Source organism: Paenibacillus bouchesdurhonensis (genome assembly GCF_900155685.1).
Classification (GTDB): Bacteria; Bacillota; Bacilli; order Paenibacillales; family Paenibacillaceae; genus Fontibacillus; species Fontibacillus bouchesdurhonensis.
The window spans coordinates 4,738,357-4,796,027 of sequence record NZ_LT732548.1; the positions used below are offsets into that span (position 1 = coordinate 4,738,357).

General features: G+C 48.3%; 54 protein-coding genes, 2 pseudogenes and 1 riboswitch (2 of these 57 only partly in view). Of the genes and pseudogenes, 10 read left to right on the top strand and 46 right to left on the bottom strand.

Annotation, left to right across the window (positions count from 1 at the left end):
* The 22 genes from CZ379_RS25460 to CZ379_RS25560 form a co-directional block, all read right to left on the bottom strand.
* Nucleotides 1-495 carry the 5' portion of a carbohydrate ABC transporter permease gene (locus CZ379_RS25460; RefSeq protein WP_199925786.1) on the bottom strand. The gene continues 393 nt to the left of window position 1, outside the view, so 495 of the gene's 888 nt are visible here — the first part of the coding sequence; its start codon is at nt 493-495; its stop codon lies off the left edge, out of view.
* Nucleotides 496-797: 302 nt separating this feature from the next.
* Complete coding sequence (locus CZ379_RS25465) at nt 798-1,415, bottom strand: NUDIX hydrolase (protein WP_110934562.1); 618 nt, start codon at nt 1,413-1,415, stop codon at nt 798-800.
* A 51-nt stretch (nt 1,416-1,466) separates the two neighbouring features.
* Complete coding sequence (ilvA, locus tag CZ379_RS25470; protein ID WP_110934183.1) at nt 1,467-2,741, bottom strand: threonine ammonia-lyase IlvA; 1,275 nt, start codon at nt 2,739-2,741, stop codon at nt 1,467-1,469.
* A gap of 81 nt (nt 2,742-2,822) precedes the next feature.
* Complete coding sequence (locus tag CZ379_RS25475; protein ID WP_110934184.1) at nt 2,823-3,434, bottom strand: alpha/beta hydrolase; 612 nt, start codon at nt 3,432-3,434, stop codon at nt 2,823-2,825.
* Nucleotides 3,431-4,390, bottom strand: a complete 960-nt coding sequence (locus tag CZ379_RS25480) for a ring-cleaving dioxygenase (protein ID WP_110934185.1) — start codon at nt 4,388-4,390, stop codon at nt 3,431-3,433. Before CZ379_RS25480 ends, CZ379_RS25475 begins: the two co-directional genes overlap by 4 nt.
* 170 nt (nt 4,391-4,560) lie before the next feature.
* Nucleotides 4,561-4,809, bottom strand: coding sequence for a hypothetical protein (locus tag CZ379_RS25485; RefSeq protein ID WP_199925787.1), 249 nt, complete (start codon nt 4,807-4,809; stop codon nt 4,561-4,563).
* Between the two features lie 141 nt (nt 4,810-4,950).
* The gene (gene purD / locus CZ379_RS25490; protein ID WP_110934186.1) at nt 4,951-6,216 is read right to left on the bottom strand and encodes a phosphoribosylamine--glycine ligase; all 1,266 of its coding nucleotides are present in this window, start codon (nt 6,214-6,216) and stop codon (nt 4,951-4,953) included.
* A 124-nt stretch (nt 6,217-6,340) separates the two neighbouring features.
* Nucleotides 6,341-7,888 carry a bifunctional phosphoribosylaminoimidazolecarboxamide formyltransferase/IMP cyclohydrolase gene (gene purH, locus CZ379_RS25495; RefSeq protein WP_110934187.1) on the bottom strand — a complete coding sequence of 516 codons (1,548 nt, stop codon included), beginning with the start codon at nt 7,886-7,888 and terminating at the stop codon, nt 6,341-6,343.
* 288 nt (nt 7,889-8,176) lie between these two features.
* Nucleotides 8,177-8,809, bottom strand: coding sequence for a phosphoribosylglycinamide formyltransferase (gene purN / locus CZ379_RS25500; protein ID WP_110934188.1), 633 nt, complete (start codon nt 8,807-8,809; stop codon nt 8,177-8,179).
* Nucleotides 8,809-9,852: a phosphoribosylformylglycinamidine cyclo-ligase gene (purM, locus tag CZ379_RS25505; RefSeq protein WP_110934189.1), complete on the bottom strand. Its 1,044-nt coding sequence runs from the start codon at nt 9,850-9,852 to the stop codon at nt 8,809-8,811. Before purM ends, purN begins: the two co-directional genes overlap by 1 nt.
* Before the next feature lie 75 nt (nt 9,853-9,927).
* Entirely contained in the window at nt 9,928-11,406 is a 1,479-nt protein-coding gene (gene purF / locus CZ379_RS25510; RefSeq protein ID WP_110934190.1) for an amidophosphoribosyltransferase, read from the bottom strand.
* Nucleotides 11,391-13,634 carry a phosphoribosylformylglycinamidine synthase subunit PurL gene (purL, locus tag CZ379_RS25515; protein ID WP_110934191.1) on the bottom strand — a complete coding sequence of 748 codons (2,244 nt, stop codon included), beginning with the start codon at nt 13,632-13,634 and terminating at the stop codon, nt 11,391-11,393. The genes purF and purL overlap by 16 nt, the downstream gene beginning before the upstream one ends.
* Nucleotides 13,612-14,301 carry a phosphoribosylformylglycinamidine synthase subunit PurQ gene (gene purQ, locus CZ379_RS25520; RefSeq protein ID WP_110934192.1) on the bottom strand — a complete coding sequence of 230 codons (690 nt, stop codon included), beginning with the start codon at nt 14,299-14,301 and terminating at the stop codon, nt 13,612-13,614. The genes purL and purQ overlap by 23 nt, the downstream gene beginning before the upstream one ends.
* Nucleotides 14,302-14,304: 3 nt before the next feature.
* Nucleotides 14,305-14,550, bottom strand: a complete 246-nt coding sequence (purS, locus tag CZ379_RS25525; protein WP_055109705.1) for a phosphoribosylformylglycinamidine synthase subunit PurS — start codon at nt 14,548-14,550, stop codon at nt 14,305-14,307.
* Nucleotides 14,551-14,715: 165 nt separating this feature from the next.
* Nucleotides 14,716-15,615: a phosphoribosylaminoimidazolesuccinocarboxamide synthase gene (locus CZ379_RS25530; RefSeq protein WP_110934193.1), complete on the bottom strand. Its 900-nt coding sequence runs from the start codon at nt 15,613-15,615 to the stop codon at nt 14,716-14,718.
* Between the two features lie 27 nt (nt 15,616-15,642).
* On the bottom strand, nt 15,643-16,941 hold the full coding sequence (gene purB / locus CZ379_RS25535) for an adenylosuccinate lyase (protein ID WP_110934194.1): 1,299 nt from the start codon (nt 16,939-16,941) through the stop codon (nt 15,643-15,645).
* On the bottom strand, nt 16,938-18,200 hold the full coding sequence (purK, locus tag CZ379_RS25540) for a 5-(carboxyamino)imidazole ribonucleotide synthase (protein WP_110934195.1): 1,263 nt from the start codon (nt 18,198-18,200) through the stop codon (nt 16,938-16,940). Before purK ends, purB begins: the two co-directional genes overlap by 4 nt.
* Nucleotides 18,200-18,703, bottom strand: coding sequence for a 5-(carboxyamino)imidazole ribonucleotide mutase (gene purE, locus CZ379_RS25545; RefSeq protein WP_110934196.1), 504 nt, complete (start codon nt 18,701-18,703; stop codon nt 18,200-18,202). The genes purK and purE overlap by 1 nt, the downstream gene beginning before the upstream one ends.
* Nucleotides 18,704-19,027: 324 nt before the next feature.
* A riboswitch (purine riboswitch) is annotated at nt 19,028-19,129 on the bottom strand.
* Nucleotides 19,130-19,349: 220 nt separating this feature from the next.
* Nucleotides 19,350-19,784 (bottom strand): universal stress protein, encoded by a 435-nt coding sequence (locus CZ379_RS25550; RefSeq protein ID WP_110934197.1) that lies wholly within the window; start codon nt 19,782-19,784, stop codon nt 19,350-19,352.
* Nucleotides 19,785-19,866: 82 nt separating this feature from the next.
* Nucleotides 19,867-20,130, bottom strand: a complete 264-nt coding sequence (locus CZ379_RS25555; RefSeq protein ID WP_110934198.1) for a DUF1294 domain-containing protein — start codon at nt 20,128-20,130, stop codon at nt 19,867-19,869.
* Between the two features lie 116 nt (nt 20,131-20,246).
* Complete coding sequence (locus tag CZ379_RS27035) at nt 20,247-20,378, bottom strand: hypothetical protein (RefSeq protein WP_267890508.1); 132 nt, start codon at nt 20,376-20,378, stop codon at nt 20,247-20,249.
* A gap of 92 nt (nt 20,379-20,470) precedes the next feature.
* The gene (locus CZ379_RS25560; protein ID WP_110934199.1) at nt 20,471-22,603 is read right to left on the bottom strand and encodes a DNA topoisomerase III; all 2,133 of its coding nucleotides are present in this window, start codon (nt 22,601-22,603) and stop codon (nt 20,471-20,473) included.
* Nucleotides 22,604-22,971: 368 nt separating this feature from the next.
* Here CZ379_RS25560 and CZ379_RS25565 point away from each other — a divergent pair, with 368 nt between their 5' ends.
* The gene (locus tag CZ379_RS25565; RefSeq protein WP_110934200.1) at nt 22,972-23,970 is read left to right on the top strand and encodes a ketoacyl-ACP synthase III; all 999 of its coding nucleotides are present in this window, start codon (nt 22,972-22,974) and stop codon (nt 23,968-23,970) included.
* 35 nt (nt 23,971-24,005) lie between these two features.
* Nucleotides 24,006-24,575 (top strand): thymidine kinase, encoded by a 570-nt coding sequence (locus CZ379_RS25570; RefSeq protein WP_110934201.1) that lies wholly within the window; start codon nt 24,006-24,008, stop codon nt 24,573-24,575.
* Nucleotides 24,576-24,653: 78 nt separating this feature from the next.
* On the opposite strand, the gene CZ379_RS25575 is transcribed toward CZ379_RS25570, so the two are convergent.
* Entirely contained in the window at nt 24,654-25,319 is a 666-nt protein-coding gene (locus CZ379_RS25575) for a hypothetical protein (RefSeq protein WP_234405016.1), read from the bottom strand.
* Nucleotides 25,320-25,497: 178 nt separating this feature from the next.
* Between CZ379_RS25575 and CZ379_RS25580 the strand changes: the two genes are divergently transcribed.
* Together CZ379_RS25580 and CZ379_RS25585 are read left to right on the top strand one after the other, a co-directional pair.
* Nucleotides 25,498-25,710 carry a hypothetical protein gene (locus tag CZ379_RS25580; RefSeq protein WP_110934202.1) on the top strand — a complete coding sequence of 71 codons (213 nt, stop codon included), beginning with the start codon at nt 25,498-25,500 and terminating at the stop codon, nt 25,708-25,710.
* A 23-nt stretch (nt 25,711-25,733) separates the two neighbouring features.
* Nucleotides 25,734-26,591, top strand: a complete 858-nt coding sequence (locus CZ379_RS25585; RefSeq protein ID WP_110934203.1) for a sulfurtransferase — start codon at nt 25,734-25,736, stop codon at nt 26,589-26,591.
* A gap of 401 nt (nt 26,592-26,992) precedes the next feature.
* Here CZ379_RS25585 and CZ379_RS25595 read toward each other — a convergent pair.
* From CZ379_RS25595 to CZ379_RS25665, 15 genes and pseudogenes are all read right to left on the bottom strand, one after another.
* A pseudogene (locus CZ379_RS25595) lies at nt 26,993-27,295 on the bottom strand (MarR family winged helix-turn-helix transcriptional regulator); the annotation flags it as partial.
* A 349-nt stretch (nt 27,296-27,644) separates the two neighbouring features.
* Complete coding sequence (locus CZ379_RS25600; RefSeq protein ID WP_110934206.1) at nt 27,645-29,276, bottom strand: beta-N-acetylhexosaminidase; 1,632 nt, start codon at nt 29,274-29,276, stop codon at nt 27,645-27,647.
* Entirely contained in the window at nt 29,269-30,657 is a 1,389-nt protein-coding gene (locus CZ379_RS25605) for an FAD-dependent oxidoreductase (RefSeq protein ID WP_110934207.1), read from the bottom strand. Before CZ379_RS25605 ends, CZ379_RS25600 begins: the two co-directional genes overlap by 8 nt.
* An 11-nt stretch (nt 30,658-30,668) precedes the next feature.
* The gene (locus CZ379_RS25610) at nt 30,669-31,868 is read right to left on the bottom strand and encodes a GNAT family N-acetyltransferase (RefSeq protein ID WP_199925788.1); all 1,200 of its coding nucleotides are present in this window, start codon (nt 31,866-31,868) and stop codon (nt 30,669-30,671) included.
* 20 nt (nt 31,869-31,888) lie between these two features.
* Nucleotides 31,889-32,884 (bottom strand): zinc-dependent alcohol dehydrogenase, encoded by a 996-nt coding sequence (locus CZ379_RS25615; RefSeq protein ID WP_110934209.1) that lies wholly within the window; start codon nt 32,882-32,884, stop codon nt 31,889-31,891.
* 22 nt (nt 32,885-32,906) lie between these two features.
* Nucleotides 32,907-35,153, bottom strand: a complete 2,247-nt coding sequence (locus CZ379_RS25620) for a helix-turn-helix transcriptional regulator (RefSeq protein ID WP_110934210.1) — start codon at nt 35,151-35,153, stop codon at nt 32,907-32,909.
* A 57-nt stretch (nt 35,154-35,210) separates the two neighbouring features.
* On the bottom strand, nt 35,211-36,074 hold the full coding sequence (locus CZ379_RS25625; protein ID WP_110934211.1) for a carbohydrate ABC transporter permease: 864 nt from the start codon (nt 36,072-36,074) through the stop codon (nt 35,211-35,213).
* Nucleotides 36,068-36,970 carry an ABC transporter permease gene (locus CZ379_RS25630; protein WP_110934564.1) on the bottom strand — a complete coding sequence of 301 codons (903 nt, stop codon included), beginning with the start codon at nt 36,968-36,970 and terminating at the stop codon, nt 36,068-36,070. Before CZ379_RS25630 ends, CZ379_RS25625 begins: the two co-directional genes overlap by 7 nt.
* A 160-nt stretch (nt 36,971-37,130) precedes the next feature.
* Complete coding sequence (locus CZ379_RS25635; RefSeq protein WP_110934212.1) at nt 37,131-38,747, bottom strand: extracellular solute-binding protein; 1,617 nt, start codon at nt 38,745-38,747, stop codon at nt 37,131-37,133.
* Between the two features lie 310 nt (nt 38,748-39,057).
* Nucleotides 39,058-39,966 (bottom strand): Gfo/Idh/MocA family protein, encoded by a 909-nt coding sequence (locus tag CZ379_RS25640; protein ID WP_110934213.1) that lies wholly within the window; start codon nt 39,964-39,966, stop codon nt 39,058-39,060.
* A complete protein-coding gene (gene sdaAA, locus CZ379_RS25645; protein WP_110934214.1) occupies nt 39,966-40,850 on the bottom strand; it encodes an L-serine ammonia-lyase, iron-sulfur-dependent, subunit alpha in 885 nt (294 codons plus the stop codon). Before sdaAA ends, CZ379_RS25640 begins: the two co-directional genes overlap by 1 nt.
* Nucleotides 40,847-41,530 carry an L-serine ammonia-lyase, iron-sulfur-dependent subunit beta gene (gene sdaAB / locus CZ379_RS25650; protein ID WP_110934215.1) on the bottom strand — a complete coding sequence of 228 codons (684 nt, stop codon included), beginning with the start codon at nt 41,528-41,530 and terminating at the stop codon, nt 40,847-40,849. Before sdaAB ends, sdaAA begins: the two co-directional genes overlap by 4 nt.
* A 20-nt stretch (nt 41,531-41,550) precedes the next feature.
* Complete coding sequence (locus tag CZ379_RS25655) at nt 41,551-42,618, bottom strand: dihydrodipicolinate synthase family protein (RefSeq protein WP_110934216.1); 1,068 nt, start codon at nt 42,616-42,618, stop codon at nt 41,551-41,553.
* Nucleotides 42,619-43,635, bottom strand: coding sequence for an NAD-dependent epimerase/dehydratase family protein (locus CZ379_RS25660; protein ID WP_110934217.1), 1,017 nt, complete (start codon nt 43,633-43,635; stop codon nt 42,619-42,621).
* Between the two features lie 97 nt (nt 43,636-43,732).
* Complete coding sequence (locus tag CZ379_RS25665) at nt 43,733-45,052, bottom strand: helix-turn-helix domain-containing protein (RefSeq protein ID WP_110934218.1); 1,320 nt, start codon at nt 45,050-45,052, stop codon at nt 43,733-43,735.
* Between the two features lie 499 nt (nt 45,053-45,551).
* Between CZ379_RS25665 and CZ379_RS25670 the strand changes: the two genes are divergently transcribed.
* Complete coding sequence (locus CZ379_RS25670) at nt 45,552-46,136, top strand: DoxX family membrane protein (protein ID WP_110934219.1); 585 nt, start codon at nt 45,552-45,554, stop codon at nt 46,134-46,136.
* 208 nt (nt 46,137-46,344) lie between these two features.
* Here CZ379_RS25670 and CZ379_RS25675 read toward each other — a convergent pair whose 3' ends face one another.
* Nucleotides 46,345-47,112 carry an exodeoxyribonuclease III gene (locus CZ379_RS25675; RefSeq protein WP_110934220.1) on the bottom strand — a complete coding sequence of 256 codons (768 nt, stop codon included), beginning with the start codon at nt 47,110-47,112 and terminating at the stop codon, nt 46,345-46,347.
* Between the two features lie 164 nt (nt 47,113-47,276).
* Between CZ379_RS25675 and CZ379_RS25680 the strand changes: the two genes are divergently transcribed.
* Nucleotides 47,277-48,014 (top strand): helix-turn-helix domain-containing protein, encoded by a 738-nt coding sequence (locus CZ379_RS25680; RefSeq protein WP_110934221.1) that lies wholly within the window; start codon nt 47,277-47,279, stop codon nt 48,012-48,014.
* Nucleotides 48,015-48,289: 275 nt separating this feature from the next.
* On the opposite strand, the gene CZ379_RS25685 is transcribed toward CZ379_RS25680, so the two are convergent.
* The 6 genes and pseudogenes from CZ379_RS25685 to CZ379_RS25710 all read right to left on the bottom strand — a co-directional run bounded on the left by CZ379_RS25685 (nt 48,290) and on the right by CZ379_RS25710 (nt 53,394).
* A complete protein-coding gene (locus CZ379_RS25685; RefSeq protein ID WP_234405018.1) occupies nt 48,290-49,663 on the bottom strand; it encodes an amino acid permease in 1,374 nt (457 codons plus the stop codon).
* Between the two features lie 86 nt (nt 49,664-49,749).
* Nucleotides 49,750-50,238: a hypothetical protein gene (locus CZ379_RS25690; protein WP_110934223.1), complete on the bottom strand. Its 489-nt coding sequence runs from the start codon at nt 50,236-50,238 to the stop codon at nt 49,750-49,752.
* A 130-nt stretch (nt 50,239-50,368) separates the two neighbouring features.
* Nucleotides 50,369-50,539 (bottom strand): annotated as a pseudogene (locus CZ379_RS25695) (flavodoxin domain-containing protein); the annotation flags it as partial.
* A gap of 2 nt (nt 50,540-50,541) precedes the next feature.
* Nucleotides 50,542-51,786: a purple acid phosphatase family protein gene (locus tag CZ379_RS25700; protein WP_234405019.1), complete on the bottom strand. Its 1,245-nt coding sequence runs from the start codon at nt 51,784-51,786 to the stop codon at nt 50,542-50,544.
* Between the two features lie 147 nt (nt 51,787-51,933).
* A complete protein-coding gene (locus tag CZ379_RS25705; RefSeq protein WP_110934225.1) occupies nt 51,934-52,560 on the bottom strand; it encodes a LysE family translocator in 627 nt (208 codons plus the stop codon).
* Nucleotides 52,561-52,644: 84 nt separating this feature from the next.
* Complete coding sequence (locus CZ379_RS25710) at nt 52,645-53,394, bottom strand: YqcI/YcgG family protein (RefSeq protein ID WP_234405020.1); 750 nt, start codon at nt 53,392-53,394, stop codon at nt 52,645-52,647.
* Between the two features lie 163 nt (nt 53,395-53,557).
* On the opposite strand from CZ379_RS25710, the gene CZ379_RS25715 reads away from it, so the two are divergent.
* Nucleotides 53,558-54,004, top strand: a complete 447-nt coding sequence (locus CZ379_RS25715; RefSeq protein ID WP_110934226.1) for an OsmC family protein — start codon at nt 53,558-53,560, stop codon at nt 54,002-54,004.
* A gap of 87 nt (nt 54,005-54,091) precedes the next feature.
* On the opposite strand, the gene CZ379_RS25720 is transcribed toward CZ379_RS25715, so the two are convergent.
* Nucleotides 54,092-55,192: a hypothetical protein gene (locus CZ379_RS25720; RefSeq protein ID WP_110934227.1), complete on the bottom strand. Its 1,101-nt coding sequence runs from the start codon at nt 55,190-55,192 to the stop codon at nt 54,092-54,094.
* A gap of 260 nt (nt 55,193-55,452) precedes the next feature.
* On the opposite strand from CZ379_RS25720, the gene CZ379_RS25725 reads away from it, so the two are divergent.
* The 3 genes in view from CZ379_RS25725 to CZ379_RS25735 are tightly spaced (at most 5 nt apart) and all read left to right on the top strand, a layout consistent with a single transcriptional unit that may run on beyond the window.
* Nucleotides 55,453-56,166, top strand: a complete 714-nt coding sequence (locus CZ379_RS25725; protein ID WP_110934228.1) for a polyphosphate polymerase domain-containing protein — start codon at nt 55,453-55,455, stop codon at nt 56,164-56,166.
* Between the two features lie 5 nt (nt 56,167-56,171).
* The gene (locus CZ379_RS25730; protein WP_110934229.1) at nt 56,172-56,873 is read left to right on the top strand and encodes a DUF4956 domain-containing protein; all 702 of its coding nucleotides are present in this window, start codon (nt 56,172-56,174) and stop codon (nt 56,871-56,873) included.
* Nucleotides 56,870-57,671, top strand: partial view of a CotH kinase family protein gene (locus CZ379_RS25735; RefSeq protein WP_110934230.1) — the beginning only. Its footprint extends 1,217 nt past the window's final position; only the first 802 of its 2,019 coding nucleotides appear in the window; its start codon is at nt 56,870-56,872; the stop codon falls past the right edge of the window. The genes CZ379_RS25730 and CZ379_RS25735 overlap by 4 nt, the downstream gene beginning before the upstream one ends.

Sequence of the window (57,671 nt, forward strand, 5' to 3'; positions counted from 1 at the left end):
AACGACCGCGATGACTGAGGCCAGTGCCGTCCCCGTCTCCCCGAGCCAGGCATGCGTCCAGCTCTGTAGGCCGAGCTTGATCAGCAGATTGTTCAGCAGGCCGAAGTTCGGATCATAGATTTGCGCCCACAGAATGCCCAGCACCGCAGTCGACAGCATGACTGGCGTAAAGTAGATCGTTTTCATAAAATTGGAGCCTCTCAGCTTATAGCCGAGCAAAATCGCCAGAAACAGTCCGACTGGCAGTTGAATCAGCAATGCTCCCAACGTAAGGTACAGTGAATTTTTCAGCGAAATCCATAGAACCGGATCCTGAAACAGCCGTGTATAATTGTCCATTCCGGTGAATATCATGGCCGAAATCGCATCCCACTGAAACAAGCTGTAATACATGCTCATGCCAATAGGAACAATGATAATCGCGGCGAAAATCAAAAGCGCAGGCCCCATAAAAAAGGCTCCGCTCGTCAGCCGCTTCATGCCCGTCTCTCTCATTGCAGCTCTCCCCTTTCTCTTGATGACTATTGCCTTTTTGAAAATATCCTTAGTGTGTACTGCGGCATCAGCGTACTATTGTAACTGTTCCGCGACCACCTGTATCCGCTTTCAATAATAATTGTACCAACTGTGATTTGACTTGTTATGAAACGATGATTGGCTAAAATAGTACAACGATTGGATACTTAGTGAATTTATGCACAATGAAAAAGTGCAGCAATCCTTCTCAGAACCACAAAAAAAGCAGCCTAATCGGTTAATCAATCACCGATATAGACTGCTTATGAGAATCTTACCCTTTAATCAACAATCGTCGGCTGATCGGGATTCCTCAGGAACCCGAACATCGTTTTGATCTGCTCCTCAGTGTTTCTTTGGAGCGATAGCTGTGGAAGATGGTTCTCCTCGTAGAAGGCTACGCCATTCGTTTCAAGCCCTGCTGCGGCCTCTCCACCGACAATTTCGCATTGAATAAATATTTTATAGACATGATATGGCTCTGGAGGGTGCTGATGAAATTTCTTATCCAGTACTGCGAGTAAACGAACCGGCCTCACTTCATATCCTGCCTCTTCCTTGATTTCCTTCACCGCTACTTCGGATGGAGACAGTCCAATATCTCCCCAGCCCCCGGGCAATGCCCAGCCCCCGTCATGCTTCTCCCTGACGAGCAGTACCTTGTTATCCTTAAAAACAACGCCGCGAATATCGACCTTTGGCGTCGCGTATCCACGTTCATTGGCAAACGACAGTTCAATAATCTCTCGATCCACCGTTGTATAGCTATCCAATATGTCAACGCTGATTTCACGGAGCAGCTCATAGCGTTCAGCATCATAGACATCCTTGGTGTAGGCAAGCCCGGTCTGAGCAAGTGCCTGAATTTGCTTCGCCCATTCCAGCCATTTTGGTGTCATGTTCATTCTCAATCAGCCTCCGTTCGCTAAATCAAACCCGTTCGTGCTTGATCAGATCAATAAATTAAACAGATTCAAATCACGGTTCAACTCCGTATAGGTAATGCCTTTAGCGTCCATGCGGCCGATCAACGCCCCGTAATCCGCAGGGTCACTGAGCTCGATACCGACCAATGCCGGTCCATTCTCCTTATTGTGCTTCTTCGTGTACTCAAATCGGGTAATATCATCGTTCGGCCCCAGCACGTCCTGCAGGAACTCACGGAGCGCTCCGGCACGCTGCGGAAAGTTCACCATGAAATAATGCTTCAACCCTTCATAAATGAGCGAACGCTCCTTCATTTCCTGCATGCGATCGATGTCGTTGTTGCCGCCGCTGATAACGCAGACAACCGTCTTGCCGCGAATTTCATCCCGATACATATCAAGAGCGGAGACGGCAAGCGCTCCGGCAGGCTCTACTACAATCGCGCTGTCATTATATAAATCAAGAATCGTCGTACACGCCTTCCCTTCAGGCACCTTCACGATATCATCCAGCAAATCGGCGCATATGCGATAATTCAAATCGCCCACGCGCTTCACGGCCGCACCGTCTACGAACTTATCAATCGTCTCCAGCGTAATGACCTGCTGCTGCTCGAACGATTCGCTCATCGAAGCGGCTCCCAGCGGTTCAACCCCGATCAATTTCGTCTCCGGATTCATTGCCTTAATATACGTGCCGACGCCCGAGGCCAATCCGCCGCCGCCGATCGTCACAAACACATAATCTGCGGCCGCATCGAGATTCTCCAGAATTTCCATGCCGATCGTTCCGTTGCCGGCAACAATTTTCGCGTCATCAAAAGGATGAATGAACGTCATGCCGCGATCCCGGCACGCCTTCATCGCTTCCTCATAAGCGTCGTCATAAGTATCTCCGGTCAAAATAACCTCCACATGCGAGCCGCCGAAGCGTTTGACCTGCTTTACCTTCTGATTAGGCGTCGTGCTCGGCATATAGATCGCGCCCGGAATACCTAGCGCATTGCAGGAGAAGGCCACGCCTTGGGCATGGTTGCCCGCACTGGAGCACACGATTCCCTTCTCCAGTTCCTCTGGACTTAAGCTGCGAATTTTATTATATGCACCCCGTATTTTGAAAGAACGGACAACCTGCAAATCCTCTCGTTTCAAAAATACGCGGCATCCATATTTCGCTGACAATGTTGCATCCAATTGCAGCGGGGTACGCACCACCACTTCCTTAAGCACATGGTGCGCCCGAACGATTTCTTCCATACCTACCGTGCGTTGCCCTGTTTCTTGTTCCGTTTGATTCATCTCTTCTCCTCATTTCACTTCAACAAATTAATGATTCATCTATTAAAATTAATTTCCGTTAAAATTAAACTCCGTCCTCGGTTAGAGCGGAAATGTCTGCCTAAACCAGGCTGCCGCAGCTTCGATTTCCGTTCGAGTCAGGCTGTGACCCGCATTTTCCCAATGCAGCTTCAGCTTGGCTCCCGCTCCTTCCAGCAGGCTGCTGAGCTCCTCCGTCTCAGCTGGCGGACACATTCGATCATTGCGTCCCGCCCCGATGAACACGGGAACGTCCTTCAAATCCGGCAGCACCACGCTGCGCAGCGGCACCATCGGGTGATGCAAGACGGCGCCGCGAAGAGCGTCATGATAATGAAATAAGAGGCTTCCTGCGATATTGGCTCCATTCGAATATCCTACAGCAACATAATTGCGCCGATCAAGATGATATTTCACAGCCGACTCATCAAGAAAGTCATACAGCTCTCTAGTTCTGTACGCCAAATCCTCCTCATCGAACAGCCCTTCCGCCAACCGCCGAAAAAAGCGGGACATCCCGTTTTCAAGCACATTTCCGCGAATACCGAGGACGGAAGAATTAGGCGACAGCGTCTGGGCAAGCGGCAGCAAATCGCTCTCCGTCCCTCCCGTTCCATGCAAGAGCACTAGCACCGGCGCTGATTCATCCTTGCCTTCGTGAAATAAATGCCTCATTCCTCTGCCTCCTCTTCATCAAATTCCAAAGACCGAACCTGAAAATTGCTCAAATGGGGAAGTATCGCACTGCGATGCGGCTCATACCTCGCGGGCAGCATCAGTTCCTCACCAAGCTGCTCCAACGGCTCATCGATCGTAAAGCCCGGCGGATCGGTAGCAATTTCGAACAAAATCCCGCCTGGTTCCCGGAAATACATTGCTTTGAAATATTCACGATCCACGATTCGCGTAGGACGAAGGCCGCATTGCTCAATCATTCTCCGCCACTCTTCCTGCTCCTTATCATCCCTTGCCCGCCAAGCGATATGATGAACCGTTCCCGCTCCACCGCCGCTTCGCGGAATATCCTCTGCGTTCAAATCGATCCAGTTGCCTATATCCCCTGTCGCCTGATACCGAATAAGCCCTTCTTCTTCAGCAACCCGCCTCATATCAAGAATCAATTCCAGCACACCTGCGGTACTCTCGCTATCGCTGCTGAACAGCAATGCGCCGCCGAACCCCTTGATCGCGTATTGCAAGGGCACCCCGCCAAAAGACCATGTACTCGCAGACCCCTCCGCTCGTTCCACGAGGTCGATCAACAGACCCGAATTATCCGTAAAGCGTATATATTCCTCGCCAAAGCGTGAGATATCCATATAAGGTATACTGAATTTCTTCAGACGCTTGCGCCAGAACAGCAGACTCCCCGGCGGAACGGCGTAAACCGTTACCCCGACCTGCCCTCCCCCGATCATCCCGCTCTCCACTGCATCCTGTGGAAAAAAGGTCATGATCGTTCCTGGACTGCCCGACTCATTTCCAAAATATAAATGATACACTTCCGGTGCATCGAAATTCACCGTCTTCTTGACCAATCTCAGACCGAGGACGCCTGCGTAGAAATCCACGTTTCCCTGAACGTCCCCGACAAACGCCGTAATATGATGTATTCCTGCCGTGGTTGGCATGGCTCGTCCTCCCGAAAAAAACTTCTTCTCGTTATTATACGTAACCTACGGCAACAATTCATCTTCTATTACAAAATATGGGCTGGAAAATAACAAACAGCGTCAGACATAATCTGACGCTAAATGCTTGCTTTGATATTCCCATTATGGCTGGCGCTAATTCTGCACAATCATTCCACTTGACCGCTGCGGCGCTTCCCCGCATGTCCCGTGTTTTCGAAGTCATCCGAAATATCCCGTTCTGCAGCATCCTTGGCCAACTCCGTGAGCTTCCATTCCGTCGATCCCATAATAAGATCTGCAGGAAACTCCTGCCCGCGGTACAAATATTCCGAACGGCCCCACTCATCCGTGTACAGCCCTTCCACTTCCACCCTCTCGCGCGAAATTGGAAGCATATCCTTCTTTTCCTGACTCATGATCGATTCGACGCCTCCATTCAACAATATTCGGAATACTCATATCGTTAAGATGCGCCGGAATGGACCGGGTTATCCGTCCTTAAAACAACCTCTACGGAATAAGCAAGGAATATAATATACTCTCGAATTTACGAATGCTTATACTAAGGCTTTTGCCGCAATATCGGAACGCTGATGCTTGCCCTCGAAGATGATGCGCTCCGCGGCGGCATAAGCCTTCTCGCGAGCTTCGGCAATATCCTGTCCCAACCCAACGACACCCAATACGCGTCCACCGTTCGTTATCCACTCCCCAGCTCCATTCTTCGCTGTTCCTGCATGGAATACAAGTGCATCCCCGGCTTCATCCAGCCCGGAAATCGGCAGTCCCTTCGGATAGGACGCAGGATAGCCTCCTGAAGCAAGCACTACGCATACCGCCGCCTCATTGCTCCATTCGATTTCCACCTGATCCAAAGTTCCATTAACGGATGCAAGGAAGATCTCCAGCAGATCGCTCTTTAGTCTCGGAAGCACGACCTGGGTTTCCGGATCGCCGAACCTTGCATTAAATTCAATTGTCTTCGGCTTGCCGTCCGGAGAAATCATCAGCCCGGCAAACAGCACGCCGCGGAATGGGCGACCTTCCGCCACCATCGCCTTGGCCGTTGGCTTAATGATCGTCTCGACCGCTTCCTCGATGATGGAATCCGCGATATGCGGCAGCGGAGAGTATGTCCCCATGCCACCTGTATTCGGCCCTTTGTCATTATCATAGACCTGCTTATGATCCTGCGCTGCCGACATCGGTCGCACGACTTCTCCATCCACAAAAGCAAGGATCGACATTTCCTGTCCTTCGAGGAACTCCTCAATGACCACTTGGCTGCCCGCGTCGCCAAATACCTTGCCGACCATAATGTCCTTCAAAGCCGCTTCCGCTTCCTCGCGTGTAAAAGCTACAGTTACCCCTTTGCCCGCAGCAAGACCGTCCGCCTTAATGACGATCGGTAGCTTCTGCTGATCGAGGTATGTCTTAGCCTTATCATAGTTATCGAACTTCTCATAGGCAGCTGTAGGAATGTTGTATTTTTTCAGCAAATCCTTCATGAATGTCTTGCTGCCCTCGATATGAGCCGCATTTTTACGCGGCCCGAACACCGGAATACTCTTCGCCTCGAACGCATCCACGATCCCGTCCGCCAGCGGATCATCCGGCCCGACAACAACCAAACCAACTTGCTTCTCCTGAGCAAAGGCCGTCAATTTATCGAATTCATTGACCGCAATCGGAACAATCTCTGCCACTTGGCCAATTCCCGCATTACCCGGCGCGCAATAAATCGTCCCCGCCTTCGGGCTTTTGGCCAGCGCCCAACAGATCGCATGCTCCCGGCCGCCGCCGCCAATCACTAAAATATCCATACTGCTCCCCCCTATAGCCAAACAGCAAACGGCAGGCCGCCTCTGCTGTCCACCGTCCCTGTCCATCTGAAAAGTTTATATAAAGGTTACATCGTGATCAAAAGCTGACTTTAAAACTACCTCTCTAGTGCTTGAAGTGGCGAATGCCGGTGAAGACCATGGCAACCCCATACTTGTTCGCCATTTGGATGGATTCCTCGTCCTTGACCGAGCCGCCCGGCTGAATAATAGCCGTTACGCCAGCTTTAGCAGCCGTCTCTACCGTATCGCCCATGGGGAAAAACGCATCGGAAGACAGCACGCTGCCCTTCACTTTATCTCCGGCCTGCTCGATGGCGATCTTCGCCGAGCCGACACGGTTCATTTGTCCGGCGCCCACGCCGATCGTCATATCATCCTTCGCCAGCACGATGGCGTTAGACTTCACATGCTTAACTACTTTCCAAGCAAACAAAAGCTGCTTCAATTCTTCTTCGGATGGAGCACGATCCGTGACCACCTTCAGATCCGATTCCTGCAAAGAGTGAACATCGCTGTCCTGAACGATCATGCCGCCGTCAATCGAAGTAACGACAAGCTGGCTCTTGCGATTTACACCCAGCTCCAGTCCGTTCACCTTCAACAATCGGATGTTTTTCTTCTGCGTCAGAACGGCAATGGCTTCATCCGTAAATCCAGGAGCAAGGATAATTTCTAAGAAAATCTCCTTAAGCAGCAGTGCCGTCGCTTCGTCAATAATACGGTTAGCTGCTACAATGCCGCCGAAGATCGATACCGGGTCAGCCTCATGCGCTTTGCGGAATGCCTCGTAAATGCTGGCTCCGATTCCCACGCCACAAGGATTCATATGCTTAACGACCACGACCGCCGGCTCTTCGAATTCCTTGACGATTTGCAGAGCCGCATTAGCGTCATTAATGTTATTATAGGAAAGCTCTTTGCCGTGCAGCTGTTCCGCCGAGGTGAGCGTATCCGCCGCAGCCAGTGGTTTGCGATAGAACGCCGCCTTCTGGTGTGGATTTTCGCCATAACGAAGATTTTGGATCTTCTCATACGTGACTGTAAAACGTTCCGGAAGCGGGTCGCCGTTCACGTTCGACAAATAATCGGAAATCAAAGCATCGTAAGCCGCCGTATGACGGAAAACTTTGGCCGCAAGCTGTTTGCGCGTATCCAGGGTCGTATCCCCTTCGGCTGCAATTTCATCCAAGACCTTGCTATAATCACCCGAGTCAACGACAACAGAGACGAAGGCGTGATTTTTGGCAGCGGAACGCAGCATAGTTGGCCCGCCGATATCGATATTTTCAATCGCATCTTCATAAGTGACATTCGGCTTCGCAATCGTCTCCTGGAACGGATACAAATTGACGACGACCAGATCGATATAATCCAGGCCAAGCTCCTGCATTTGCGCTTGGTGCTCGGCGCTGTCCCGTACCGCCAGCAGTCCGCTATGAACTGCAGGATGCAGCGTCTTCACGCGGCCATCGAGTACTTCCGGAAAGCCCGTTACATCAGATATGCCGATGACAGGAATACCTTCCTTCGACAAAAGACTTTTCGTGCCCCCGGTTGAAATAATTTCTACTCCTAATTGCGACAGCCCGCGGCAAAAATCCACGATACCCGTTTTATCCGAAACGCTAACCAGCGCTCTTTTGATACTCACGATTGGCTTCCTCCTCTATATTATGGCAAGAATAACGCCTCGGCTTCATGCCGGACTAGCTAAAAGCTGATGTTTCCTATATTTCATTTGCTAGATAAATGACCCGATATTTCTCGGGAAATATCGAAAATGCCACATTAACCGCTGCAAGTAAAACGTCAATCGACATACACTATAAGAACAAAGACGTGAATACGCAGTTTTCGCAAAACGATAGCACTGTTTTGTGACTCCACCATCATTTGAATCTATCCTAAGCTTGTTCGCACCGTTATACGATATGCAACACTACGAAATCGTAATGTTCCGCCCATCGATCCGAATCTTTCCTCCCGCAAACCAACCAACCACCTGCGGATACAAATCGCGCTCAGCGGCGTGAATCTTCTCTTCGAGAGATTCTCTCGTATCCCCCTGCTGGATTTCGACGACCTTCTGGGCAATGACCGGCCCGGTATCCATTCCGCCGTCAACCAGATGCACGGTCACACCGGTGACTTTAACGCCATAAGACCAAGCCTGCCCGATCGCATCCTTTCCAGGAAAAGATGGCAGCAAGGACGGATGGATATTAATCATGCGCCCTTGATACGCATCTACCAGAACCGGAGTGAGAAGCAGCATATATCCCGCAAGCACAATCAAATCTACGCCTCTGCGTTCCAACTCTTCAGCGATCTCCACTTCATAGTCTTCACGGCGGGAATAGGCTTTCCGCTCAAACACAAAGCAATCCACGCCAGCACGATGCGCCCGTTCGACGACGGGAGCCTCCGGTTTATTGCAGACTAGCAGTACGATTTCCGCCCCTAATGTACCCTCGCGCGAAGCGTCTATGAGGGTTTGAAAATTGCTCCCCTGACCGGAGGCAAACACCGCGATCCGATAGGGTCTCCTGCTTCCAACAGATTGATCCGTCATTATACTTCTGCTCCAGTGAACTTCACTTCCCTGCTGCCTTCCGTAACGCGACCGATAACATAAGGCGTTTCACCAGCAGCACGCAAAGTTTCAAGCGTCTTGTCCGCTTCTTCTGCAGCAACTACGATCACGAGTCCGATCCCCATGTTAAAGGTCGTAAACATATCACGGTTGCTCACATCGCCCTTCTTCTGGAGCAAGTCAAAGATCGGCAAAATCGGCCATGCGCCGTAATTGATTTCTGCACCAACATGTTCAGGAAGCACGCGAGGAATATTTTCAATAAATCCGCCGCCTGTAATATGCGCCATCCCTTTAACCTGCACTTGCTCCAGCAAAGCGAGGACCGGCTTCACATACAGCTTCGTCGGCGTCAGAAGCACATCGCCAAGCAGAGCGCCGTCAAGCTCAGGAAGCGAATCATGGAGGCTATAACCGCATTGCTCAAGCAATAGCTTACGAACAAGGGAGAAGCCGTTGCTGTGCACACCGCTGGAGGCCAGGCCAATAATTGTATCGCCCGCTGCAATCTTGCTTCCGTTAATAATCTTGCTCTTATCTACTACCCCTACCGTGAACCCGGCAATATCATACTCGCCCTCGGCGTACATGCCTGGCATTTCTGCGGTTTCGCCACCGATCAAGGCGCAGCCAGATTGACTGCAGCCATCTGCAATCCCGGACACAATCGCCTCGATCTTGGCCGGAATTACTTTATCGCAGGCGAGGTAGTCCAAGAAAAAGAGCGGCTCCGCCCCTTGAACGACAACGTCATTGACGCACATCGCCACCGCGTCAATCCCGATCGTATCATGCTTGTCCATCGCAAAAGCGATTTTCAGCTTCGTTCCGACGCCATCCGTCCCCGAAACGAGGACTGGCTCCTCATATTTATCTTTGTTCAAGCCGAACAAAGCGCCAAAGCCGCCCAAATCCGTTAATACTTCAGGACGGAACGTCCGTTTGACGTGGCTTTTCATCCGCTCTACCGCTTCATTGCCCGCTGCGATGTCTACACCGGCATTTTTATAAGCTTCAGACACGATGGACACTCTCCTCAAAATATTTTTAGGGGTTGTTCAAAAAGTCAATCATTGATCACAATTAATCACATTAACTTAACAGCCGCAGCCGAACTTCTCCTCACCCTCAAAATCCGTCCGCGTCGGATATTCGTTATCGAAGCAGGCCATGCACAGCCCGCCTTTATAATCCTTCGCGTTATCTCCTTCGACGGCGCCGATCAAGCCTTCGGCGCTTAAGAATTCCAGGGAATCCGCATTGATTTCCTGGCGGATTTCTTCAACGGTCTTTGAGGAAGCAATCAGCTCCGCCCGGCTCGGCGTATCGATGCCGTAGAAGCAAGGATTTCTAAACGGCGGTGAAGTGATCCGCACATGCACCTCCGTCGCTCCCGCTTCGCGCAGCAGATTTACAATGCGGCGCGAGGTCGTCCCGCGGACGATCGAATCGTCGATCATCACGACGCGCTTGCCTTCGACGACTCGGCGCACGGCGCTCAGTTTCATCTTCACGCCCTGTTCGCGCAGCTCCTGGCTCGGCTGAATGAAGGTACGGCCCGTATATTTATTTTTGATCAAGCCAAGCTCATACGGAATCCCCGTCTGCTCGGCGTAGCCGATTGCTGCGGAAATACTGGAATCCGGAACGCCGGTAACGACGTCGGCATCAACGAACGATTCCTGTGCCATGACTTGACCCATCCGTTTGCGAGCCGCATGCATATTGGAACCGTTCATATCGCTGTCAGGACGGGAGAAATAAATATACTCCATGGCGCATAGCGCCTTGCGCTTAGGCTCTGCATAACGATCCTCATGCACGCCCTCCGCGTCCAGCACCAGCATTTCGCCCGGCAATATATCGCGGATCGTTTCCGCTCCGACGACCTCAAACGCACAGGTCTCGGATGAGAATACATAAGCGTCGCCCAGACGGCCCATCGTTAGCGGACGAAGCCCATGCGGATCGCTGGCGACGATCATACGGTCATTCGTCAGCAGCAGGAACGCGAACCCGCCGATCAATTGGCCGAGCGCGTCTCTTGCTGCTTCGACGAAATCCTTGGATGACCGGGCGATCAAATGCGCAATTACTTCCGTATCGCTGGTTGTTTGAAAGATGGAGCCGCTCTGCTCCAATTGATGACGGATTTGCGGGGCATTGACGATGTTGCCGTTCGTAGCTACCGCGAGATCTCCATCCCGATATTTAAAAATCAGCGGCTGCGCATTCATCAGACTGGTGTCCCCGTTCGTGGAATAACGGACATGCCCAATGGAACGGTCGCCATGCAGCGAGCTCAGTCTGTCCCGATCGAACACTTCCTTCACGAGCCCCATGCCCCGGTAATAATTGAACTCCTCACCGTTCGTTACGCATAGTCCTGCGCTCTCTTCCCCCCGGTGCTGCAGCGCGTGCAGGCCGTAGTAGGACAAAGAGGCGGCTTCGGGGTGACCGAACACCCCGAATACACCGCATTCCTCTTTTAGCGTATCAAATATATCACTCTTGCCTGTTCCTTGATTATAATAGTCTCCTGTCCAAAGCCCTTGCGGAATTATTGCATCAGACATGGAATTACATCCTCCCAGACCTGCTTCAGCTCGCTTACCGGTCTGTTCAGCACGGAGCGGGCATTCACCGAAATCTCCAGATTGTCGCCTGTAACTTGACCGATGTTTTGAACCGGAACGCCGTAGGATGCGATCAACTGCTCCAGCTCTGCCGCCTTATCCGGAGATGCCGATAGCAGGATGCGGGATTGAGACTCACTGAATAGGGCAAAGTCAGGACGAAGCTCTGTCGCAAAATTGACTTTGGCGCCAAGGCTGCCGCTGATGCAGGACTCGGCCAGAGCTACGGCCAGCCCCCCTTCGGACAAATCATGCGCAGATTGCACAAGCCCCTTTTGAATCGCTGCCAGCACGCTGTCCAGCAATTTTTTCTCGACGTTCAGGTCAAGCGCCGGTGGCCGTCCCTCCGTCACGTCATGAACGACCGCCTGGAATTCACTTCCGCCAAGCTCAGCAAAAGTCTCGCCAAGCAGGAATACAGCGTCTCCCTCCGCCTTAAAGCCTTGCGTCGTAATATGATCCGTATCATGTACGAGGCCAACCATGCCAACAACCGGTGTTGGGTAAATTGCGCCTTTGGAATTCTCATTATACAAACTGACGTTACCGCCAATAACTGGAGCATCCAGCACACGACAGGCTTCCGCCATGCCGTCAACCGCTTTTTCCATTTGCCAGAAAATATCGGGCTTCTCCGGGCTTCCGAAGTTCAGGTTGTCCGTAATCGCCAGCGGCTCGGCTCCAGAGCAGACCACGTTGCGCGCCGCTTCGCTGACCGCGATGCGTCCGCCAACCTCTGGATCCAGATATACAAACCGTCCGTTGCAGTCTGTAGTCATAGCGAGTCCCTTGCGCGTGCCGCGAATCGTCACGACCGCCGCGTCCGAGCCCGGTTGAACCGCCGTGCTGGTACGAACCATGTAATCATATTGGTTATATACCCACGCTTTGCTCGCTACGGAAGGAGAGGATAATACTTTATCCAATGCTCCGTTCAAATCCGTAACCTCGTCGTAGCGCAGTGTATCTACATTCGCATTTTCTTCATAGTAAGCCGGTACAGCCGATGGCTTGTTATAAATCGGGCACTCGTCGACAAGCGCCGTTACCGGCATATCGCCAACAACTTCACCTTGGTGGATCAGTCTTAGACGTCCGTCGTCCGTCACTTTACCCACCTTGGCGCAAATTACGCCCCAACGCTCGAAAATCTCCAGCGCCTGCGCCTCATCCTTCGGCTCGACGACGAACAGCATGCGCTCTTGAGACTCGGAGAGCATCATTTCATATGGCGTCATGCCTTCTTCGCGCTGCGGCACCTCATCCAAATACAGCTCCAGACCGTTGCCGGCCTTACTTGCCATCTCCGCGCTGGAGCAGGTTAGACCCGCTGCGCCCATATCCTGAATACCAAGCACGATACCGGAGTTAATCAGCTCCAGACATGCCTCCATCACCAGCTTCTCCATAAATGGATCGCCGACCTGTACAGCCGTCCGCTTTGATTCGGACTCTTCCGTCAACTCTTCCGAAGCAAATGTTGCCCCGTGAATACCGTCGCGGCCTGTCGGAGGCCCCACATAAAACACTGGGTTGCCTACGCCCTTCGCGACGCCGCGCTGGATTTTATCATGCTCGATCAAACCTACGCACATTGCGTTAACTAGTGGATTGCCGTCATAGGCATCATCAAACACCACTTCGCCGCCAACCGTCGGAATGCCGATACAGTTGCCATAGCCGGCAATCCCGGATACGACATGCTCGAACAAGTACTTTACGCGGTCGCTTTCCAGCTTGCCGAAGCGCAGGGAGTTGAGCAGGGCAACCGGTCTTGCGCCCATAGAGAAAATATCGCGGATAATGCCGCCCACGCCTGTCGCCGCCCCTTGGTACGGTTCAACCGCAGAGGGGTGGTTATGGCTTTCGATTTTAAATACAACCGCTTGGTTGTCGCCGATATCTACGATTCCGGCGCCTTCGCCCGGCCCCATGAGGACGCGCGGCCCTTCAGTCGGGAAGCGGCGAAGCAGCGGTTTGGAATTTTTATAGGCACAGTGCTCAGACCACATGACGCTGAATACGCCGATTTCCGTATAGTTCGGTTTACGTCCCAGAAATCCGCAAATCAGTTCGTACTCACTGTCCGATACGCCCATTTGTTTATAAATTTGCTGTTCTGCGATTTGCTCTGCATTCGGTTCTTTAGCGGACACTTGCTGACTCATGCCGATCCCTCCAAGCCTTTAATATCGATGTAAACATACGTTTGCCGTCCTCTGATCCAAGCAGGCTGTCCACTGCACGCTCAGGATGCGGCATCATGCCCACGACGTTCCCGCGTTCATTGGAAACTCCCGCAATGTCGTCTACGGAACCATTTGGATTATCCACATAACGGAAAATAATTTGATTGTTCGCCTTCAATTGAGCGTGCGTTGCTTCATCGCAATAATAGTTCCCCTCGCCATGGGCGATCGGGATATGAATCTCCTCGCCCTTCTGGTATTGGGTAGTGAACGGATTATCGTTGTTCTCTACGCGAAGCACGGTATCATGGCAGCGGAATTTCAGCGACGTGTTGCGGCGCAGTGTGCCAGGGAGCAATCCGGCTTCGGTCAAAATTTGAAATCCGTTGCAAATGCCAAGAATATATTTGCCTTGCTCGGCGGCTTTGGCTACCTCGGCCATTACCGGAGCGAATCTTGCGATCGCCCCGCAGCGAAGATAGTCGCCATAAGAGAACCCGCCAGGAACAAGAATACAGTCATAAGCGGAAAGATCAGTGGCCGTGTGCCACACGTAATCGACTGGCTCGCCTAATGTGTCTTCCACGGCTTTATAGCAGTCGATATCACAGTTGGAACCGGGAAATACGAGTACTGCGAATTTCATGGATTAGCCCTCCAATTCAAAGCGGTAATCTTCGACGACCGTGTTGGCCAACAGCTTCTCACACATCTCTTTTACACGGGCTTCCGCCTCATTGCGATCATTGGTATCCAGCTGCAGCTCCAAATACTTACCGATACGGACACTCTCAACCTCTGCAAATCCCATAGAATGCAGGGCACCTTGTACGGCAACTCCTTGCGGATCAAGTACGCTTTGCTTGATGGTGACATAAACGGACGCTTTAATCATATTCCTCGTGTTCCTCCTAATGAATGATATAAATGAATCAAGTGCTGATTGTTGCAATATATTTATAAGCCTTCGCGACAAATGCGGCTGATGAAGCATCGCTTGTGAATCGCTTGTGTGTTCTTCCGCCGCTAGTCACTACAGCCTTGATACTGTAATTAAACTTCAGACTAACCGCTGACCGGTCAGGCGATAAAATATTTCCCGATATCGACAGGCCGTCTCTTCAACGACGGATGAGGGCAGTGGGGCGGGCTTGCTGTTCTTGTCCCAACCGGAGCCGGCAAGATAAGTACGTACCGGCTCTTTATCCATGCTGTCGATATCCATATCGAGCACGTAATTTTCCTTCGCCCAGAAACGTGCCGCATCCGGGGTGAAAATTTCGTCGATCAGGATAAGCTCGCCATCCACCGAGCCGAATTCCAGCTTGCAGTCCGCGAGGATAATTCCCCGCTGGTCGCAGTACTGACGAGCGAACTCATACAGCTCCAAGCTCCGGGTGCGCAGTTGCTCGGCAAGCTCTGTCCCGACCAGTTCCGACATCCGCTCGAAGGAGATGTCCTCGTCATGGCCGACATCATTTTTCGAGGAAGGCGTAAATATCGGCTCTGGCAGCTTGGCGTTCTTTCTCAGACCTGCAGGCAGCTCTGTGCCATTGATCTCCCCGGTCTCCTCATACTGCCTCCAGCCGCCTCCCGTGACATAACCGCGTACGACACATTCAATAGGAATGCGCTCGGCTCTGCGGGCGACCATGATCCGATCCCTCAACAGATGCTTGTACTCCGGCTTCACCGTATCCCCAATACGATCCGGATCGGCATGAATAACATGATTGTCGATAAGATCGCTAGTCAGTGAGAACCAATGTGCGCTAAGACGATTGAGGACGCTGCCCTTGTCAGGCACAGCCGGCTCCAGCACGTAATCGAAAGCGGAAATGCGATCCGTCACCACGATTAGATAATGCTCTCCCAAATCGTACAGCTCCCGGACTTTGCCTTTATATAGCAGCGGCGCGTTTACCAGCTCCTCCGCCGTGGAAATCGCCTGTGATTCCATTGTCCCTGCCCCCTGCATTTCGTAGTATTAATCAGACAATCCGAGCTTGCGGAAAATCGTATCTACATGCTTCAAATGCCAGGACGGGTTAAACGCATCCTCAATTTCCTCCGAGCCTAGAACAGCCGTAATTTCCGGCGCCTCTTCGATCAGTTCGCGGAACTGGCGCTGCGTCTCCCAAGCCTGCATCGCCCGGGGCTGAACCGTATCATAGGCCTGCTCGCGGCTGAAACCCTTGTCGATCAGCTTCGTCATGACGCGTCCGGAGAAAGGAACCCCGAACGTACGGCTCATGTTGCGCTTCATGTTCTCCGGGAATACCGTCAGGTTCTTTACGATATTGCCGAAGCGATTCAGCATATAATTGAGCAGCATCGTCGCATCCGGCAGGATCACGCGCTCTACGGAAGAGTGCGAGATATCGCGTTCATGCCACAGCGTCACGTTCTCGTAAGCGGACACCATATGCCCGCGGATGACGCGGGACAAACCGGAAATATTCTCGCTGCCGATTGGGTTGCGCTTGTGCGGCATGGCGGAGGAGCCTTTTTGGCCTTTAGCGAAGGCCTCCTCGACCTCTCGGAACTCGCTCTTCTGCAGGGCACGGATTTCGGTAGCGAATTTATCGAGCGATGTGGCGATTAGCGCTAGGGTCGCCATATATTCGGCATGGCGGTCACGCTGCAGCGTCTGCGTAGAGATCGGAGCCGGCTGCGTGCCTAGCTTCTTGCAAACATACTCCTCCACGAACGGGTCAATGTTTGCGTAAGTACCGACGGCTCCGGATATTTTACCGAACTGCACACCATCTGCCGCCCGGCGGAAACGCTCCAGATTCCGTTTCATCTCCTCATGCCATAAGGCCATCTTCAGGCCGAAAGTCGTCGGCTCCGCATGTACGCCATGGGTACGACCCATCATCGGCGTGTCCTTGTAGGCAAGTGCCTTTTCCCGCACAATTTCGATAAAACTCAAAATATCTCGTTCCAGTATCTCATTCGCTTGCTTCAGCAGATAACCTAGAGCCGTGTCGACGACGTCCGTGGAAGTAAGCCCGTAATGCACCCACTTGCGCTCCGCTCCGAGGCTTTCCGATACCGCGCGGGTAAACGCGATCACATCGTGGCGGGTCTCCTGCTCGATTTCGTAAATGCGATCGATATCAAAGGATGCCTTCTCGCGCAGCAGCCTGGCATCTTCCTTCGGAATGACTCCAAGTTCAGCCCAAGCCTCGCATGCGCAAATCTCTACCTCCAGCCACGCTTTGAACTTGTTCTTCTCGGTCCAGATCGCTCTCATCTCGGGTCTGCTGTAACGTTCGATCATATGAGCTGGTTCCTCCAAATTTTAGTTTGGTCTATAAAATCAATGCCTTCCTGCACATCGCTGCACAGTATGTTGACATGTCCCATTTTGCGTTTGGCGGCCGACCCAGTCTTGCCGTATAAATGCACCTTTGGCACCAAGTTTGCTGACGCCGCAGCGTCTGGCCCTAGTGAGCCCCAGTTCCCTGCGGATACGGCTTCCGCCACGGCCTCCACATGCTCACCGAGCACGTTCACCATGACGACCGGCGTCAGCAGCTTCGACTCACCGAGCGGTAGATTGCAAATTGCCCGGATATGCTGCTCGAATTGCGATGTCGTGCAGGCCTCCATCGTATAATGTCCCGAATTATGCGGGCGCGGCGCCAGCTCATTCACATAAATCCGTCCGTCTCCGGTCAGGAACATTTCCACGGCGAGGAGCCCAACGGCTCCCATCGACTCCGCGATCCGTGCAGCAAGCCGTTCAGCCTCTCGCTGCACTTCCTGCTCGATTCTTGCAGGAACGATCGATGCGTGCAAAATATTATCCACATGGATATTCTCCGCAACCGGGAACGTTCGGATTTCACCGCGCGGGCTGCGCGCTGCGATGACGGACAATTCCTTCACGAAGGGAATAAATTGCTCCAATACGAGCTCTGTGCCCGCCTGGCTTAATTCGGCATAGGCCGGGCTGATTTCCGCTTCGGAGCGGATTACCCATTGCCCTTTGCCGTCATACCCACCCGTCGCAGTCTTCAGCACGCTGGGAATGCCCAGCCGTGCTACGGCCTCGCGCAGCTGCTGCTCGCTGCTGATCTCCGCATAGGGAGCTACAGTAGCTCCAGCCGCTTCCACGGCCCGCTTCTCGCGCAGGCGATGCTGCGTCGTATATAGAAGCTGGCTGCCTTGCGGAACATAAGATAATTCTTCGAGCAGCGCCGCCACTTCTGCGTCCACGTTCTCGAATTCATACGTGATCACGTCGGATCGCTCGGCCAATCCCCTCGCTGCCTCCTGATCATCGTATCCGGCGACGATTTGCTCCGCTACTTGACCGCATGGAGACGATGGCGTCGGATCGAGCGTCACAAATCGATAGCCGAGGTTGGTGCCAGCCAGCGTCATCATTCGCCCAAGCTGTCCTCCCCCAAGGACACCGATCGTCGAGCCCGGCGGAATGACGTTTCCTACGCGTTCGCTATGCCGCTGTTCAGCGCTGCCGTTCGCGGCAGCCCGGCCCTTAGATCCGTTCACTGCACCAGAATTTTCGTTCATCACTTGTTCTCCCCCAGCTCAGCAGAGCTGTCTAGCACTTGGTCACGAATACGGTCGCGGCGCTCCTGCACACGAGATGACACTTCAGAATCGAAGGCCCCGATCATTTGCGCTGCAAGCAAACCGGCGTTAATCGCGCCCGCCTTGCCGATCGCCACAGTAGCAACCGGAATTCCCCCCGGCATTTGCACGATAGAGAGCAGGGAGTCCAGACCGTTCAAGGCCGCCGACTTCACCGGGACGCCGATAACGGGAAGAATCGTCTTTGATGCGACCATACCCGGCAAATGAGCTGCTCCGCCCGCGCCTGCGATGATGACCTTTAAACCGCGCTCTGCCGCTTGCTCCGCAAATTCAAACATCAAATCCGGCGTGCGGTGTGCAGATACCACCTGCTTCTCATAAGGTATTTGAAGCTCCTCCAAAACAGCGCAAGCATGGGACATCGTTTCCCAGTCCGATGTACTGCCCATGATTACTGCAACCTGTGCCTGTGCTGACATGCCTCAACCCGCTCCTTCAATTAAAGTATTTGGTCTTTCTGTTCGTTTATCCCCCAGCTCCAGCCAAGACATTAAAAAAGTCCGGAGTATTCTGGAAAATAACGAGTATTTTCAGATTCCCGGACCAGAGAGAATACACCGGATTCACAACAAGCAGCATGCAGTGTGATTCCGCGTTTGTCTTATGACTACAGAAGTAAGTATGATGTCGCCACGAGCGCGCTTCCGTCATGCGCGTAATATCGGCGCAGAGCTGGAAACACCCCAACCGTCTTCATCGTCTGTAATCATAACGAAGAAAGCCTCTTCTTGCATAACAACCTTCTTCCTGACGTATTCCCTCGTAGTCCGAAAATTTACGGTTTTCAGGTAGAAACTTCCGAGCCATATCCCCGGATTTATACGAGATCATTCAAACTAGCGGTCACCCGCTGTCCTTTATCAGTTTAACAATCCCGCCTAGCTCATGTCAACTAAAACACGAACATTATTAATTCCCGTAATCAGAATGTTCGTTTTTTCACGCTATCTTAAGTTAAAAACAAGAAAAACACGCTTAAGGAAGCGAAGGCTCCAGAGAGAAGCGGCATGCTTGTCTTATATATAAAAAAGAGAATGCCCCTAAGGACACTCTCCCTTAAATTGCTTATTTAACGACCAGCACAGGCACCTTGGCATGCTGAACAACGTTATGGCTGACGCTGCCAAGGACGAATTCGCGAATGCCTCCAAGGCCGCGGCTGCCGATGACGATAATGTCGTTATTGTTCTTCTTCACATAATCCAAAATGACTTCCGCCGGCGCGCCCTGAAACAGCTCGACCTTCCCGTTCACACCTGCAGCCTGCAATCGGCTCTTCGCTTCCTCTACCGTCTTCTCAGCCAGCTCGTAGAAATCCTGATTTACGGATGCGGGCACGGGCGCATATCCCTCTGCGACATAGAAACGTGGAAAATCAAAAACATGTACCACTTCCAGAGTAGCTTCCGGTGTTAATTTTACTAGTTCGATCGCCTTATCCAGCGCTTTGGTACCTGCCTTGGAACCATCATAAGCTGCAACAATTTTGGTAAACAACATAAGTCAGCACCTCTCCTTGTCTAGTTTAGAAATACAAGTGGAGCGAGATCGTGCAATTCCTCTACTTCATTAAATAAACCATTTAGAACAAAAAATAACCCAGCAGCACCGCATTCAGCAATAGAAGCAGCGGAATGCCTATCCGGAAGCTGGCATGCTTCGTTTTGTGCCGCTTTACGTTCATGGCCGTCAGCACACCAAGCGAACCGCCGATGGCTGCCAAGAGAAACAATGTCCGCTCAGGAATTCGATCGCGCCTCTGCCGGGCCCGGCGCTTATCATCGGCCATAACTAGATATGAAATAACATTAATAATTAGAAACCAGAGCAGCAACCCGGATTTCATGCTCACCGCCCCCATCTTCATCCGTCTATGCAGAGCTTCGTTTCCCTTGATTCTATTATAACGCTAACGCTATAAATACAAAAGGCTCCCGCATGGGAGCCTTTGTCGACGCAGCACTACATCTTCGGTATTTCATTTAAGCTCGGCGGCCTCTTGGCCTGCTTCTTCAGCTTAGGCTCTACCGCTTCTTCCATAATACTGGATTTGTTCTGCTGATCCTTGATCTTCGTTGATTTGTGATGGGGCATGCTCATCACCTCCTATTCATAGGTTCTCGAGCATGCCGCTGTTTTATGCGAAGAGGAAGACAGGGTAATATCCAAACATCGGCAGAAGTCTTCTACTTGTTCTTATTCTCCATAGCCGCCTTCAGCAATTCTCCCAGGTTGGAGCCAATGGATTCCTGCTTTTTCGTATACTGGCTAACGAGCCTCTTCTCCTCCCGCTTGTTCATGCGTTTAGGGTCGTTATTGCTCAGCGTTTCCGTAATGCCACAAGGCAGACATTGAACGTAGCGGCCAGCCTTGCCTTCCTTCAGCTCCATCTTCTTATGGCACTGCGGACAACGCCGGTTGGACAGGCGCTTCTCGCCGGAACGGCGGTAGCCGCAATCTTCGCTTGGACAGATGAGCATCAGCCCCCGCCCCGTCTTCTTCTCCAGCAGCCTCGTACCGCAATCCGGACAATGGCTGTTGGACACATTATGCGGCTTATAGGTCGCATCGCTTTTCTTCACGCCAGCCACGAGCCCCTGAGCCATATCGCGTATCCCCTCTAGGAACGGGCCAGGCTTGCCCTGCCCCCGAGCGATCCGCTCCAGCTCTGCCTCCCATTTCGCCGTCAGATCCGGCGACCGCAGATCGCTCGGAGCGAGCTCAATCAACTGCTTGCCCTTTCCTGTCGGATGCAGCAGGTTTCCCTGCCGCTCAATCGTATCCGAGCTGACCAGCTTCTCGATAATATCGGCTCGGGTCGCCGGCGTGCCTAATCCGTGCTTCTCCATTTGCGTCAGCAATGCCGCCTCGCTGTACCGCTTCGGCGGCATAGTACGGCCGCTTTGAATGCGACAGCGCTTCACAGTCACACTGTCTCCTTCCTTCAGTTCTGGAAGCAGCGCGCCGCTGCCTTCAAGCGATTCCTCATCCTCCTCGTCTTCATCCACAGGCTGACCGTCATAGACGGCCCGCCAGCCGCTGTCCTTCATCGTCGTGCCTTTGGCATGGAGGGCCTCCCCGGCGACATCCAAAGTAACAGCGACATTGTCATAACGGGCCGCCGGATAGAATAGACTGATGAACCGCCTTACGATCAAATCATATAACCTGCGCTCTTCTGTGCTGAGCTCATTGAGCAGTACCGTCTGCTCGGTCGGAATGATTGCGTGATGATCGGTAACTTTACTGTCATCGATAATCCGTTTACCCAAAGAGAGCGGCTTGCGCAGCAGCGGTCTTGCTAAAGGGGCGTAAGGGCCGATCGCCACGCTCGTCAGTCTCTCCTTCAGCGTGTCCTTCATATCGGACGTCAAATAACGCGAGTCCGTACGCGGATAAGTTACGAGCTTATGCTGTTCATACAGCCGCTGCAATACATTAGAGGTCTGCTTGGCGGAAAACCCGAGCAAGCGGTTCGCATCCCGCTGCAGCTCTGTCAAATCGTATGCCAAAGGATGCGGCACATTCTTCTCGCTCTTCTTGAGTTTCACGATTTTGCCGGAGCGGCCGTCGAGCTTCCCTTGAAGCTGCTTCACCTTCTCCGGGTCAAAAATCCGCGAATCATTATTCGCGCCCCGCCATACGGCTTCGAACGTTCCCAGATCAACGCGCAGTGTGCTGTATTCCTCCGATCGGAACGAGACAATCTCGTTCTCCCGCTGCATAATCATGCCCAGCGTTGGCGTCTGCACCCGCCCCGCGGATAGCGGCGAACCGAATTTGGTGGTCAGTGCCCGAGTAACGTTCAGTCCGATCATCCAGTCCGCTTCCGCCCGGCATCTTGCCGACTGGTACAGCCGATCGTATTGATTCCCCGGCTTAAGCGAAGCAAAGCCCTCCTTGATCGCCTTATCGGTCTGCGAGGAGATCCACAGCCGCTGGAACGGCTTGTTCCATTTCGCCATATCCATGATCCATCTAGCCAGCAGTTCTCCTTCGCGCGCAGCATCCGTTGCAATGATGAGAGAATTGATATCCTGCCTTCTCATCAGCTGCTGCACGGCCTTGAACTGATGGCTGCTCTCCCGCAGCACCTTCAGCTTCATTTTCCCAGGTAAAATCGGCAGATCCTCCAAGGCCCAGGAACGGAACTTAGCATCATAGTCCTCCGGCTCCGCAAGCCCGACCAGATGGCCCAGCGCCCAGGTCACGACATACTTCGGCCCTTCCAAATAACTCTTATGCTTATCGCGGCAGCCCATCACTCGCGCGATTTCTCGCGCTACGGACGGCTTCTCCGCTAGTACTAATGTTTTCATGGGTCACAGATGCACTCCTTTCAAAGTTTATTATAGCATCCGTGGGAGTGCGCAACGAAATCTTCAAGATTTTAAATTGAGCGCACGAGGTAGCAAGCTTAGGCTTAGGTTATTTTAAGTAGGCTTTTGAAGAAGGCTTTCTCGAACGTTGGATCTTTATAAACATTGAATAAATTTATTGTTTTTCTGGGATTTTAATGCAATGGTTAATGTACTAATGATAAAGCTATACAACAAAGGAAAATTAATATATATTATTACCAGGTACTAAAACCTGATAATAATATTAGGCCATAATTTAGATTTTCATACAAGATATCGAAGCATGTTTTTTACAAACCCATTTCCACAATGAAGGAGCGATTGATTTGACGCCTGTATCCAAATCGCGGATTACCGCCATCGGTACTTACGTTCCCGAGAAAATATTGACGAATGAGGATCTGGAGAAGCTGGTTGAAACGAATGACGAATGGATCGTTCAACGAACAGGAATTCAAGAGCGGCACATTACGGCAGACGACGAATTCACCTCCGATTTATGCATCCGCGCCGTCGAGAAGCTCCGCAGCACCTACAACGTCTTGCTGGATGATGTCGATCTTATTCTCGTAGCGACGACTACTCCCGATTACTCATTCCCTAGCGTATCATGCAAAATTCAAAAGCATTTCGAAATGGGAAACACCGGGGCAGTGGATCTGAATGCGACATGCGCGGGCTTCTCCTATGCCCTTCATCTGGCTAATGGACTGATCACTTCAGGGCTACATAGGAAAGTGCTTGTGGTCGCGGGCGAAACGATGAGCAAGATAACGGATTACAGCGATCGGAGCACGTGCATTCTATTTGGCGATGGAGCCGGGGCTGTGCTTGTCGAGCGGGAAGATACAGAATCAGGCTGTTTTGAGGCCGTCGTCATGGGCACGCAAGGAGCCGGGGGAATCAACGTATATCGCTCCGGTCTCTCCCGGGCCATGGACGGTCAACCTTTGGAAGGCAACGGTAAAATCGTGCAAAATGGACGCGAAGTATTCAAATGGGCGGTACGCACCGTGACTGCCGGGATTGAGCAGCTGCTGGAGCAGGCTAATGTAAGTCGGGAGCAGATCGACTGGTTCATTCCGCACAGCGCCAATTTGCGCATGATTGAATCTATCTGTGAGAAAGCGAATATCCCTTTGGGCAAAACACTGCAAAGCGTTCAGCTTATGGGCAATACCTCCTCGGCATCGATTCCCCTTGCCCTGCAAGCGGGAATCGATGCCGGCCAGTTGAAGCCCGGCGACAGATTGCTCATTTATGGCTTCGGCAGCGGCCTTACTCATGCAGGACTCATTGTGCGATGGGGCGTACCCGCTATATAATTAGCAGGATGAACAACTAGAGAAGGGGCGCAGTGATGGCACAGCTATTTTTTAAGTACGGGGCAATGAACAGCGGCAAATCGATTGAGATTCTAAAAGTGGCCCATAATTACGAGGAACAGAACAAACCGGTGATGCTCTTCACGTCGGCTCTCGACGACCGGGATGAGGTGGGCTACATTTCCTCGCGCATCGGCCTGCGCAGGCCAGCGATCCCGATCAAGGACGATACCGACATCTTTGGCCTGGTTAGCCGTCAGGAGCCACGGCCCTACTGCGTGCTTGTAGACGAGTGTCAATTTTTGAACAAGGACAGCATCGAGCAGCTTGTCCGCATCGTCGACGAACTCGACGTTCCCGTCATGGGCTTCGGCCTCAAGAACGATTTCCAGAATCAACTCTTCGAGGGCAGCAAGCTAATGCTGATTTATGCGGATAAAATAGAGGAAATGAAGACGATTTGCTGGTTCTGCGAGCGCAAAGCTACGATGAACCTACGCGTCGAGAACGGGAAGCCCGTCTACACGGGAGAGCAAATCCAAATCGGCGGCAATGAGTCCTACTACCCTGTATGCCGGAAATGTCATCGTAATCCTCCATTATAGTTATCCTATATAGTAAGAAGGCACATGCACCCTGCATGCGCCTTCTTAAAGTTCAACGAACATAGAATCCCCTATTTGTCACTCTTCCGTCAATGCCAGTCTTCTCCTCCGTCTTAGCCTTTTTCTGCGTCCAAAAAAAGTTTCCCGAAACAACAGATTACGGTATTTAAATTTGCTAAACGGATATTTGAAAGTCAGTGCAATGCCTTGATCCTCGATTTTAACCGACTTCAGTGCTTGAGTGTGTACGGTACCTCGTACTAGCTGTCTCACTAATTGCGAGTTTTTGCGGCGAATCGCAATAGCCAGCTTGCAGGCGAATGATCTGTCATGGGCAAGCCTGTGATATAGCGGCAGTACTGCCCGGGCTATCGCCTGGTGAACTCGGGGCTCGAACATGAATTGCACGGTTCCCGGAGGAATCGTCGTTCCGTTCGTATACACGAGTTTGGGAAAAATAAAGTCGATAAAATAGCCGATCCCGTTTGTGCCCAGGCCTTGCCTCGCTGCAGACGGAGCTACCGAAGCGAGCAGCCTTCTCATCAAATTTAAATTCGCTGTAACCACTGCCTTGCTCCATATAGCGGCGAACCTTTCACTCGTTGCGACAGCTCTATAGAACGGCAGCATACTGACCGCTACTTTTTGCAGAATATTCGCATTGACCTTAATTTTGTCCGCATGTACCCTTATTTCGTCGCGTCCGCAGCTTCCTGCGCTTCTACGGCGTAATACCCTTCCCATCTCTATTCCTCCTTAGAACGATCGAGTTGTCCGTTCATCGTTGCGTTAAATATCGTTTCTATAATATATGGAGTAGTCGCTTGTCACGGTTGGGCTTTTGTCTCTACAATAGAGAAGTCAGATGAAGTAGTTTACGGGCAGCATACCTTCTGCCCGCCTCAAAGGAGATGGTAACCAAATGCCCACGATTCGACGTCTTATCACAGAACAGGATTTACAAACAGCGATGGATCTAGGCCTTCGTATCCGCGTTTTTCGCGACAACCACCTCATCGAATCCGGATCGATCATTATCCGCCTCACCGAGGATACCGTTATCACGCAATCCAGCGTGAGCGATCTTACCTACCATAACCGGAACAACTGTCAGTTCTTTGAGTTGAAGAAGTAATTAGATGAAGGGAGAAAATGATCATGGCAAACCCAAGCCCGCTCGTTTCAAAAAAGTGGCTCTTAGCCCGCATGTATGAGCCGAATATCGTTATCGTCGATTGCCGATTTCAGCTCGGAGCACCGGAAGCCGGCAGAGAGGCGTATAACGAAGCCCATATGCCCGGCGCAGTCTATCTCGACTTGGAGAGCGATCTTTCCGCTCCCGTTGGCGAGCATGGCGGCAGGCATCCGCTGCCCGATCCAGAAGCTCTGGCGTTGCGTCTCGGCCAGGCCGGTATCAACAATGACAGCATAGTCGTGGCCTATGATGACCAAGGGGGGATGAATGCCTCCAGACTATGGTGGCTGCTGCGCTGGCTGGGGCACGATCAGGTGTATGTCATGGCTGAGGGATTCGCAGCGTGGAAGAAGGACGGCTATCCCGTAACCGCGGATCAACCAGTCATCGTTCCTTCCTCATTCCAGCCTGCTGTACGGCCGAATTTGATTGCAGATGTGAACGATGTTCGCAGCGCTATTGGCAATCCCGAGATGTTATTGGTGGACTCTCGTGAGGCGCCTCGTTATTTGGGAGACACCGAACCTATTGATGCCAAAGCAGGACATATCCCTAGCGCCGTCAACGCTTTCTGGAAGAACAATCTGGATGCCGAGGGGAAATGGACGTCCGAGGAACAACGCCGGGCAGGATTGTCTGAAGTGATAAATGCTCTAAATGCTGGCCGGGAGGTTATCGTCTACTGCGGCTCAGGCGTGAGCGCTTGTCCAAATATTGTGGCGCTCCATTCACTCGGATATGATAATGTGCGGCTGTATGCCGGGAGCTGGAGCGATTGGATCTCGTATGAGGAAAACCCGATTGCAACGGGAGAAGAGTAAGAACCGAGAGGCCGTGTCAGACGCGGCTTTGGGGCTGGGACAGGTTGCCGGGAGGCGGGCTGTTACAGCCCTTTTTGGGCTTTTCATTCGGCAGCTTGCAAACAATAAGTCGAAGAAGCAGTTGCAAGAACATCGGAACCAGCCACAGTCCGGCAGTTAGGTTAGGTGATTGTTGAACGCCTAGAAACTTTTAAAGGTATAATTATGACAAGTGTCTGAGGAGATATCATCATTATTAATGATAGCGGAACATTTCACTTGTGAATTTCGCAAAGATAGCCGAAACGCTCGGTGTAGATATAGGCGAGTTGAGTTGTTCGGGTACATCTCCGAAGTTACAGAAACCAAGATACTCTCGCTGGTTCGATCATGCGGCATCCGGAATACCGCTCCGGTATCTGTTACTTCATCAATTGCTGAAGCTTTTGAAGCGCTGATAATATATTTGTCATTTCAACTGGCGTCAGTTTCTCATTGTATATTCTGACAAGCTGCTCATTAAATTTCTCTATTTCTTTTTTATACAGCAGCCCTTTTTCTCCTAATTCTATAGAAAATGCGCGCTTATCCTCCGCACTCTGCTTTTTCATAATATAGCCTTCTGTCTCAAGCTTGGCCAATTGCTGACTTACAGCGCTTTTTGTAATCTCCATTTTGTCAGCGAGCTCAGAAGGTGATATTGACGGATACCGCATAATGAAGGAATTGGTTCAAGCGTCGTCAGGAGGAAGCGGATGGAAACTAAACTTTTCGTAGAGCAAATTAATCAAACGCTTGAAGACATATGGTTAAATACGTATTGTTAGCGGTAACTACCTAGCTTCATTTGTACTCTTGTTGGCGTTCCGTTCGGCTTGGTTCAGCCACAGGTGGGTGACTTGCAATAGATAAGCAGTTGGAGCGATTGGATCAGTTATGAGAAGAATTCCATTGCCGCTGGAAAAGAGTAAACACAAAGAACCCGCGTCCGACGCGGGTTCTTTGCAGTTTGGGGCTATGGTGATGTATTCTACGCTTAATCTTTGGCGTGATCCCAACACGCTTTGCTTCTGTTTATTGCTTAAGCCATCGTTGCTTTAGATTATCCGTATAATTAAGGATATGCTGTGCATATCGGTAAGGCTCTAAATCCGGATTAAGCCCGGATTGCTGCAGGATGCTCTGTATGCTGCTTCCTATATCCTCCAGAGTTGCAAGAATCATCTCTTGTTGCTCCTCGCTAACATTGGCCTTTTCAGGATCTACAACTCTTGCAGGAAATAAGAGAGCATTCCATGATGTTATGCGTGGTAGCTTGGCTTCAATCACTTCGAATAAAGCTTGAACCGCCGCTCTTTCACTCTCAGGATAACAGGAGTAATAGTCGGTAAGAATCTCCTCCATTTGATCACTCCACAACGCTTTGCAAAATACATAACTATTAAATCCATGTACCCATTTCCACGGATAAGGATCAGACCCTCGATACGGAACGACTAAGTTCACCATACCGAGCAGGTTCTGCTGCTCGTAATATGCTACGTCCTTCAGAATGCGCTGTGGTAGAAAAGGGAACAAGTTCGTCAGCATGAAATGATCGCTATAGTATTCAAAGATAGTTAGCTTACGCTCCGTGCTTCTAAGTCTACGTGCCCAGTCCTCTAACGCCTCTTTCGCCCTGCGATCACTTTCATGCGGACTGTTATCGTATCCGTACCGGTAATCCCGACCCCAAAAAGCATATAGTGTATCAACTTCAGTAGATGGCTTTGCTTCATTTCGCTCTAGCATATTCCAAGCTAGGCCTGCGTTATAGGCAATATGTTCTACTTCTACATCTAGTCCAGATTGACATAAGCTAGCCTTCAATTTTTCTGTAAATTGTACATAATATTCGAGGAAGCCTTCTGTTTGCCGATCCGCGATGTCTTCCGGCCACAGCGATATTCGAGTTAAATTGGGCACGGTATGACAATATGCTGTAATATCCTGTAGAAGCTGGGTTTGCCATGTACTATCTTTGAAGTTCAGCTGTGACTTGGCTGTATACGGATGATCTGCTTCGGCGTTCAAATCCTCGTATTCTTTTCTATTCAAAATAAACTTCATACTATGACCGCCGAGCGTGACCTGGATTCCGCGTTTAATCAATTCGGGAGCAATTTCTTCACCCACTTGGTCCCATAGTGAAAAAGTAAAGAACATTTCATTGATTTTATTATGACCGAACCAATCGATCATTTCTTTTAAGTAGTGTGGCTCATTGATCGTTTCGAATACAAATCCTCTGCGTTCCATTCTTGGAGCATACCATCGAATTGTCTCTCGAGCAGGTTTTGAATCTACCGGATACTGCTGCTTCATGTTAGATGTGCTAGATGTCGAACCAGGATATACACAGTGAATACCCCAAGCCTCCTGCGCGTATTGATATACAGCGTATAATGCTGCTCGCTCTGATTTGCCTGAAAGAACAATCTTGTTCTCCGTCTCATAGATGACGAATTCATCACTAAAGCCAGAGTCTCTCCATTCATCCACGCCTAGCAGTTCTGGTTGCCCATTCTTCAGCTCTTCCCATGTCCCGACCCACACCTCATCCGTAGGCATAGTTGCAGCCCTACCGGAGAGCTGCAACAATCTGTTCCATTCCTCGCAAGCAAAAGCAAGTACAGGATGATTACTTTGCATGATTAGTTTACTCATCACGGACAACCCTCTCCACCAATCCTAGTTCAGCATTCCCTTCTATTAACCTTTCCTGCAATTCAAGAATAGGAACCTCCGCCGCAGCGCAGTTATACAGCGCAGCTATCGCAGCTGCGGCGCCAGCGGCCTGACCAACCGCCATACAGCTAGGGGTCAAACGAGTCGTAGCCTGGGCCTCATGTGTCGTGGAAATACATCTGCCAGCTAATAATAAATTTGAGTTGTTTAGCGGAACAATGCTGCGATATGGAATATCGTATGCGCCGCCTTCCCGAATAAAATTAGCCGTAACACCTTTACCCTCCGGATTATGAATGTCAATTGGATAACCACTTCGAGCAATAACGTCATCAAATCTTTTTCCATCTAATACATCGGTGCCATTCAACATATATTTTCCGATAATCCGCCTTGATTCTCTAACCCCGATCTGAGTTCCAACCGCTGTAACACTAGCATTTTGAAATCCCGGAATGGATTTTTGGAAGAACGCCTCTAACAGCAGTACTTGTTTGCGACCTTCGATCTCCGCCTCGGTCAAATCCTCAACATTTGTTGGATCCAAGCCTGATACCCGAGATACGTTTACAAGCACTTCATCCTCACCAGGTCCGCTAAAAAACAAGATTCCCTCACGCTGGATATGAAGAGCTGCATCCCTCCACTTTGTATAGAACCCCATAACTCCTGTAAGAGGCAAGGTATTCAACTCCGAAATCAATGATTTTTCGTAGAATTCTGTAGGATTCTCCTGCATATATTGCTTGACCTGATTCAGATCAACGCCCTTCATACGAAACTTCATTGTCATCGGCTGTACTTTATGTTCGAGATTTCCCTGCTCCCAAGGAGCACCTGCCATATAAGCAATATCTCCCTCTCCAGTTGCATCAACAAACACCTTTGCTCGGAGCGTCGATATTCCACTTTTATTGTAAAGGGAAATACCACGTATACGATCTCCCTCGGTTTGAACATCAATAGCCGCTGTATGAAGCAGAATGTCTACTCCCGCTTCCTGAAGCATGTCGCAAGACAAAACCTTGAACACCTCAGGATTATAGGGCGTCAGTGTATGAACAAATCCAACAGTATCCCTTAAGTGACCAGGGGATGCGCCAAGAGCTATCAGTCGATCAACAATTTCTTGAGCGATCCCTTTAATAACTTGCTCACCTGTTGCCGTATGAAAGGTCATCCAAGGGTATACCATCGCAGAGGTAGACATACCGCCTAGGAAGCCATAACGCTCCACGAGAATCGTTTTCGCTCCATTTCTCGCCGCGCTAATAGCAGCCGTAATTCCCGCCGGACCTCCTCCAAGAACTGCTACATCATATTCTTTCTGCAATATAGACAATAAACTCCACTCCCTCATGATTAAGAACTTTAAAACCTATCTAAGTTGTAAAAGACAGAGTTTTGCTTCGGAAAGAGAGCCCCAAGCACAGGGTCATGAAGTGCTTCCGGGTTAGAATTATCACAGCCTTGAAATAGTAAGATCGTAAATTCCTCTTGAGTTAAGGCTATTCTTGAATATTCAATCCCTTGCCGTGGATCAGCTTCGATCGATATCTGTCCGTCCGAATAATGAATATATGCTTCTTGCCCTGCGCAATGCAATTCAATCTGCAGAGATTTCCCGGCATATGCTTTGTTGTTCTGTAGCCTCTTTTGGAAAAGGGCAGCCAGCTTGGTCAGTAAAGGCTGGAGCCTGATTATTTTCCACATCATATAGCGATTCGTCTTCTTCTTTGCTCCCCATGAGATTAATTTTTCGGTCAAATGATGGTCTTCGGGAAGGTATGCTAGTATTCGATTAACTTCAGGACGCTGTTCAACCAAAGCCTGAAACAAGGGAACAACGGCACTTTCCTCGCCCTGGAGATAACCTAATTCCTCCAGATAGGCAGCCCCATCCTCTGTCTGCTCAGAAATATGCCCATATGCTACAGTCACACCATTCCGTATAACCAAAAGACAGGTAGACGCTTTCCATTTAGGCCATTGAAGCCGATCATTCCAGTGGGCCGCCGGCCTAATCACCGTGCAGGTTCTGGTCTCGTTAAATTGCTTGTATATGGTGGAAATATCGTTAATATAAGTCGGATCAAACGGACGGATATCATAATTTGAATTACCGTTCACCGTGATGTTTGCCGTATTTAATTCATACAAAGTTTGAGGAAAGGTACTCCAACCCGATTTTTCGTAAAAAGGGGTAATGATAGCAAAAAGCAATGAAAGGTCATATTCCTGCTGCTCCATCCATTCAGTTAAGCGATGCAGCATTTGCTTACAGTATCCCTTCCCTTGATACTCGGGAACTGTAGCTACACTCCCTATTCCTCCGACTTTCACTTCTGCTTCCTCAACACGGATGTTGCAAGGGAACACTTGTATAGTAGAAGCGATAGCCTCTTGCTGCAGCGCAATCCATGTAGTAGAGCTATCATAAGCTGAATCATGATCTAGACGCATTTGAAAAAAATCTCTCCCAACGGGGAATGCGTTTCCGAGAATGTCATAGACGGATTCCAACTCAGCACGATTTGCAATGCTGCGAACCTCAAGTTGATCGTTTATCACTGAAAATACAAGCCTCCATCCTAGTATTTGATGACTGTAGCAATCGTTTCCGTTGGCGTCCTATAATTCATATAGGCTTCTTCAGCGTCATCTATGGAATAGAGATTAGTTATGAGGTTCTTAATCGAGATTCGCCCGTCAGCTAACAAACGAATGTATTCCTCAACATTTCTACCTTCCGTCCAACGAACATGACCGATCGGATAATCTTTATTCTCTCTTTCATACTGAGGGTCATACCGACCTGGACCACCAGCGCGCGAGATGAGCACTTGAGCTTCTTTTCCGAACATTAGCTCTCTAGAGAATTCAGCTGTCAGATCACCGACAATAACGATTTTCCCACGATCGCGAATCCATTTGAGCGAGCTATTAATCAATTGTTCTCCCGGTCCGCTTGCACAATGCAAGACAGCATCTACCCCGTAACGTCCCGCCGCATCGGCTAATCGTTCTTCCATCTCCGCTTGACTATGATACATATGAGAGAATCCGCGCTCTTGAAGCATGGCTACCCGATCCTCTCTCAGATCCAAGCCTATAGTTCTATAAGCCGCAGCTTGAGCAATCTGCGTGATCATGTTACCTAGAATACCAAGCCCGACGATGACAACGGACTCTCCGAATTGCAGTTGAGCCACACGGAGTGCATGAATTGCAATCGCCCCAAGACCAGCAAAGGCCGCCTCTTGTGGATCAACATGGTCAGGAACAACTGTTACCAAATTTGCGGGAACAGCCAGCCATTCCGCATGATGCACATAGGGGGCGCCATAGCAGGCTACGCGTTGCCCTACTTGAATATGCTGAATACCATCGCCGACTTGTTCGACAATTCCCACTGCATTGTAGCCTAACGTGACGAGTCGATCAGATGCCTGTCTAACCAATATCATTTCCGTGCCAGGACTAATAGCTGAATATTCAGTCCGTATAAGCACATGACCGTGCAACAATTTCGGTTTCTCCCGCACTGTAATGATAATTTTTCCGTTTTGAGTCGTAATCGTCTTCATCTCGTATTTCACTCCAGACCTATCATTTCATATTTTGTTTTCGATATTCACTCGGAGAAATGCCAAAATACTTCTTGAATGTCGTCGTGAAGGTCGAAGAATTTAAATACCCCGTCTTCTCTCCAATTTCACCGATAGATAATAAACTGTCCTTCAGCAACTCCCTGGCATGTGATAATCTCACTTTATTAAGATATTCGACATAGTTGATACCAAACGTCTTCTTAAAGTAACTCGAGAAATATTTTGGCGAGGTTTCCACAACCTCCGCAATATGATCTAAATATAAGTTCTCCATATAGTGCAGCTCGATGTACCGAGAAATAAAGCTAGGATTCAGTTTATTAGCTTCTTCAGACTTACTATGTTCAGAAATATGCTTCGCTACATCTATAAGCGCTTTCTCAACATCCAGATAATCATGTGCGTAATCGATCTTCCGTAAAAACTGTTGTTCAAGCTTATACAATCTATTGTCCGCATTAGCAGTATCCTCTGCATGTCTCAGCATATACATGAACATCGTCTTGGCAATATGAGCCATTTGATGATGATGCACATTGCGAGCTGCATTCTCCCTGAACGTCTCAGAAATAATCTCCTTCCCTTCCTGCAGCTTTCCATTTGAAATATAATTGGATAGCTTCTCGATTTTATCGAAAGGGAAATACAGACTCCATTTGTATTGAATCTTCTCAACATCCAGTACATTAGACTTTTCATTAACTATTCTATATAGCATGCCATTTACCACGTTACGATACGCTAACTTATAATTCTCAAATTCTGTAGCGTACATCTTGCTTACACTAACATAGATTGAATAACCTGCCAGCTCTCCTTGTTCCAGGTTAGTAAACAATAGTTTCAAACGCTTTAACAACACTGCACGCTCATCTGGTTTAATACCAACAAGCGAGACGAATTGCAGGTTGTTATCGTAGAACAACTGAACATCACTTTGTTCTTTCAACAAGGCTGAATTGAGAACGTCTATAATCTTCTCTATTGATAATGCCGCTTGCTGCTCCATACCCTTCTTATTCAAATGAATCATGAGTAACACAAAGTACTCGCTGCGCAAAATATCTCTGCAATATTTTTGCATCTCTAGACCATGCTCCGAAGTAGAGTAAGCATATTCATCCACTGCTTGAAAAAACACACTTCTTTGCACTGTGAATTCCATATTTTCCATCTGTTTCTTGGTAGAGTCGATTTCCATTTGCATTTTTACAATACCGCTTAATATTTTACGGAAATCATTCCCTCTATTGTTGCCGCCGCCTAACTGACGAATAATTTTCTTGACAGGCTTATATAAGTAGACACTTAGAAATAAAGATATCAAGACCGCACAGATGATAGCTGATAACATAATCATTTTGTTTGCTTTTGTTACTGAATCGATATTATGGAATTGATATGGCGCTTTATCAACATACATAAATCCGTTAAAGTCGGATTTATATATGTTATATTGATAATCTTTTTTTGTTAAAGTGGCTTCATGAAATGAATTGAAATAAACATCATCAAGCAAGCCAGATAAATCAGAATTAGCATCTGTACTAAGAATGACTCTTCGCTCTTGATCAAGTACGATCAGTGAAGCACCTGGAATCATCAATTCCTGGTTCACATACTCCAATAAAGCGGCCTCATCTATTAAAATAATTATATTTTTATTCGAAATACGAACCTTATTACCACCTACTGCGACCATAAGCTTTTTTCTATGCTGAGATGTATCCGTTGCGACTTTGAAATATTGTCCTGGTAATATTTTAAATGAATTCTTCCCCTTTGCATAAGTCCGCCAATAGCTCTCATTGTACAAATCATGCTTGTACTTGTTCTGGAACAAATGACTAAGGCTGCTTGTGCCGGTTGAGGTAATGGCTAGATCCATATCATCATAGAAAACAATCACTTCTTCAATGAAATCAACTGAAGAGACTAGCGTAGCAATACTCTCTTGCATCGTATAGACCTTAAGCATGTCAATACGTCCGTCTTCTTCCGACTCCAGACTGCTATAAGGAAGTCCATGAATAGAGTGAATAATGTTGTTAATCGAACGAAAGCTATTGTCGAACGATTGAATCATTGTCTTTATTGCTAGTGTGTTGTTTTGGGCGACTTTTTCATAAATATCAGATATTGAATTTTTGTATACGAAATAATTGGATACGAACATTATGCCGACGACTAGGAGCAACGAACAAAAGATTTGAATGATGCCCAAATTTGTGATGTAACGCTTCAAGTAGTAGCCATCCCTTCCGCATGTTTCTTTGTCCAATTAAGTATACAACAATTAATGTCAACCCTTTTCGGAACCTAGCATCACACCTTGGGCAAAATATTTTTGAACAAATGGATAGATCATTAAGACCGGAATCATCGACAGCACAATTGTGGCATTCTTCTTCGCCTGAGGCGCTAAGGCTGCCGCATCGACAAGTCCTGGACCACTACCATCATTAAAAATAAGCATGTCTCTTAATACGACCTGAAGCGGGTACAAGCTTTGTTCATTCAAATAAATCAATGGGAGGAAGAAGCTGTTCCAGTGTCCCATGAAATAAAAGAGCCCAATTGATGCAAGCGCTGGTTTGGAGAGCGGAATCAAGATATTAAACAATATCCGATACTCGGAAGCACCATCAATAAGTGCCGCTTCACGGACTTGCGCAGACATATTCTCATAGAAGCTTTTCAGAATAATCAATTCCATCGTCCAAATCGCATTAGGGATAACCAATGCCCATACTGAATCAGTCAATCCAAGCGTATTAACGATGATGTAGTTTGGAATTATACCTGGATTCAAGAACATCGTTAGAACGATACCAAACATCCAATATTTACGCCAAATGAAGTCGGGCCGGGACAGTGGATAGGCAGCTATAGAAGTAACTAACAAGTTAATGAAGGTTCCAAGCCCCGTATAAAATATTGTATTTAAATAGGCTCTCGGTATCCGTGTGTCTTTTAGAACCTCCTTATAAGCTTCTAAGTTAATACCCTTGGGAAATAGGGTGACTTGGCCCTGAACAACGGAAGCTGTGTCGCTTAGAGAAATTGCTAGAATATAGACAATGGGGTAGACCGTAGCAATTCCAATGCAGCATAGGATCAGTCCATTGATTAATCCAAATAGGGAAAACTTTGATTCTCCTACCATAGCCCTTTACCTCCAGCCTTTCTGCTTATAAAGTTTGCCGACAGTAGCATGATCATTGCGACCAATGCTTCAAACATGCCAACAGCTGCAGCATAGCTGTAATTCGCCTCGACTAAGCCTTTTCTGTATACATAAGTGGAGAATACATCAGCCACTTCATACGTAGTCGGAGTGTAGAGAAGCAATACCTTCTCATATCCAATTCGAATCATATTGCCCGTTTTCATAATGAAAAGAATAAGAATCGTTGGCATTAGGCTTGGTATCGTAATATGCCACATGCTTCTCAGCCTGCTGCTTCCGTCGACCTTTGCCGCTTCATATAGCGTCGGACTAATACCGGCGATCGCAGCTAGGTAAATAATGGCTTCGTAACCCATAAGGGCCCAAATATCGGATGCAACATAAATGGTTCGGAACCATTCCGGCATAATCAAAAAGTAAATCTTTTCAAATCCAAGCGCTGCAATCAGCTTGTTAATCAAGCCGCTGCTGGGTGATAGGAAGTCTATAACCATACTACTGACAATTACAACAGACAAGAATGAGGGTAGATAAGTAAATGTCTGAATTGATTTTTTTAACCATTTCACTCGGAGTTCATTTAGCGAAATTGCTAATAGAATCGGAACTGGGAAACCAAATATCAAAGCGAAAAATCCGAGTGCTAGTGTGTTTTTGAATAACAGCAAAAAATCATTACTCGAGAAAAACCTGACGAAGTGCTTAAGACCGACCCATTTACTGCCGATAATTCCTTCGAATACACTGTAATCTTTAAATGCAATAATCAAGCCGTACAATGGTCCATATCGGAAAATAATATAAAATATAAGACAAGGCAGAAATAGGAGCAATAACTGTCTATCCCGTTTCATATGCTTTAGCGTCCGCATGAACGATGCAGTAATCCGTGATAATAAGGATGGCTTACTCAGTGTAAGTCCCTTATCCGTGCTAGGGTTTGGCACGTCTCTTCTCCTCCCGGGTGACGATAAATGGCACTCGGAACATAATTTCCCTCCGTGCCATTCATCGTCCTAATCTTTCTATATATTATTTATTTGCTTCAAAACGTTTTTGAGCTTGGTTGAATACTTCTACGTATTTACTTGCCCCGTTCTTCTCAGCTGTTACTAGCCAATCAGCCCATTCTTTATCTCCATAGTTCTTATTAAGGATATATTTTGAATTGAATTCATTCATCGATTTCTCAATCGATGTTTGCAATTCTGCAATAAGGGCAATCTCATCTTCTGTAAGATTCAATACAGGATCTTCAGGTTCAAATTTATTAGCTGATACCATTTTGTCTTGAGCCTCTTGCTCTTTCTCTGTGTAGTTGTAGTATACAGAGCGTCTATCTGGGTTAAGATACATGCCTTCAATCCACATGCCATAATGCTCTTCCAGTACTTTAATTTCTATGCTAGGCAGGTCGGCTAGCTCCGGATATACTGGCTTCCCGTTCTCATCAAAGTTAAAGTTCACACCTTCTACACCAAGCGTGATAAGCTCGGAACCCGATGGGCTCGTCAGATAATCTAACAATTTCAATGCAGCTTCTTTATTCTCGTTATTAGCAACGGTGATTCCAAAGTCTGCATTGATTAAAGGCAATGTACGGATATTTCCCGTAGGCCCAATTGGGTTAGCATAACGCAGGTCATACTCAGGATATTGCGAGCTTACTTGGTTGTAGAATAGATCCAGACGTCCAATCCAGTCCCACGTTACGAACGCTTTATCTGTAGTCATTTTAGCTGTCCAGGAATCCGTGGTATCTGTCAAGAATTCTTGATCAAGCAAGCCTTCGTTATACAGCTTTTTCAAGAAATCAAGCATCTCTTTATGCTCTGGTTGAACTCCTGCTAATTTCCAAGTTTTATCGGATTCGGAATAGATAGCAGGGTAGCTTGCTCCTCCGATCCCCCAGCCATAGGAAAGATCTTTAAAGATCGTCTCCTTTGTTTTGGATGCCATTGGATATGAATCCGGATAAATTTCTTTTAATTTTTTCAGTGCTTGATAGAACTCTTCCGTGTTTGTCCACTCAGGAATGTCGTGCTTATCGAAAATATCTTTTCTGTACATCATGCCATGGTTAACATCACGATTCATGTTGTAAACCGGCCATGTATAAATGTTGTTATTCTCGTCTCCATAGGAATTAACAACCCAAGGATTTTCATCAACATATAGTCTTTTGAAATTTGGCAGCATATCAACATAGTCGTTGATTGCAACTACTGCTTTTTGTTGACCGATTCTCTTCAGCTCATCCCGTTTAAGCCCGTGAAAAATATCTGGAAGCTTACCCGATGCAACAATTAAACGAAGCTTATCCTGGAAAGTAGCAGGGGAATAATGTTGAAAATCTACTGTAATTCCTGTACGTTTCTCGATTTCCTTAGCAACTAGCTTGTCGTTAAGCGGAGTTTCACTTACAACCATCCAAGTCAACTTTGTTGGTTTATCTACCAGTGGAAGCTTCAACCCGCCGGTATCACCATATTCATTAGTGATATCTTCAACCACCGTATTGGATGGGGCATTTGTTGCTCCGCCACTTGAGTTTGTTTCTTTTCCCCCTGCATTTTTTGAACCGCATCCAGCCAATAGTGTACCGACCAGTACTAGAATGAGCGTCATACTAAGAAGCCTTTTTGACATTGTTATACCTCCCCTTTGTAATAGAAAAAGTAAAGCATTTGTTGTGACCGAAGTGCTCCTTCGGACAATTCACATTGTAGATCGGTTCATACGCCTCGTAAATAAAGCGTTTTCATCCGCTGTGTTTTTTCGACATCCACCGAGGTGAAAAGTTAGAAGAACCCTTATTTATCAACGTTTTTTTGATGTGGAATTTGCTAAATAGGTGGAAAATGCTATATAAACACTTTGATTTTTTTCCATTCACGGCATATCGCCATTTTTAGGAATCCAAACAACTGGGTTTAAATCAATTGTAAATGGAGGGTTCTTACAGCGATACTGACTGCCCTATCCTTTTACTTTCCTCGGCTGCCTCTATAAAGCGAATAATCTCTAAGGTCTCATTCCAATCTAATGGAGATTTATGACTATCGAATAGAATCATTATCTGCTCAAGTAAGCTAGCGTAAAAAGGCTTTGCGCTTGAATCAACCTCGATCAACGAGGTTTGTCCTGCTCGGCTAATCGTTGCGAAGAATGGACTTTCTGGCAAACGGCTGAGCTTAACTGTTCCCGTACGCCCACCTTCCCAATGGGCAGCTATTAAATCATGCTCTTCTGTAGTCGTAACGCTAACCTCCAGGCAGCCTGTGCCCATAATTGCATATAGAAGCTCTATCGAATGAATCCCATACCAATAATAGTAGGATTGGGTCGGCTCCACGGCCAAAGGGCCGCCAACAACAGCTCGAATCACGGTCGCCGGGTTCTCGCGTTCCAAATCATCTGTTATTTGCTGCGCATACCTTAAAGCCGAGCAGCTCATAATCGGGAGCTGATATTGCTGCGCGATTCGAAATATCTCTTTAGCACTTATCGTGTCCAGAGCTAGAGGTTTGTCAATAAAGACTGGCTTGCCGTATGGAGCTATTCGCCTAAATTGGTCAAGATGTACCCGGCCATCCGCAGATGTTAGCAAAATTGCATCACAGCTCGCAGCAACCTCTTCTGGAGAATTTAATCTACGAACCCCGAATTCAAGCTCCAGCTTTGCCATAAAACCTTCCACTCGATCCGCACTAAGCGGAAAGTCATTAGAGCCCCCTAAAAAAGCTGCCACAACCTTCCCTCCCGATACATGATTTGCATCGGATGAGTCGTTGAGCAGCTTAGTAAATGCAACAGAATGGGAGGAGTCCGTACCAATAAGACCTATTTTCAAATCATCCACTAGCATCAACTCTCCTCTTTTTCATAAAGCTCTTTCATAATTTTTCTCCCCGTGGGTGTTTGTGCAAGTCCGCCCATCGCCGTCTCCCGATGCTTCTCAGGCATTGCACTGCCAACCTCGAGCATAACGTCAATCACTTCGTCCGATGGAATGACACTCTTGACCCCGGCAAGTGCCATATCTGCGGCCGCCATTGCCGTAACGGCACCAAAACCATTACGAACGATGCAAGGAACTTCCACCAATCCCCCGACCGGATCGCATATAAGGCCAAGTGAGTTTTTCAACGCCAATCCTACCGCATGAACCGCCTGCTCCGGTGTACCACCGCGAAGCTCCACCAATGCTCCAGCTGCCATGCCAATCGCAGAGCCTACCTCAGCTTGACACCCGCCTTCGGCGCCCGACACGAATGAGTTATTCGCGATAACATAGCCTATTGCTCCCGCACTAAAGAGGCCATGAACCATATGCTCATCGCTCCAGCCAAATCTTTCTTGCGAGCTAACGAACACGCCTGGTATAATGCCGCAGGAGCCTGCCGTCGGAGTAGCGATAATTCGCCCCATTGATGCATTGATCTCAGAGACCGCTAAAGCATACGCCATCGCGCTGCAAGCCTCCGTCCCTAAAGAAACGACCCCGTTGTGCATATAAGCTCGAACTCGCTTGGCGTCTCCGCCCGTCAATCCACTACGGGGCTTCAAATCGCTGTCTATTCCTTTGTAAACCGCTTCTTTCATAATGTCATAATATGCGGCCATTTTCTCTAGCACTAGCTCAGTGCTCTTCCCCGTCTCTGCCGCCTGCTCCGTAATCATCAGCTGCCCTATCGTAACGGACTCTTTAACGCATAATTGTATCAATTGCTCTAAATTAGAGAACCTCATAGTATATCCCCTTTGGAAGTGAGATTAATAACGCGAACCATGTAAACATCAGGTATTTCAACGATCTGGTCGATAAACTCGGTACGCAATACCTCATCACTCTCAATCACGGTTAGAGCATCCCCGCTTCTGGACTTTCGATCAACCTCCATATAGCCAATATTGGCATCAGCATGCTTGAATATATCCGTCATTTCAGCTAGGATCCCCCGGCGATCCGCATGAAAAATTAATAAGGTTGGATAGTTGGCCGTAAATTTAACATCGAAATCATCAATGCCTACGATTTCAATATTGCCGCCACCGATGGAACACCCTAGTACAATGACTTGCTGCTCTCCTCTGCGAAGAATAAACGTTGCCGTATTGGGGTGCATGCCTGCCTTCTGAGCTGTACGAAGTTGTACTTCCATCCCAGCTTCCTTTGCCCTGTCAAAAGCATCTTTGATCCGCATATCATCGGTTTCATAATTTAGCAGACCTGCGATAACAGCAAGATCCGTGCCGTGGCCGCGATAGGTTGTAGCGAAGGATCCATAGAAAATGATTTCAGCATATTCTGGCAGCCCTCCGAGCACATGTCTGGCCGTTCTTCCCAGCCGAACTGCTCCGGCGGTATGGGAGCTGGAGGGCCCCACCATGCTCGGACCGATAATAGAAAACACATCCTTAAACCGCATGTTTGAGTCCTCCTGTTTGATTAATCTTCAAGCCACTCCGTAAGATGTGCAGACACAAACTCATCATCGTGCAGTTGTGGATAATCCCGATATACACGATCAATCTCCTCCATTTGTCCCGGAGACAGCGTTTCATTTGGATTCAAGCACCACGTGCCTTGCAGCAAGCCCTGGCGACGCAGTACCTCATGTATACCTGGTATACAGCCTTTAAAATGATGTGCAGGATCAAAAAATGCAGCATTTGTATCTGTTACTTGTACATTTCTCGTTAACCATTCCTTTGACAGTTCTCCATGTTTTCGGACAGTCTTAATTTCCTCCAACAATTCTACGGCCTTTTTGGTCCAAACCGCCCAATGACCTAGTAATCCTCCGACAACGGTCTTCTCGATCGTTTCACCATCGACTTCAAAGCGATAAGTGGTCAATAAATCATTGATGATATTATCATCATTACCCGTATATAATGCGATTTCATCTCGTCTACTTGAGTAGCAAACAGCCCGAGCGACATCAATGGTCTGATAGCGATTAAAAGGTGCCATCTTGATAGCGACTACGTTTGGAATTTCCGCAAATTTGCACCAAAAATCAAAACTGAAAATCTGCCCACCCACCGATGGCTGTAAGTAAAAACCGATGACAGGCATAATAGCTGCTACCTGCTTTGTTCTATCCAAAATTTCTTCCTCACTACAGTCAGTAAGACCTCCCATACTCAACAATGCTGCATCATAACCTAGGGATTGTGCGAATCGTGTTTCACTAATTGCTTGTTCTATAGGCCCACAAATCCCTGCGACCTTAATAAAGGGACGTTGTATATTCGCCCTCGCGATTTCTTCTGCGGCCATTTGCAGAACAGTCTCAAATAAATTGTGGGGTTCATCGCGAATTTCAAATTGGGTCGAATGGACACCGACGGCGATTCCGCCTGCTCCGGAAGCAACATAGTAACGAGTTAACGCACGTTGATGTCGTTCGTCCAGCTGTCGATTCTTATCCAGTGCTAGGGGATGTGCAGGTATAACAAGCCCTTCATGTAGCGCTTTCAACAATTCGGAAGAAAGAGTAGTAGTAGTCATTTAGTATTTCCCCTTTCTTTCTTGGAAATGAGTCGGTTTATTCCATGTGGCTCCACCCGCCTGAACCCATTCAGCCAGCCAATCAATCATTTGAAGTAACGATACCGATGGGTACCCAAATCGTTGATGCGACTTCGATGCGTTATTCAGCAGCGCAATCTCCGATTCTGTGCCTTCAAACAGGGCTTCTTTACCCATACGCTTCGCAAATTCTTCAGCAGCCCAACGAATAGACATCGTTTCTGGCCCAGTAATGTTCATAACAGCTGGTGGATTCGAACACTCTGTTAAGCAACGCAACGCCATTTCATTGGCATCTCCCTGCCAAATTACATTAGCATGCCCCATAGTCAAGTTAATCACTCGTTGTTCATTCACAGCCTTTGCGATTTCCAATAGCACTCCATAACGCATATCAATCGCATAATTCAAACGATAGAACAGCATGGGCGTTCCGTTTTTATGGGAATGATATTCAAAAACACGCTCGCGACCTAAAGTTGATTGCGCGTATTCTCCTAACGGTTCAGGCGATACCGACTCATTTGCCCCTCCACTACCAATAGGCATGAAAGGATAAATATTACCTGATGAAAATACGACAATTCGGGAATCCTTAAATTTCTCCGCCACTCTGCCTGGCAAATAAGTATTCATCCCCCATGTGAAATGCTCTCTGCCCGTTGTTCCAAATTTATTACCAGCCATATAAATGATATTGTCTGCATGAGGCAATTGACTAAGCTCATCATCATTCAATAAGTTACAGGAAATCGTCTCGACCCCCGCTTCCTCTAGCTCACGTCTCGCTTCTTCGTCTGAAAACCGTGATACACCGATAACACGCTTATTTAATCCACCTTTACGGATTGCATTTTTAGCTAGCCTAGCTAAGCTTGGCCCCATTTTTCCGCCTACTCCAAGAATCATGATATCTCCATCAACCGAAGATAACTCCTTTACTAAGGCCTCAGAGGGCTCAGCTAATTTCGCTTCCAATTCCTCAAGTGTTTTCAATGCGATTTTCCCCTTTCTAGTATGAATCTATCTCCATCATACCGACAGGGGTTATATAAAGACAAATCTTTTAATTGTCTTTAAATCAGTAAATAGGCTAGAACATCGTTTTATCCTTCAAAAAAGAAAAGCGGTAAATTTGCCGTGGCCTTCCTCTCGGAACCTTCTCCACACCAGAAATATCAACGAGTCCATTATCGATCCAGAGTAACAGCAACCGATGAGCACTACGTACCGTGATATCAAGCAAAGCAGCAAGCTCATGAACCATATATTCATATTTGCCGTACTTTGCTGTGTGAGATAGCAGTTTGCTTAAATAAGCGCTTGTCATGCCAGCGTCTTCTGCTTTCTTGATAAGTTCCGCATGCGTTGGCGATAATACGTTCTGGATGGGATCTGCCATTTCGAGAGGACCGATCAGCGTCTGATCCTCACGAATAATAAAGCAGATATTTCCCCCGGCTTCCCTTGATTTGCGAAGGGCGGCTCTGGCATTTGTACCCGCTTCATTTGCCGAGGTTCCAAACCCTACTCCCAGGCTTAAGGAAATGCCTAATGAATGGTTGGCCTCTTTGGCTAGTGGAATCGTTTTGTAACCACCCGTCTCCCTCTCAAAGATCCCCCTAGTTGTGAAGAATAAATATTCATCTCCACCTAACGGTGTCAAGTAGCCGTCAAGTGATTCAACATAATCCAGAACCATACGATGAATATCCAGCTTTAGCTTTTGAACCTCATGCTCATTATTCCGCATCATCACCAGCTTGCCGAAATCATCGACCTTAATCATCCCAACGACAATTTGCGATTCTTTATTACGGCGAGATTCCGTTGATAGAAGCGCACGCTCCAACGTCACGCTCATATCCTGATCCGAAGGAATTAGCCATTCGTTCGCAGCCTGAAGATCAGACAGCTTCCGTGCTACGGATTCCACCCCCGTAATGGCGAATGAGCATGCACCCGTGTTCAACAGGTTATGATGGAATGCAAATAGCTTGTCCGGTGAGGCATGAGCAGGACCGCTATAAACTACCACCTTCGTCTGCTCGATCCCAAGGTCTTTGAGCGCACTCATAACCATGGATTTCGTAAGCGAATCTACAGATATTCCACCGCTGAGGTGACCTGTCTGTAAAGCACGAAATAACGTTTTGTACAGCCCAGCCCCCGTTAGTGGAACATAATGCACAGGTACCGTTACATTGATATTTTCTCTAACTTTACGATGCGATTGCGCACCGAATAATAGAAGCGCCTCTACCTCCAGCATTAAAGTTTCAACGACTGACGGGACTTGCTCCTCATCATTAACGATCCGTACAATCGGAGTAAATGTAGGAAATGCCTTTATAACCTTTAGTAGCTTATCTACAACATACTGCATGCCAACGATTCCAATCTTAATTTGCATATGCACGGGTCATTCCTTTCAATATTTCGCAAGCCTCTTTGTGACGACTTTTGCTTTAAACGAGATCTTGTCCTCGATAGTTAGTTCATGCTTGAAAAACTCCAATTAAACTGGCCGCATTACCGTTTTTTCCCATACCAGTACATACTTCATCTCGTGTAACTCGCAGAACTATCTTATCATTTTTTGCAAGTAAATTCGTAACTTTAACGCTCACTCCCGAAATAATCTATCCTGAGATAAGTATTATCCTTATAACATTATCATTCGTATATTCCGCGATAATCACTTGATTGAATTCGGAAGCACTCTGATTCGTTTCACCGATGAGACGATTATTACATAATCCAATGTAAGTGACTTAACCTACCATTCCAGACGAGCTTGTCAGTGCTTTGAGATTAATAACAAACGAAATATCCAACTTTATCCTTTGCTATTTATATAAAATGGTATACGATTAAAAAATAATTTGTTAAAATTTAAAGGAGATGATGCTATGACGATTAAAGATGAGTTGCGAGGGAAAAACATCATTATTCCTGACAATCCGGTATCGAATTTTTTGTTTAATAACACGAGATCGGCCCTTTTGTGGTTAGTTATTCGACTGTATTTGGGTTATGCCTGGTTAACCGCAGGATGGCACAAGGTAACTAGCGATCAGTGGGTTGGGAGCAATGCAGGTGCGGGACTGACAGGATTCGTTAAAGGAGCGGTCGGCAAAGCTGCAGAAGGGAAAGACGTAACGGGATGGTATGCATCGTTTTTGGAAAGCATGGTGCTCCCCAATGCCCCGCTCTTCTCTTATCTTGTTGCCTTTGGAGAACTCCTCGTGGGGCTAGGCCTGATCCTTGGCTTGTTAACGGGAATTGCCGCTTTCTTCGGCGCCTTCATGAATGCGAGCTTCCTGTTTGCCGGTACCTTGAGCACGAATCCGCTGCTGTTCATCCTAGCAACTTGGATTGTACTGGCCTGGAAGGTCGCCGGATGGTATGGGCTCGATAGATGGGCGCTTCCTCTGCTTGGAACGCCATGGAGCAAAAGCCGACGCAATAAGGACGATCAAACGGCAGCAACATAAATTAGTTAGCAAACACGAAGGACATACTGAGCTTTATCGAGAATTCAATTACATTTGTACGGGCTGCAACAAATTGCCGAGAGGCGGACTGTTGCAGCCTTTTATTATGCAAACACAATCTATTTAAGGCGTAATATTTCCCATTAAAGCTTTGCTGAAGCTTTCATCTCCGAACCAACTATATTCAAATACTACCTTCTTTACAAAATTACGCTCCCTGAATATCCGCCATTTCCAGCACAACAGGACAATGATCGCTGCCCATAACATGACAATCGATCTGTGCATCCACCAAGCTCTCACTCAGCCGGTTCGAGACCAGAAAATAATCGATCCTCCAACCGATATTCCGCTCTCTTACCTTCGGCATATATGACCACCAGCTGTAGACATTATCCCGATCGGGATAGAAATAACGGAACGTGTCTATAAATCCCGCCTCTAACAGCTTCGTCATTTTCTCCCGCTCCTCCAGCGTAAAGCCGGAATTACCGACGTTCGATTTGGCATTCTTGATGTCGATCTCCCGATGCGCGACATTCATATCCCCAGTTACGATAACCGGTTTATGCCGATCCAGCCCTACCAAGTAACTGCGAAACCGCTCCTCCCACTCCAATCGATCGGGCAGCCTGGATAAGTCCCGCTTCGCATTCGGCGTGTATACATTCACCAAATAGAATGCCTCGTACTCCAGCGTAATGATTCGCCCTTCCGGCTCCGAATCCTCTTCTATCCCGTATCGCACAGATAGCGGCTTGATTCTCGTAAACACGGCGGTTCCTGAATAGCCCTTCTTCTCTGCATAGTTCCAATACTGCTCATATTCTTCGCCGAGCTCCAGGTCGATTTGCCCGGCCTGAAGCTTCGTTTCCTGAACGCAAAATATATCCGCATCCGCTGTCCGGAAATAATCATAAAATCCTTTGTTTACACATGCTCTAAGCCCGTTGACATTCCATGACACCAGCTTCATTCCTTCTATCTCCTCTGCCTTGATATCACCATAATTTCTCTTATATTTTGAAGCCTTAACTCAAAATTTACAATCTTTATTCAAAATTTACGTTTACCGACCCGATAAATAGGAAGAGAGCTACATTTTTTTTGAATTGAAAGGCCGTAAGGGGGTTACACATCATGTCAGAAAAAATAGCTGCATCACATCAATCGTCCTCAAGCTCAGCCGCCGTCTTTACATCCCAATCGCATTTTGTGCAAATTGTGCGCAGCAACAAATCACTGATTACTATATTTCAAGAGTGCATCGACAACATTAAGGAGCATTTATCAGGCACCTACCTGTTTCTCCTCACCGATGAGGAAGGAGTCCTGTTGGCTATGGACTATTGCCAAAACCTGCAAGAGGTCGTGCGCAAGTCCGAGATTCGCGTAGGCATGTATTTTACGGAGGAGAGCTGCGGGGTCAATGCAATATCGGAAGCGATGGCCCGCCGAAGTCCAATTTATTTGCCACCGGAAGAACACGAAAGTCCCTTCTTTAAGAACTGGCACTGCTTCTCCACACCGCTGACCCTCGGGTCGCGAACGATAGGCTATCTTGATGTCTCCACCATTAACGCGAATATGAAAAGCGAACTGATCGCCATCGCCAAGCTGATTCCGGGTAACATGCTGAGCAGCCTGCAAAACCTGGCGGAGGCACAACCGCCGGAAAAGCCGCCAGTTCCTCTGACGGCGCGCCAACTGCATGTGCTTAGACTAATTGCGCAAGGCCAGACAGTCAAGTCCATCGCCCTTAAGTTAAATATTAAAGAATGTACCGTGAATCATCATAAAAAGATCATTTTCGAAAAGCTAGGTGTCCAGTCTAGTACGGAAGCCGTATCGGTTGCCAGTCGGATGTCCTACTTATAGGCAACTAGCACCTAAAACATACCTATACATTCTTATAGGTGAACTATGTTAATATATGTGCTAAACTTTTTACAGATACCTGAAACAAAACAATGCCCTAATTCTCGACAAATCATAGTTCTGAGCCCCATCGGAGGCGCGATGTAAATTGGGCGGTGAAAAGATTGGTAAATCGGGTTCACCGATCTCTTCCCCCTGACACATCTAAGGACGCCTATCCAAAAAAGGAGATAGCGATTGACGCTGCCTCCTTTTTTGCCTGCGCTTATATATGCTTATGTGGGCTCTCCCTCCGGCCTCGCTCTTCGCACCTTGCCTCTGTCCTTGCTTTGCTCCCTGCTCCAAATCCGCTTCATCAGCAGCATTACTCCTCCAATCAGCACTACAAACCCCAGGCTGATCCACAAGCCCGGCCGGCTCATGGGATGGAGCACTGTGCCGCTTATGGCTAAAACGATGATTGCCGTGCTGATCCAGCGCTTCGTCTGCCCCCAGCCGCTTAGCTTCAGCAGCCTTCCGGACGTAAATAGGATGAAGATCCAGTTGTACATAAGCATCAGGCCTGCCGCAGTCGTCACGTACTCATACATTTTCTCCGGCATGAGCAGGGCTAACAGAATGGATCCGCTCAGAGCTAGGGCGGTAACGCCAATCGCATAATAGGGAGTCTCTCTTTGCCCGCCACTCACCCTAGCAAATACCGGAGGAGCATCTTTATTTTTGGCTAAAGTCACGAGGATCGTAATTACGGCAAATAGGGAAGCAATCATCGTTGAGAATCCGGCTATAATGAAAGCCCCATTAAAAAGATGCGGCACAAAGCTCAAGCCATAACCTTTAAGCGAAGCGACAAACGGACTCTCTTTCGTGCCCATGGTGTTCCAGGGGACTAGGCTTAGCGCCAGCACCAAAGAAGCCGTGTAAAGAACCGTCAATGTTCCAATCATCCATCGTCCCGCCTTAGGGCCTTCCTTAGGATCCTTCAAACGAATTGCCAGAAGGCCCATAACCTCGATCCCCCCGAAGGCGTAGAACGCATATATGAGGCTGGACCATCCGCCTATTGCTCCTGCTGGGAAAAGAGGAACGGGCCAATTGGGCGCATGCTTCCCCCCGCCGAGCCAGCCTAAAATTGCAGCGCCGGCAATCGCCAGAAAGGCGATAATCGCCGCCAGCTTCATGACCGCAAACAAATGCTCTGCCCGTTCGAACCCTTTTGTCCCCAATATAATAATAACTAAGCCGAGTACGGCATAAATCAAAGCGAATACCCACATCGGCAGCCCTGGGAACCAAAAGCGGGTAAATAGTGACAATGCTGCCATCTGGCTTCCCATAATTAAAATCTCCGAAGAAAGATATACCCATCCGCTCCCGAAGCCAGCCCAGCGCCCGAAACCTTTCCGCGCATACACGCAAAACGAGCCCTCCTGCGGGTCTTGCGAGCTCATGCGGGCAAGCACGTCAAATACGACGAATGTTCCGATTGCAGCCAGTAAAAATGCTGGGATGATGGCCGGTCCTCCAATTTTTACGCCTACGCCCGTGCCAAGGAAATAGCCAGTACCGATCGTGCAGGCTACTCCCATTAACGACAATTGCCACCAGTGCAGCGGCTTATCCTTTGCTTCCTTGCTTGTCTTGTTCAAGGCAAACTCCTTATCCTCAACCATGTATTTGCACTTTGCACCAATCATGGCTTATTGTGCTGACAAGGGGGCGTAAATATTCTGCGCTAAACTGATATTTCTGCGGGCACGGCTCCCAAAGCCGCTTCCGCCAGCAGCTTCATGTAGTCGAGCGACTGCTCCAAAGGCATCCCTTTACCGAAATAGCTGTATTTTCTCCCACTCATAAGTACATAGACATCGATCTGGTCTGCCGGCCTTCCGTAAGCAGAATGCCAGAACACATTCGTCATATGGACGAATGCTAGGATCACTTCAGCATCATCCTGAGCCAAGAACTTCTGGACAATAAATTCTTCTGCCTGCTTGCTGTGCCAGACGGCCTGAAAAATCATGACCAGATTCAGCTCCAATTCTGCAACGTTCGTATTCCACTGTTCATAGAGAGCCACGGGATAATCCATTGAATTGGCTTCTTTAAATATTCTTTCCAATTGCTCGATCATGGTGAGATACACATGCCGGTAATGGGTTTCGCCTAAAAAATCCTCGACTCGCTTCGGCCAACGGCGCTCCAGCAGTACATGTATCGGCATCCGGCTTCTTGCCTCCGGCATCATGCCCTAATATTCATTAATCGTGTGCCCTACCGCATATTGCACTCTTTGGCGCCATGTCAGCCTTTTACACGGAAGAGAGATGCCTTCTGCGGAATAAGTCCGAAGCCATTCTCTCTTCCAATTCATCCAGAGCTCCGCAATATAATCGATAACTGGTGTCTCCACTTCCGAACAAGGCGGTCACTGCTTCCTTCCAGTCAAGCTCAAGCATCTCATCCATGAAATCAAGGAACTCATCGGGCAGTTCTCCGTCGCCCCAAGTGTAGGCGCCAAGCAAAGTCAAATAAACTGTTCTAATTCAAACTCATCCAGCAGCTTTCCTTCCACATCATAAGCCTGATAAATCAAGGTGCTTCCGTTAATCGTGACCCCGGCAAACATTTGCTTTCCATTTTGAAAATGAACGGCATGATAGAACCGATCCTTCTTCTTCTCGTTAAATTTCTGTCCTGCTGTATTTATAGTGACATACACCGTGCCCTCGCCCGAAGCGGCAACCTTCCCGCCATGAACAGGATAAGAACGCGAGTATTCGTGATTATGCCCCTGCAGCACCAGATCAACACGGAACTCATCGAACACCTCGGCCCATTCCTGAATCTTGCTATAGCTATTTCCGCCGTATACCGGACGGTGGATGGCAACGATTTTCCACAGCTTGTCCGTGCTCTGTAGATCCTTGCGGAGCCATTCGGTCTGACTGGCAATATTGGATTCCGTATTCATAATGGTGAAATGGGCATCCCCATAGTCGAACGAATAAGAAGTGCCGGGAAGGGAGTTCACCGCCCCATTATTCGGTAGATTGAAATGAGATGTGTACCGACCTGCCTCACCGTTCACCTCATCATGATTGCCTGTCACAGGCATAAGCGGAATACTGGGCAGCCATTTGGACGCTTTGCTGAAAAAATAATCCCAAGAAGCCTCATTCTCGGGGTTCTCCGTCAAATCTCCGTTATGAACTATAAAACGGGCATCCGGAAAAGCCGCAAAAGCCTGATCCAGTGTCCTGCCCCACAGCTCGAAATCCGCTTCGGTCTCTCCCTGCGAATCCGCAACATTTATAAATGTGAACCCCTCCGCAGTTAATTGTTCCGTTGTAAACATAGCCGCCTCGCTCCAGCCCTCCGCTAGTCCACTTCCTACACGGTAAACATATGTTGTACCCGGCTTCAGATCAGTGATTTCCACCTGGTGAGCCATATTCTGCCCACCGGAGCCGATGGAAACGATGCTGGACCCAGCCCGGTAAGTCAATGTATCGCTCCCCCCCAGCTTCCCGGCATCGGTGCCCTCGACAATCTGCAGCTTCTCTTCCGCATAACTCCCGGCTTCGCTGTACCAAGTGAACGCTCTGGAAGTTCGGGCATCTCCTTTTAACGTGGTGACCAATGATTTAGGTTTACCGGGAAAATAAGCAGCATCCTCCCCTTCCTGCAGCCATTTAAGTCCTATCACCCCTGCAAGCATTACGGCGCAAAGACTGCCCAGCCATCCGATCCCCTGAAATCTTTTCATCATGCGCCTCTTCCTCCTGTATCATGTTGTCTAAGATTTTTCACCTTCTAGTCCCCAATGTCAACGAAACGGCAGGAACTTTAAGCTCATTTTCAGTTTCGGCTTTGCCGCTGCATTTACGTGAGACGAGAGCAGTACGGAATGAGAAGGTTATCCAAACAGCTCAACAAAGGCCTGCCAGCCGAAATATATGCCGAAGGCAATCAGCATCCACCCTGAGAGAAACGAAATGCCCGTTAACAAGCGGGGCGTCAAGTAACGCCGAAGCCCGCTGGACATGACGGCCATCGTCAAATCCCATGCCATAAGCCCAAGAATCACCGCTGAAGTATATAGCACCAATTCTTTCACTCCATAGGTTTGAGCCGCCTTTGCCAGGATCGAGCCGTAAATACCTAGCCAGAACATGATCGACAGCGGGTTCGAGATAGATAGAATGAATCCCGTGCCAAACGATTTGGACAACGATTCATGGCTGGCATTCCGATACTCTGCCACTTGCTTTGCTCCCCGAAGTCCGTCCCACCCGCTGTAAATGAGCACAAAACAGCCAAATAGCCATAAGAAGGATTTTACAAACGGAATCTGCAGAAAATGAACCGTTCCAAAATAGACGAGTGCAATAAAAATAAAATCAGCTGCCAGGGAGCCGAGGCCCAGAATCCAGGAATTCCAGAAACCGCCTCGAATCCCACGATCCATCTGCGCGGCATTAATTGGACCGATCGGCGCAGCAAGAGACAACCCAAGTAGAATATAACTTAAAAACAAGCTCATGCCTTCCCCCTCCATCCCCTGACACTACCAGCGGCGAACTTGTACCATTTTATTCAGGGTGGAAGGATTGTACGACCAAATAAGTTAATTTTTCTTTAGATGAATATCGGCAAAGGGACACCGCGAATTGGACGGAGCAGTATCATCTCCCAGAAAATATTGCTTCCACTCAAAGTTGTCCTTACTTCCATAGCTATTCAGATCGGGATGAATACCTACGGCATCATACTGCAAGACGCGTTCCCTGATTTTGCTCTTGATTTGGGCCGCCGATTCGCTGGATGAGTTGAACTCCACGAGCACCCAGCGAGGCGTAATAGCGAGAATGAAATAAGGGAAATACCGGCTTTGCCGCAATCGATGAGCCGGTGTAGCGCAATACATGAAATACTGCTCTTGGCCAAAACAATACTCCCAGACTGGATCATGAGGATCGGCGGGGATACGGGCGGGCCAGTCATGTTTATCCAAAGCCCGGACTTTGAGCAGCAGCCTCCAGAATATTTCCTTATATTCCTCGACGGTACAATTATCAGCTAGTTCCTTCGGCGTTTCACAAAATAGAACCAATGAAGTATACTTGCCACAGCTTCTGGCTTCTTCCCCGTAACGTTCCAGCAACAAGGCCATCTCTGCCGCAGCCTGGCCGCTGCTCGGTTCCCCGATGAAGCCGTATCTGAAATGCCCCCGTTTAAATCCAATGGTTGCCGGGATACATGGGAATAAATACGAGGGATCGGACAGTTTCATGGCAAAATGCCGATAAGCCTCGTATTTCCAAGCATTTTCTTTTAATGACAACTCTTTCACTCGGGCTTGATCGTACAGCATCATACCTAATCCTCCTTTATAGTACACAGTATTGTAGGAGGGAGAGATGTGTGATTGTCCCGTTTCATAACTTTTCAGATTGACAACTGCGACATTCGGGCATATAATTCAATAAAACCTAGCGGATAAGTATGTTTTAGAATTGTAAAAAGGGAGAGATTTTTCAATGGCTGCTGTACAAACCTTCAAAGCAACTGCACATCTTCAAAACGGCGTTCAAGTTAAGACGACTGCCCGCCAATTCGAGCTGATCATCGACGAGCCGAAGAGCTTGGGCGGGACGGACACGGGCATGAACCCGGTCGAGGCCCTGCTTGCTTCGCTTGGTGCATGCCAAGCCATCGTTGCCCGAGTCTACGCGCCGAAATTTGATGTCAAGCTGGATGATTTCCGTGTTGAAGTGGAAGGCGACATCGATTTGGACGGATTTTTCAATAGATCATCGGTTCGTCCAGGTTACTCCGATATTCGATACACATTCTACGTCAAGACCAGCTCGCCTCAGGATAAGGTCGAGGAGTTTGTTCAGTTCCTGGAGAGCAAGTGCCCTGTCGGGGACACGATCGCGAACCCGGTCAACTTGAAGCTGGATCGCATCGTAATTGAAAATTAAACTGCTCGAAATGATCGATCTATTTTCTTATTTAAAAATCAAAGGGAGCCCAGGCGTATGATGACCTGTAAGCTCCCTTTTTGTTCATTACTCATCTTTAATTTTGATCTTCATCTGGATGACCGATATCGAGCCTTGATCGCTCTGCTCCGCTTTGACAAGCTCTCCGTCGAATTTCTCTCCCTTGACTCCATACCCTTCCTTGGCCGCTTTCGGCATATCTTCCGCCGGCACGACCCTCAAGACAATATAAAACGTATCAACGTTCTTCGGCTTCTTCATTTGAAGGCTAAACGCCCCATCGGGCATGACTTGGGCATTCTCTCCATACCCAATATTCCAGTGATCTGGTATGTCCACATCTGCCTTTATCCTTACTCCTTCAAGCAAGTTGCTCTTGGCTTTAATCTGATAATTAGTGCCGTCGAACGAAATTACCGGTGTAATCCATATGTCGGGGCTGCCGTAATCCTCCGGCCTCTCGCCGGGGATTTCAACCTCCCATTCCTCATCGGCTGATTCTGGATTCGCACCTACGCGAATGAAGGCAACAGCCTTCTTGTAAATTTGCTCCGATTTCTCGTACTGGTGGATATACGGCCCGGTCAGCTTATTGCCATCCTTGCCGTATGCCTCCACTTCGCCCGCTTGCTCCTCAGGTACGAAGCTGATTGTAATATCCAGTGTTCCCTCTTTAATATTCGGCTTCTTGATATCGAATTGAAACGTGCCGTCCCGCCCGATGTCTGCCTCATCATTGTATCCCCACATATTGTAGCCCGTGGCGGTGATATCGGCCTTCATCTTGACTCCCGGCAGCAAATTTGTCGTGCCAGTGACCGAGACGCGTTCGTTTTCCAGCCTAGCCTTTCCTTTAATCCATACATTTGAATCCCCTTGATCCGCTGGAGCATCCTTCAAGTTTCCGTTCGTTTCGATTTCGTAATTTACTTTTTGCCCGTCGCCATCATTTGACGATGCATTGGAGTCTGGCACAGGATTGGAAGTATCGTTCCCATCCGCGATCGATACAGCCGGGTTATCCTCCGCCTTCCCCTCGTCGCTGTTTTTACCGCAGCCGGCAAGCACGATGACAGCGATCAGGATCATTGCCCAGACGAGCAGCATAGATCGCAGGGTCATATTTTCAAACCATTTCTGCTGTTGTACCGTTTGCCCTTCTTGCATTTGTGTCATCCTCTTCTGTGTCAATCTCATCTTCCTCTAACGTTCCTTTCGCTAGTCATTCTTAAGCACTTATGTATAATATCCAAATTATTCATTACCCCAATTTGAAATATCGAAACACCTTTTAACATTCAGTTTACATTCAGTTCACATTAAGTGAGAAATCAGAAAAGGTTGCTAGGATGAATCTTGTAACTGACAAGGCAAGTTGACTGGTTATGAAAATAGAACTACGCAGGAACGAGGTGTACAAGCATCCAATGAGTACGAAGCTAAAATATCGGCATGAGCTCAAATTCATAATCAACCGGCAGCAATATTTCATCATACGGCAAAGATTAATCAATTTCATGGATTATGATCAGCATGCCGGAGCAAACGGCGAGTATCATATCCGCAGTCTTTATTTCGATGACATCGATAATACGGCGCTGCACGAGAAGCTCGGAGGAATCCGCCAGCGCTGCAAATACCGCATTCGCATCTACAATGTGCAGGAGCACGTCATCCATTTTGAGAAAAAAATCAAGCTGAACGACTACATCGCCAAGGTAAAAGAGCCCATCACTCTGGACATGTATCGCTCCATTCTCGCTGGCGACTTCCAGGTTCTCAACGTACCGGAGAAACCGCTTCTGATGGAACTTCACCAGCAAATGAATCACCGTCTGCTCAGACCTAAAGTCATCGTGGATTATGTGCGTGAGCCATTGGTTTATCCAAGCGGCAACGTACGAATTACGTTTGACAAGGATTTAAGGACAGGGCTGCATCAGATGGACATTTTCGATCAGAATTTGAAGCCCATAGCTGCGATGGACGATAATTACATCATTTTAGAGGTCAAATACGACGAATTTATTCCTGAAACGATCCGTGCAGCTCTGCAGCTAGAAGGGCTCAACCGTCAATCCGCATCAAAATATGTGATCTGCCGCAAATTTCTAAAAGAAAATTCTTGGGAGGATTATTAATTATTATGGAAACTACAACGAACACTTCATCGACCACGTTTAGCGATATTATTAAAAATTCGGTACTGAGCAATTTCACATCCGATATCAGCCTGTCCAAAATTCTCATTACGCTAGGCGTCGCTTTTATCATCGGCTTATTTATTTTCATTCTGTATAAAAGGGTATTTAGCGGCGTGCTATATTCGAAAAGCTTCAACGTTTCATTAATCGGCATGACTTTAGTGACGGCCATGGTCATTATCGCGATCAACTCCAACCTGATCCTATCGCTAGGGATGGTCGGCGCCCTTTCGATTGTTCGCTTCAGAACGCCAATTAAAGATCCAACGGATTTGATCTTCCTGTTCTGGGCCGCCGCCGCCGGGATTGTTGCCGGAGCTGGCTTCTACACGCTAGCGGCCATCGGCTCGGTCATTATCGGATTGGTTCTGTTCCTGTTCATCAAAAACTCGACTTTGGAGACGCCTTATTTGCTCGTGATCAATTGCAGCGGCGATGAGAGTGAGCAAGCGATTCACCAGGCGATAACCGGACTTGTAAAACGTTATAATGTGAAGCAAAAAACAGTATCTCCCGGCAACATTGAGATGACCTTTGAAGTGCGGCTCCGTGACAACGAAAGCGTATTTGTCAACCGAATCTCCGAGCTGGACGGAGTAAGGAACGCGGTGCTGATCAGCTATAATGGGGACTATGTATCATGAGATCCCGCTTGAAGACTGCTCTGCGAAGTCTGGCTCTTGCGTTGCTATGCATGGGGCTCGCAGCGTGTTCCATTTCGAATGCTCCAGCATCTGAGTTTTCTTCCAGCAATAGCAGTACGACTTCCAACAGCGCTTATAATCGATCTTCAGGAACGGCCGCAGAACAGTTGCTAGACGAGGTTGTGTTTCCCAGAGACAAAGTCGTCGATGTGAAAATTACAATGGATGAGGATGACTTCCAGGATATGCTGGACAATGCCAGCGCAGAAGAGTATAAGCCGGCATCGGTGAACTATAACGGGCAGAAAATCGACAATATCGGCATCCGTACTAAAGGGAATCTCACCTTGCGAAGCGTCGTGCAAATGGCTGACTCTGATCGATATAGCTTTAAGCTGTCTTTTAATGAGTATGTCAATCAGACCTTAGCCGGACTCGAAAAAATCAATCTCAACAACAATTACAGCGACGCCTCGTATATGCGGGAATATCTCGCTTACGAGCTGGCGGAAACGATGGGTTTGCCAACGCCTAAATATTCGTTTGTCAATATATACATTAATGGCGAGCTGTGGGGATTCTACCTCGCGGTTGAGCAAATCGGCACCTCCTATCTGGAGCGGCATTTCGACAATGCCTACGGGGCTTTATACAAAGGTGTCATGACAGGCAGCGGAAGTGATCTGCTCTGGCTGGACGATAATCCGGAATCATACACCGGTCTGGAGCTGAAGTCCAATTCCCATAACGGGAATGTGCTGATCGACATGCTGGACGAGTTGAACCACGGCAGCGACT

Bases quoted from the DNA above. Each gene is read 5' to 3' on its own strand.
- CZ379_RS25730 (WP_110934229.1), top strand. From the start codon at position 56,172: ATGGAAACTACAACGAACACTTCATCGACCACGTTTAGCGATATTATT.
- purL (WP_110934191.1), bottom strand. From the start codon at position 13,634: ATGAGTCAGCAAGTGTCCGCTAAAGAACCGAATGCAGAGCAAATCGCA.
- CZ379_RS25670 (WP_110934219.1), top strand. From the start codon at position 45,552: ATGACGATTAAAGATGAGTTGCGAGGGAAAAACATCATTATTCCTGAC.
- CZ379_RS25550 (WP_110934197.1), bottom strand. From the start codon at position 19,784: ATGTTGTTTACCAAAATTGTTGCAGCTTATGATGGTTCCAAGGCAGGT.
- CZ379_RS25480 (WP_110934185.1), bottom strand. From the start codon at position 4,390: ATGCCAACCACGGCAGGAATACATCATATTACGGCGTTTGTCGGGGAC.
- purN (WP_110934188.1), bottom strand. From the start codon at position 8,809: ATGACGGATCAATCTGTTGGAAGCAGGAGACCCTATCGGATCGCGGTG.
- purD (WP_110934186.1), bottom strand. From the start codon at position 6,216: ATGGATATTTTAGTGATTGGCGGCGGCGGCCGGGAGCATGCGATCTGT.
- CZ379_RS25560 (WP_110934199.1), bottom strand. From the start codon at position 22,603: ATGAAAACATTAGTACTAGCGGAGAAGCCGTCCGTAGCGCGAGAAATC.
- CZ379_RS25555 (WP_110934198.1), bottom strand. From the start codon at position 20,130: ATGAAATCCGGGTTGCTGCTCTGGTTTCTAATTATTAATGTTATTTCA.
- CZ379_RS25570 (WP_110934201.1), top strand. From the start codon at position 24,006: ATGGCACAGCTATTTTTTAAGTACGGGGCAATGAACAGCGGCAAATCG.
- purF (WP_110934190.1), bottom strand. From the start codon at position 11,406: ATGTCTGATGCAATAATTCCGCAAGGGCTTTGGACAGGAGACTATTAT.
- CZ379_RS25465 (WP_110934562.1), bottom strand. From the start codon at position 1,415: ATGACACCAAAATGGCTGGAATGGGCGAAGCAAATTCAGGCACTTGCT.
- CZ379_RS25630 (WP_110934564.1), bottom strand. From the start codon at position 36,970: ATGCGGACGCTAAAGCATATGAAACGGGATAGACAGTTATTGCTCCTA.
- purB (WP_110934194.1), bottom strand. From the start codon at position 16,941: ATGATCGAACGTTACAGCAGACCCGAGATGAGAGCGATCTGGACCGAG.
- CZ379_RS25635 (WP_110934212.1), bottom strand. From the start codon at position 38,747: ATGTCAAAAAGGCTTCTTAGTATGACGCTCATTCTAGTACTGGTCGGT.
- CZ379_RS25690 (WP_110934223.1), bottom strand. From the start codon at position 50,238: ATGCCGATACATGTACTGCTGGAGCGCCGTTGGCCGAAGCGAGTCGAG.
- CZ379_RS25575 (WP_234405016.1), bottom strand. From the start codon at position 25,319: ATGGGAAGGGTATTACGCCGTAGAAGCGCAGGAAGCTGCGGACGCGAC.
- CZ379_RS25640 (WP_110934213.1), bottom strand. From the start codon at position 39,966: ATGCTAGTGGATGATTTGAAAATAGGTCTTATTGGTACGGACTCCTCC.
- CZ379_RS27035 (WP_267890508.1), bottom strand. From the start codon at position 20,378: ATGCCCCATCACAAATCAACGAAGATCAAGGATCAGCAGAACAAATCC.
- CZ379_RS25720 (WP_110934227.1), bottom strand. From the start codon at position 55,192: ATGCAAGAAGGGCAAACGGTACAACAGCAGAAATGGTTTGAAAATATG.
- CZ379_RS25715 (WP_110934226.1), top strand. From the start codon at position 53,558: ATGGCTGCTGTACAAACCTTCAAAGCAACTGCACATCTTCAAAACGGC.
- CZ379_RS25530 (WP_110934193.1), bottom strand. From the start codon at position 15,615: ATGGAATCACAGGCGATTTCCACGGCGGAGGAGCTGGTAAACGCGCCG.
- sdaAB (WP_110934215.1), bottom strand. From the start codon at position 41,530: ATGCGGTTTAAGGATGTGTTTTCTATTATCGGTCCGAGCATGGTGGGG.
- CZ379_RS25710 (WP_234405020.1), bottom strand. From the start codon at position 53,394: ATGATGCTGTACGATCAAGCCCGAGTGAAAGAGTTGTCATTAAAAGAA.
- CZ379_RS25580 (WP_110934202.1), top strand. From the start codon at position 25,498: ATGCCCACGATTCGACGTCTTATCACAGAACAGGATTTACAAACAGCG.
- CZ379_RS25725 (WP_110934228.1), top strand. From the start codon at position 55,453: ATGAGTACGAAGCTAAAATATCGGCATGAGCTCAAATTCATAATCAAC.
- CZ379_RS25705 (WP_110934225.1), bottom strand. From the start codon at position 52,560: ATGAGCTTGTTTTTAAGTTATATTCTACTTGGGTTGTCTCTTGCTGCG.
- sdaAA (WP_110934214.1), bottom strand. From the start codon at position 40,850: ATGAGGTTCTCTAATTTAGAGCAATTGATACAATTATGCGTTAAAGAG.
- purE (WP_110934196.1), bottom strand. From the start codon at position 18,703: ATGTCAGCACAGGCACAGGTTGCAGTAATCATGGGCAGTACATCGGAC.
- CZ379_RS25625 (WP_110934211.1), bottom strand. From the start codon at position 36,074: ATGGTAGGAGAATCAAAGTTTTCCCTATTTGGATTAATCAATGGACTG.
- CZ379_RS25700 (WP_234405019.1), bottom strand. From the start codon at position 51,786: ATGATGAAAAGATTTCAGGGGATCGGATGGCTGGGCAGTCTTTGCGCC.
- CZ379_RS25485 (WP_199925787.1), bottom strand. From the start codon at position 4,809: ATGAGTCAGGAAAAGAAGGATATGCTTCCAATTTCGCGCGAGAGGGTG.
- CZ379_RS25680 (WP_110934221.1), top strand. From the start codon at position 47,277: ATGTCAGAAAAAATAGCTGCATCACATCAATCGTCCTCAAGCTCAGCC.
- CZ379_RS25655 (WP_110934216.1), bottom strand. From the start codon at position 42,618: ATGACTACTACTACTCTTTCTTCCGAATTGTTGAAAGCGCTACATGAA.
- CZ379_RS25600 (WP_110934206.1), bottom strand. From the start codon at position 29,276: ATGAGTAAACTAATCATGCAAAGTAATCATCCTGTACTTGCTTTTGCT.
- purQ (WP_110934192.1), bottom strand. From the start codon at position 14,301: ATGAAATTCGCAGTACTCGTATTTCCCGGTTCCAACTGTGATATCGAC.
- ilvA (WP_110934183.1), bottom strand. From the start codon at position 2,741: ATGAATCAAACGGAACAAGAAACAGGGCAACGCACGGTAGGTATGGAA.
- CZ379_RS25475 (WP_110934184.1), bottom strand. From the start codon at position 3,434: ATGAGGCATTTATTTCACGAAGGCAAGGATGAATCAGCGCCGGTGCTA.
- purK (WP_110934195.1), bottom strand. From the start codon at position 18,200: ATGAACGAAAATTCTGGTGCAGTGAACGGATCTAAGGGCCGGGCTGCC.
- CZ379_RS25585 (WP_110934203.1), top strand. From the start codon at position 25,734: ATGGCAAACCCAAGCCCGCTCGTTTCAAAAAAGTGGCTCTTAGCCCGC.
- CZ379_RS25675 (WP_110934220.1), bottom strand. From the start codon at position 47,112: ATGAAGCTGGTGTCATGGAATGTCAACGGGCTTAGAGCATGTGTAAAC.
- CZ379_RS25615 (WP_110934209.1), bottom strand. From the start codon at position 32,884: ATGAAGACGATTACGACTCAAAACGGAAAAATTATCATTACAGTGCGG.
- CZ379_RS25605 (WP_110934207.1), bottom strand. From the start codon at position 30,657: ATGAGGGAGTGGAGTTTATTGTCTATATTGCAGAAAGAATATGATGTA.
- CZ379_RS25665 (WP_110934218.1), bottom strand. From the start codon at position 45,052: ATGCAAATTAAGATTGGAATCGTTGGCATGCAGTATGTTGTAGATAAG.
- purS (WP_055109705.1), bottom strand. From the start codon at position 14,550: ATGATTAAAGCGTCCGTTTATGTCACCATCAAGCAAAGCGTACTTGAT.